The sequence below is a fragment of the Pseudomonas azotoformans genome (assembly GCF_001579805.1).
GTDB lineage: Bacteria > Pseudomonadota > Gammaproteobacteria > Pseudomonadales > Pseudomonadaceae > Aquipseudomonas > Aquipseudomonas azotoformans_A.
Genome location: NZ_CP014546.1, coordinates 459,250 through 516,920 on the forward strand (window position 1 = coordinate 459,250; position 57,671 = coordinate 516,920).

Consider the following 57,671-nt stretch of genomic DNA (forward strand, 5'->3'; position numbering starts at 1 on the left):
CGCCAGCGTCCGGGGTACCGTCCAGGCCGAGGATCTCGACCGGGATAGCAGGACCTGCTTCCTTGATTGGCTTGCCGTTCTCGTCGAGCATGGCACGTACACGGCCGTAGTTCGAACCAACCAGCACCATGTCGCCTTGGCGCAGGGTACCGTCTTGAACCAGGACGGTCGCAACCGGGCCACGGCCCTTGTCGAGACGGGACTCAACCACAACGCCACGGCCAGGAGCCGATGGAGTAGCGGTCAGTTCCAGAACCTCGGCTTGCAACAGAACGGCTTCGAGCAGTTCGTCAACGCCGGTACCCATCTTCGCGGAGACCGGTACGAATGGAGTGTCGCCACCCCACTCTTCGGAGGTCACGCCGTGAACCGACAGTTCGCTACGGATGCGATCGAGATCGGCGCCCGGCTTGTCGATTTTGTTCACGGCTACTACCAACGGAACGCCAGCTGCCTTGGCATGCTGAACGGCTTCGATGGTTTGTGGCATCACGCCGTCGTCCGCTGCAACCACCAGGATCACGATGTCAGTCGCCTTGGCACCACGGGCACGCATCGCAGTAAACGCGGCGTGACCAGGGGTGTCGAGGAACGTCACCATGCCACGGTCGGTTTCAACGTGGTACGCACCGATGTGCTGGGTGATACCGCCGGCTTCGCCCGCAGCGACCTTGGCACGACGGATGTAGTCGAGCAGGGAAGTTTTACCGTGGTCAACGTGGCCCATTACGGTCACAACCGGTGCACGGGAAACCGCCTCACCTTCAAACTTCAGGGACTCGGCCAGGGAATCTTCCAGGGCGGTGTCGCTGACCAGGGTCACTTTGTGGCCCAGCTCTTCAGCAACCAACTGGGCAGTTTCCTGGTCCAGTACCTGGTTGATGGTGGCCGGAGTGCCCAGCTTGAACATGAACTTGATGATTTCAGCTGCCTTGACCGACATCTGCTGGGCCAGATCGCCCACAGTGATGGTCTCGCCGATCTTCACTTCACGCACGACAGGGCCGGTTGGGCTCTGGAAACCGTGGGCGTTGCGTTTCTTCAGCTTGGCCTTGCCGCGACCACCACGACGGAAGCCATCGCTTTCTTCGTCGGTAGTACGTGGGGCAACGCGTGGAGCAGGCGCTTTCTCTTTGACCGAAGCACGATGCGGAGCGTTTTTGCGCTCGCCATCGCCACCACCACCGCGACGATTGTTATCGTCAGCACGCGGCTTGTCCGGACGACGAGGTTCGTCGCGCTTGCGAGCGTCAGCAGCAGGTGCTGGTGCAGCGGCAACCGGAGCGGCCTCACGCACAGCTTCTACAGGAGCGCTAGGCGCGGCGACCGCTTCAGTGGCAGCAGGTTGCGCAGCAGCAGGCTGGCGACGCGCTTCTTCTTCGGCGCGACGCTTGGCTTCTTCTTCAGCCTTCTGACGTGCAGCATTTTCTACTGCGCGACGTTCTTCCAGTTCGCGTTTGCGCTCGGCTTCGATTTCTTCCGGGCTGCGCTGTACGAAGACTTTCTTCTTGCGTACTTCAACGCTGATGCTCTTGCTACCCGCAACACGCAGGGTGCTGGTGGTTTTGCGCTGCAATGTAATCTTGCGCGGTTCTTCCACTTTCGCCTTGTGGCTGCTCTTCAAGTGAGTCAGCAAAGACTGCTTCTCACTGTCGCTCACACCTTCATCGGCGGCGGTGTGCGGCAGACCTGCCTCACGCATCTGCTGCAACAGGCGCTCTACCGGTGTTTTGACCTCATCGGCCAGTTGTTTCACCGTGACTTGCGTCATGCACTTCTCTCCTCAGGCCGCGCCTAGTTACTCGAACCAATGGGCTCGGGCGGCCATGATCAACTTGCCGGCACGATCATCGTCAATGCCGTCGATGTCGAGCAGATCGTCAATAGACTGCTCGGCCAGGTCTTCGCGGGTAATTACGCCGCGCACCGCCAGTTCCATCGCCAAATCCTTGTCCATACCCTCAAGCGAGAGCAGGTCTTCGGCCGGATGGGCGTCTGCCAGCTTTTCCTCAGTAGCGATGGCTTTAGTCAACAAACGATCCTTGGCCCGAGCGCGAAGCTCGTTGACGGTGTCTTCGTCAAAGCCGTCGATGTTGAGCATTTCTTCCAACGGTACGTAGGCAATCTCTTCCAGGCTGGTGAAGCCTTCATCTACCAGCACCTGTGCCAGGTCTTCATCGACTTCAAGCTCTTCGATGAAGTTGCGCAGGATGTCACCGGTTTCAGCTTGCTGCTTAGCCTGGATGTCCGATTCGGTCATCACGTTCAGGGTCCAACCGGTCAGTTGGCTGGCCAGACGCACGTTCTGACCACCACGACCAATGGCCTGAGCCAGATTGTCTGCGCCAACGGCGATGTCCATTGCATGGGCATCTTCGTCAACGATAATTGCCGCCACTTCAGCCGGCGACATGGCGTTGATCACGAACTGCGCCGGGTTATCGTCCCACAGGACGATGTCCACACGCTCACCGCCCAATTCGCCCGACACTGCCTGGACGCGCGAACCGCGCATACCGATGCAAGCGCCTTGCGGGTCGATGCGTTTGTCCTTGGAGCGAACCGCGATCTTGGCGCGCGAACCCGGGTCGCGGGACGCAGCCATGACTTCGATAAGGCCTTCGGCGATTTCCGGCACTTCGATACGGAACAGCTCGATCAGCATTTCCGGCGCGGTACGCGACAGGATCAACTGAGGGCCGCGGTTCTCGGTGCGGATTTCCTTGAGCAGCGCACGCAGGCGCACGCCGACACGGAAGGTTTCGCGAGAAATGATGTCTTCGCGGGCCAGTAACGCTTCGGCGTTGTTGCCCAGGTCGACGATCACGTTGTCGCGGGTGACTTTTTTCACGGTGCCGGAGATGATTTCACCCAGGCGCTCGCGATAAGCGTCAACGACTTGAGCGCGCTCGGCTTCGCGAACCTTCTGCACGATGACCTGTTTGGCGGTCTGTGCAGCAATACGGCCGAATTCGATCGATTCGATCTTTTCTTCGACGACATCACCGACCTTGGCACCAGGATGCGTTTGCGCAACCTTGCTTGGCCAGGTTTCGATGGCCGGATCATCAAGATCGGCTTCTTCGACGACCGTCCAGCGACGGAAAGTCTCATAGGCACCGGTGTGGCGGTTGATTTCCACACGCAGATCAACTTCGTCTTCAAAACGCTTTTTGGTAGCAGTGGCCAGGGCCAGCTCCAGCGCTTCAAAAATCACGTTTGCCGGTACGCCCTTTTCATTGGATACCGACTCAACAACCAGCAGTACTTCTTTGCTCATCGTACGCCTCGCCTTTCGCAAGCCATTGGATCCGCGGGATCCGCGTCTCAGTCAAAACTGGGAATAATGTTGGCCTTGTCGATCATATCGATCGGCAACAGGAACTCATGGTCTTCTACCTGCACCACGACATCCTGTTCTTCTACACCGCGCAGAAGGCCCTGAAAGTTGCGTCGCCCTTCAAAGGGAGATCGCAGCTTGATCTTCACTTGTTCACCGGCAAATTTTGCAAACTGATCAATAGTGAACAGTGGGCGTTCCATGCCAGGCGAGGAAACTTCGAGGGTGTATTCAACGGAGATCGGATCTTCAACATCCAGCACACCGCTGATCTGACGGCTGACAATGGCACAATCGTCCACCAGCACGCCGCCCTCTTTATCGATATAAACGCGCAACATTGAGTGGCGACCTTGAGCCGAAAACTCAATACCCCAGCATTCATAGCCTAGGGCCACGACCACCGGGGCCAGCAAGGCCTGCAACTCTTCTAGCTTGCTCGACACCTGAACCCCCTCGTGCATGTATGTGCATGCTGTGCAAAATAAAAAAATGGGCGAAACGCCCATCCTTGAAACGCCGTCGAACAGCGGCGTTGAAAGTGTCCAGCTAACAAAAAGCCCCTTAAAAGGGGCTCCGCTAAAACTGGTTGCGGGGGCCGGATTTGAACCGACGACCTTCGGGTTATGAGCCCGACGAGCTACCAGACTGCTCCACCCCGCGACAAAGCTGGGGCGGAAGTATACGACCGATCCCTTACAGGGTCAATGTAACCTTCCACCTACAAGAAAGCCCGCAACAGCGGGCTCTCCTGATAATTGGTACCGAGAAGGGGACTCGAACCCCTACACCCTATGGGCACAACCACCTCAAGGTTGCGTGTCTACCAATTCCACCACCTCGGCAATACAGCGCTTACAACCCTTCTTACTTCTGCTCTTGAGCTGGAGGTACGTCAGTCGCTGGAGTAGCCGACTTTTGCTCTTGAAGCACCGGGACATCATCAGAAGCCGGTTTTGCTTTTGGTACTTCCAACACTGCTGGGTTTGGGAGACCTACTTGAGTCAGCACATGAGCTTTCTCTTTAGCAAAGTAACCTAACCCCAAGCTGGTTATGAAGAAACCGGCGGCAAGTATAGCAGTAAACTTACTAAGAAAGGTAGAGGAACCTTGGCTTCCGAACACAGTATTTGAAGCACCTGCACCGAAAGACGCACCAGCATCCGCACCTTTACCCTGTTGCAACAAAACCAGGGCAACTACGCCCAGGGCAGCCAACAGATGAAAAACGACTACGACTGTTTCCAGCATTTTTTCAGTTTCCCGCGGCGCGACAGATCGCACCGAACTCATCTGCATTCAGGGAAGCTCCACCAATGAGCCCCCCATCGATATCCGGCATGCCGAACAGTTCGACCGCATTGGCCGCCTTCACGCTGCCGCCGTATAGAAGACGCACACCTTGTGCGACTTCAGAATTCTCTGCCGCCAACTGCGCGCGGATGGCTGCGTGCACATCCTGCGCCTGTTGCGGTGTAGCAGTCAGCCCGGTGCCAATGGCCCAGACCGGCTCGTAAGCAATTACTGCCTTTGCAAACGCACCAACACCCAGCTCTTCGATGATGCTGCCCAGCTGACGCGAGACAACTTCAAGAGTCTTGCCTGATTCGCGCTGCTCCAGGGTCTCCCCTATGCACAACACCGGAATCAAGCCACAAGCCTGTGCTGCTGCGAACTTGCGATTGAGTGTCCCATCACGCTCGCCCATCATCTGACGGCGCTCGGAGTGCCCGACAAGCACATAGGAACAACCCGCATCGACCAACTGACTCGGCGAAATCTCACCGGTCAATGCACCTTGCATCGGCTCCACCGCAGAGTTCTGCGCGCCGACCTGGATCGACTTGCCTTTCAGGCCATCAACCACTTGGTTGATATGCAAGCAAGGCGGGAACACCGCAACATCAACACCGCTCGGCAAGGCCAAGTGACGAAGGCCATTGATCAGCTCAGCGACACTGGCGCGGGTACCGTGCATCTTCCAGTTACCAGCTACCATAGTGCGACGCATGCTGTACCTCGTCGGTCAAAGTGGGCGCAGATGTTACCCAACCACATCATCACTGGCAAGCCGAATTCAGGCGCAAACTTCAGTTACCAGTTTTGCCAGGTCTTCGGCATGGCCGCGAACCTGTGTTTCGTCATCGCCTTCGACCATGACGCGCACCAGAGGCTCTGTGCCGGACTTTCGCAACAACACGCGACCACGCCCCGCCATAGCAAGGGTTACGCGCTCGCACGCCTCTTTGACAGCCGGGTGCTCGATCGGGTTTTCGCCGCCGCCAAAACGCACATTGAGCAGCACTTGCGGACATTTGCGCAGCGCCTGGCGCGCTTGGGCCAGACTCTCTTCGCGACGACGCAAGGACAGCAGAACCTGCAACGCAGCGATGATCGCGTCACCTGTGGTGGTGTGCTGGAAGCAGACTACGTGCCCGGAGTTCTCACCCCCCACCTGCCAGTTACGCTCAAGCAGCTCGGCGATCACATAGCGATCACCGACATTGGCGCGCACGAAGGGAATACCCAAGTCCGCCAAGGCCAGCTCCAGGCCAAGGTTGCTCATCAGCGTACCAACAACACCACCCTGCAGCTTGTTACGCTCGTGCATATCACGCGCAATGATGAACAACAGGTCATCACCATCAACAATCGCGCCCGTGTGATCCACCATCAGCACACGGTCACCGTCGCCGTCGAAAGCAATACCCAAGTCGGCATGCTCGGCCAGGACGGCGGCCTGCAGTTGCTCCATATGGGTGGAACCGCAGTTTTCGTTGATGTTAAGCCCGTTCGGCTGCGCCGACAGCACCGTCACGTCTGCGCCCAACTCCTTGAACACGCTCGGCGCGACTTTGTAGGTCGCACCGTGGGCGCAATCGACCACAATCTTCAGACCGGCAAAATTGGTGCTGCTCGGCACACTGCTCTTGCAGAACTCGATATAGCGACCGGAGGCGTCGTTGATACGCGACACCTTGCCTAACTTACTGGATTCAACCACCGTCATCGGTGCATCCAGCAACTCTTCGATCATCAACTCAATCTCGTCAGGCAGCTTGGTGCCCTGCCCTGAGAAGAATTTAATGCCGTTGTCATCGTGGGGATTGTGCGAGGCGCTGATCACAATACCGGCTTCAGCGTGAAAGGTACGCGTCAGGTAAGCGATCGCCGGCGTCGGCATCGGCCCCAGCAACATGACATCCGCGCCTGCGGCAGACAGGCCCGCCTCCAGCGCCGACTCAAACATGTACCCGGAAATACGGGTGTCCTTGCCCACCAGGATGCGGCAAGCGCCCATGCTGCGGAACGCCATACCCGCCGCCCACCCCAGCTTGAGCATGAAATCAGGAGTAATCGGAAATTCGCCGACCCGACCACGGATACCGTCGGTGCCAAAGTATTTTTTAGTCATAAGTGCTCCATCATTCTTATTCGGCTGATTCTACAGCGGCAATCATACGCACTACATCCACGATCTCGGCGACATCATGCACCCTCAAGATACGCGCACCTTTGGTCACCGCCAGCGCAGCCAGTGCAAGGCCGCCATACAGCCGCTCACCTACTGGACGATTCAAGGCCTGCCCTATCATGCTCTTGCGCGAAACGCCCACCAATAGGGGACGACCAAGGGCATGCAGGGATTCCATATGCTTGAACAGGCTTAGGTTGTGCTGCAAGGTCTTGGCGAAGCCGAAGCCGGGATCGAGGATGATTTTTTCCTCAGCAATCCCCGCGACAACACACTGAGAGACGCGCTCAGCGAGAAAACCGCTGACTTCGCCGACGAGATCATCATAGTGAGGGCTGTCCTGCATGTTGCCGGGCTCACCCAGCATATGCATCAAGCAAACCGGCAGACCTGTCGCCGCAGCCGCATCAAGCGCTCCGTCGCGCTGAAGCGAGCGAACATCGTTGATCAGCCCCGCCCCAAGGCGCGCAGTTTCGCGCATCACGGCCGGTGTCGACGTATCAACCGAGATGATCACATCCAGCTCACGCGCGATACGCTCGACGATCGGCGCCACCCGCTCCAACTCTTCCAAGGGAGAGACAACGCGAGCGCCAGGTCGAGTCGATTCGCCACCGACATCAATCAGGGTCGCTCCCGCCGCAACCATGGCTTCAGCATGACGCAAGGCTGCATCGAGCTGACTGAAACGGCCGCCATCGGAAAAGGAATCGGGAGTGACATTGAGGATACCCATTACATGCGTATGGGCCAAATCAAGAACCCGGTTGCCGCAAGGCAACCGGGTGGAGGACAACACAGAAGTCATTTCAAACCTTAGACGTCAGCTGCCGGGCCGCCGATCGGGGTCTCAGGGCGTTCGTTCTGAACCACTGGCGGAGTGCCAGAGGTGCCCGAACCACCTTCCCAATCACGAGGCTCACGTGGAGCGCGACCGGCCATGATGTCGTCGATCTGGTCGGCATCAATGGTCTCGTACTTCATCAGCGCATCCGCCATGGCATCCAGCTTGTCGCGGTTGTCCGTGAGGATCTGCTTGGCCGTGCCGTAGCACTGGTCGATGATGCTGCGCACTTCGGAGTCGATCAGCTTGGCGGTCTCACCGGAGAAGCTGGCGCTTTGACCGCCACCGCCACGACCCAGGAACACTTCGCCTTCTTCCTCGGCATACATCAAAGGACCGAGTTTTTCCGACAAGCCCCACTTGGTCACCATGTTCCGTGCAATCTGGCTGGCACGCATGATGTCGTTGGAAGCGCCGGTGGTGACACCGTCGAAGCCCAGGGTCATTTCTTCAGCAATACGACCGCCGTACAGCGAGCAGATCTGGCTGATCAGTGCGCGCTTGGAGAGGCTGTAACGGTCCTCTTCCGGCAGGAACATGGTCACACCCAATGCCCGACCACGAGGGATGATCGACACTTTGTAGACCGGGTCATGCTCAGGCACGACGCGACCAACGATAGCGTGACCGGCTTCGTGATAAGCGGTGTTCTGTTTCTCTTTCTCGGACATGACCATGGACTTGCGCTCGGCGCCCATCATGATCTTGTCTTTTGCCAGTTCGAACTCTTTCATTTCAACGATGCGCTTGCCGGTACGAGCCGCAAACAGCGAAGCCTCGTTGACCAGGTTGGCCAGGTCCGCACCGGAGAAGCCAGGCGTACCACGGGCAATCACGGCCGGAGCCACGTCGTCGCCCATTGGCACTTTGCGCATGTGTACTTTCAGGATCTGTTCGCGACCACGGATATCCGGCAAGCCAACCACAACCTGACGGTCGAAACGGCCCGGACGCAGCAACGCAGGGTCCAGTACATCCGGACGGTTGGTTGCAGCAATCACGATGATGCCGTCATTCATTTCGAAGCCGTCCATCTCAACCAGCAACTGGTTAAGAGTCTGCTCACGCTCATCATGACCACCGCCCATGCCGGCGCCACGATGGCGACCAACGGCGTCGATTTCGTCGATGAAGATGATGCATGGTGCATGCTTTTTAGCCTGTTCGAACATATCGCGAACACGGCTGGCGCCTACACCGACAAACATCTCGACGAAGTCAGAACCGGAAATGGTGAAGAAAGGCACCTTGGCTTCGCCGGCAATTGCCTTGGCCAGCAAAGTTTTACCGGTACCCGGAGGACCGACCATCAGTACACCGCGAGGAATGCGGCCACCCAGGCGCTGGAACTTGCCTGGATCACGCAGGAACTCGACCAGCTCGCCCACTTCTTCCTTGGCTTCGTCGCAACCGGCAACGTCAGCCAGGGTGGTTTTCACCTGATCTTCGGAGAGCAGGCGTGCCTTGCTCTTGCCGAAGCTCATAGGCCCGCCCTTGCCCCCTGCACCGCCTTGCATCTGGCGCATGAAGAACATGAACACGGCGATGATCACCAGGATCGGGAAGCTGGCAACCAACAATTGGGTCCAGATGCTTTGCTGCTCAGGCTGCTTGCCTTCGACCACCACGTGGTTATCCACCAGGTCGCCGATCAGACCGTTGTCCTGGATCGCCGGACGAATGGTCTTGAAGCTGTCGCCATCGTTGCGTTTGCCGGTGATCACGTAGCCATCAACCGCTACGCGCTCGACCTTGCCATCCTTAACTTGCTGGATGAAGTCGGAATAGTTGAGGGTCTGCGGCTCGTTAGGGCTGGAGAAGTTGTTCATCACCGTCACCAGGACAGCCGCGATGATCAACCACAGGATCAGATTCTTTGCCATATCGTTCAATTAACTACCCTCTGAAGCAAGCTCCGCTACTGGCGCGCGCTTCGCATGATATTCACCGGCCTAACTTACTACATTACCTACAACTCTGGCAGGCGCCGTCTGTAACCCTTTGTGAAACTTTGACTACACAATATTCGTAAAGCTTCGTGACGAAAGCGATATAAAAAAACCTATCGCCCTCCTCGAATTCCTCAAAAACGCTCTTCACTCGCAGCGCCTTCCACCCCGCGGAAGCCGCGGCACAGCAGGTACTGCTCCCGAGACCTGTCCCGGGAAGAGTCAGGCTTACGCGTTTGCACCTTGTCGAACAGCTTGCGGATGTTCTTGTGGTACTCGTCAAAGCCTTCACCCTGGAAGACCTTCACCAGAAAATCACCACCTGGGCGCAGAACCCGACCCGCCAAATCCAACGCCAGCTCACAGAGGAACATTGCGCGCGGCATATCGACGGCCGGTAATCCACTCATATTGGGGGCCATGTCGGAAATCACAAGGTCTACCTGCGAATTTCCCACAGCCTCGAGGATTTGAGCGAGCACGGCATCCTGGGTGAAGTCACCATGAACAAAGGTCACATCCGGGATACTGTCCATTTCCAGGATGTCGGAAGCGATCAAGCGGCCCTGCCCACCAATCAGACGACTGGTCACCTGGGACCAACCACCTGGGGCTGCACCGAGATCGATAACGCTCATGCCTGGGCGGATCAACTTATCCTTGTCCTGAATCTCCAGCAGCTTGTAGCTGGCCCGGGAACGGTAGCCGTCCTTCTGCGCCTTTTTGACGTAAGGATCGTTGAAATGTTCTTGTAGCCACTTAAGGCTGGTTTTGGAACGGGCCACGGGCCACCTCGAAAAATAAAACGGGTCGTGATTAACTGGGCGGTCCCGGACTCGCTCGGGTAAACTGGCCGCCGCTTTTTACAAGATCAGACGCAGGGGTCAGATTATGCCGCTCACTCAAGAGCAGAAGAAACAGTACAAATCCATTGGCCACCATCTGAAACCAGTTCTGATTGTGGCAGATAACGGTTTGACTGAAGGTGTGTTAGCCGAATTCGAACGTGCGCTGAACGATCATGAACTGATCAAGATCAAGGTCAACATCCTTGACCGCGAAGCGCGCCTGGCTGCCATTGCAGAACTGTGCAAGGTAGGCAAAGCGGACCTGGTCCAGGTCATCGGCAAGATGGCGCTGCTGTATCGCAAGAACTTCAGCGTCAACAAGCAACTGTCGAACGTACATCGCTTCAAATGATGACTTTCAAATAACAGCAAGGGTCACGGGCGTGCTTCGCGCGCCCCGCCACTCCATCCCGGTGCAGGCTGTAACACCAGCACCAGGCCGGAAAACCCTAGCACAAGATAGCTGAATAGCTGCCAGCGCAACGCTTCCGGCAGCCAGACATGCACAATGCAATACATTGCACACGCATACAGTGCCATCAACAGCAGTTGCCCGCGAATATCCCGCCACAAACTTCCCAAGCCTTCAGCCTTGACCAGCACCAACGCCTGGAGCGTCACGCACGCCGCCGCAAAGGCAACCAGCAACGCACTGAGTAATCCATCGATCTCATCGATCAGCAACGGTGCCAGGCCAATCAGGCCCAGCGCCGGCAAAACACCAATGTGCAGCAACCACAGGCCCCCCACCCAAAGCATCTGGGAGAGCTGCCAAAGCATGGCGCCCGCACGAAGCGGGCGCCTTCTTTCAGATGTGACGAACTTCAACAATCTCGTACTCGGTCACGCCGCCAGGCGTTTTGACAGACACCACATCACCCTCTTCCTTGGCAATCAAGGCGCGGGCCAGCGGAGAACCGACAGAGATCTTGCCGAGTTTGAAGTCAGCTTCGTCCTCACCAACGATGTGGTAGACCACGCTTTCGTCCGTCTCGACGTTGGCGATTTCCACGGTCGTGCCGAAAATCACCTTGCCGGTCTTCGGAATGGTCGTCACGTCGATGACCACCGAGTTCTGCAGGCGGCCTTCGATATCACGGATCCGCGCCTCGACCATACCTTGCTGCTCGCGAGCAGCGTGGTATTCGGCGTTTTCCTTCAAGTCACCCAGCTCGCGGGCCGTACCGATGTCCTGGCTCAGCTTTGGACGTACGACCTTGGTCAGGTGGGCGTGCTCCTCTTCCAGGGCCTTGAAGCCCTGGACGGTCATTGGGTATTTGGTCATGCCTTCAATCCTGCGTGTAGATCCTGCAAGCGACGCACGGTCTTTTCCGGACCGAACTTGAGCGCTTCGCAGATGGCTTCGCCAGCAGCAATGGTAGTGGTGCAGTAGATCTTGTGCTGCAAGGCGTTACGGCGAATGGAGTAGGAGTCCGCGATCGACTGGCGACCTTCGGTGGTGTTGATGATCAGGGTGACTTCGTCATTCTTGATCATGTCGACCACGTGCGGACGGCCTTCCGTCACCTTGTTCACGCGACGCACTTTCAGGCCGGCAGCTTCGATCAGCTTGGCGGTCCCGGCGGTAGCCACGACTTCGAAGCCCAAGTTGATCAGATCACGGGCCACGCCTGCAACCAGTGGCTTGTCATCATCACGCACGCTAATGAACGCAGTACCGCCGGTCGGCAGCACTTCGCTGGCACCCATCTGGGCCTTGGCGAAAGCTTCACCGAAGGTATCACCCACGCCCATGACTTCACCGGTGGACTTCATCTCTGGGCCCAGGATCGGGTCCACACCAGGGAATTTGGCGAATGGGAACACGGCCTCTTTCACGCTGTAGAAGTTAGGAATGATTTCCTTGGTGAAACCAATTTCCTTCAGGGTCTTACCGGCCATCACGCGAGCAGCGATCATGGCCAGGGACACACCGATGCACTTGGAAACAAACGGCACGGTACGCGAAGCACGCGGGTTGACTTCGATGACGTAGATGTCTTCGCCTTGCAGCGCCAACTGTACGTTCATCAGACCGACCACGCCCAACTCCAAGGCCATTTTCTTGACCTGTTCACGCATCTCGTCCTGGATGTGCGCCGGCAGCGAGTACGGCGGCAGCGAGCAAGCGGAGTCACCGGAGTGAACGCCCGCCTGTTCGATGTGTTGCATGATCGCGCCGATCACCACGTCGGTGCCGTCGCACACGGCGTCCACGTCCATTTCGATGGCGCAGTTGAGGAAGTGGTCGAGCAGCACTGGGCTGTCGTTGGACACTTTCACCGCATCACGCAGGTAGCGCTTGAGTTCTTCTTCTTCGTAGACGATTTCCATCGCACGGCCGCCCAGTACGTAGGACGGACGCACCACCAGCGGATAGCCAATCTTGCTGGCTGCACGGATAGCTTCGTCTTCGCTGCGCACGGTGGCGTTTGGCGGCTGGCGCAGGTTCAGGCGTTCAACCATTTGCTGGAAGCGTTCACGGTCTTCTGCACGGTCGATCGCGTCTGGGCTGGTGCCGATAATCGGCACGCCGGCTTCTTCCAAGGCACGCGCCAGTTTCAGCGGGGTCTGGCCGCCGTACTGGACGATCACGCCCTTCGGCTTCTCGACCCGGCAGATTTCCAGCACGTCTTCCAGGGTCACTGGCTCGAAATACAGGCGATCGGAGGTGTCGTAGTCGGTGGAAACGGTTTCCGGGTTGCAGTTGACCATGATGGTCTCGTAACCGTCTTCGCGCAGGGCCAATGCCGCGTGTACGCAGCAGTAGTCGAACTCGATACCCTGGCCGATACGGTTTGGGCCACCGCCGAGGATCATGATCTTGTCGCGGCCCGACGGCGCGGCTTCGCACTCTTCCTCGTAGGTTGAGTACATGTAGGCGGTGTCGGTGGCGAACTCGGCCGCGCAGGTGTCAACGCGCTTGTAGACCGGGAAGATCTCCAGCTTGTGGCGGTGGCGACGCAACGCTTTCTCGGTCACACCCAGCAACTTGGCCAGACGCATGTCGGAGAAACCTTTGCGCTTGAGCTTGAACATCAAGTCGCGGTCGATACTGGCAAGACCCAGGGTCTTGACCTTCTCTTCTTCCTTGATCAGGTCTTCGATCTGCACCAGGAACCACGGGTCGATCATGTTCATGCCGAAGATGTCTTCGACCGACAGGCCGGCGCGGAAAGCATCAGCCACGTACCAGATGCGCTCGGCGCCCGGCACGGTCAGTTCGCGCTTGAGGATGCTCATGCTTTCCGGGTTGCTCAGGTCGAGCTTCTCGTCCAGACCACAAACGCCCACTTCCAGACCGCGCAGGGCTTTCTGCAGGGATTCCTGGAAGGTCCGGCCGATGGCCATGACTTCACCCACCGACTTCATTTGAGTGGTCAGGCGTGCGTCGGCTTTCGGGAATTTCTCGAAAGCGAAACGTGGCAGCTTAGTAACGACGTAGTCGATCGACGGCTCGAAGGACGCCGGAGTAGCGCCGCCGGTGATTTCGTTCTGCAGTTCGTCCAGGGTATAGCCGATCGCCAACTTGGCAGCGATCCGCGCAATCGGGAAGCCAGTGGCTTTCGAGGCCAGGGCCGAAGAACGCGATACACGCGGGTTCATCTCGATCACGACCATACGGCCAGTGTCCGGGCAGATACCGAACTGAACGTTGGAACCGCCGGTTTCAACGCCGATCTCACGCAGTACCGCCAAGGAGGCGTTACGCATGATCTGGTATTCCTTGTCCGTCAGGGTCTGCGCCGGAGCAACGGTGATCGAGTCACCGGTGTGCACACCCATCGGGTCGAAGTTTTCGATGGAGCAGACGATGATGCAGTTGTCCTTTTTATCGCGGACAACCTCCATTTCATACTCTTTCCAGCCGATCAGGGACTCGTCAATCAGCAGCTCTTTGGTTGGCGACAGGTCCAGGCCACGAGAGCAGATTTCTTCGAACTCTTCACGGTTGTAAGCGATACCGCCACCGGTCCCGCCCATAGTGAAGGACGGACGGATGATGCACGGGAAGCCCAGCTTCTCGAGCACTGCGTTGGCTTCTTCCATGCTGTGGGCGATGCCCGAGCGCGGGCAGTCCAGGCCGATGGACTTCATCGCCTTGTCAAAGCGCGAACGGTCTTCGGCCTTGTCGATGGTGTCGGCATTGGCGCCGATCATTTCTACGCCGAACTTCTCCAAGACGCCTTCGCGCTCCAGGTCCAGGGCGCAGTTCAGAGCGGTTTGACCACCCATGGTTGGCAGCAGCGCGTCCGGACGCTCTTTCTCGATGATCTTGGCAACGGTCTGCCACTTGATCGGTTCGATGTAGGTGGCGTCAGCCATGTCCGGGTCGGTCATGATGGTGGCCGGGTTGGAGTTCACCAGGATGACGCGGTAACCCTCTTCGCGCAGGGCTTTACAGGCCTGGGCGCCGGAGTAGTCGAATTCGCAGGCCTGGCCGATCACGATCGGGCCAGCGCCAAGAATCAGGATGCTTTTTATGTCTGTACGTTTTGGCATGGGTTTGTCACTCAAATCCGCAGGTCAGTCGGCAAGCCGTCTTGAACAATCTTTGAAGAGCCTGCGGGGGCCGCCGACATTCGGGGCCGCCCGCAGGCCGCTCAGTCAGCGTCGCTTGGCCATCTCATTGATGAAACGGTCGAACAGCGGCGCTACGTCGTTCGGGCCCGGGCTCGCTTCAGGGTGGCCCTGGAAGCTGAACGCGCTCTTGTCGGTGCGCTCGATGCCCTGCAGGGAGCCATCGAACAGCGACTTGTGAATGGCGCGCACGTTGCTCGGCAGGGTGGCTTCATCCACCGCAAAACCGTGGTTCTGGCTGGTGATCATCACGACGCCAGTGTCCAGGTCTTGTACCGGGTGGTTGGCACCGTGGTGGCCGTGGCCCATTTTCAGGGTCTTGGCGCCGGAGGCCAGGGCCAGCAGTTGGTGACCGAGGCAGATACCGAATACCGGAATCTCGGTTTCCAGCACGTCCTTGATCGCCTGGATGGCATAGTCGCATGGCTCAGGGTCACCTGGGCCGTTGGACAGGAACACGCCGTCCGGCTGCAAGGCGAGTACGTCGCTGGCAGGCGTTTGCGCCGGCACCACAGTCACGCGGCAGCCGCGCTCGACCAGCATGCGCAGGATGTTGTACTTGACGCCGTAGTCGTAGGCCACAACGTGATAAGGCAGGTCAGCAGCTTCGATGGTCGCATGGCTGTCGGTCTTCAAGTCCCAGACAGTCGAGCGCCATTCGTACTTCTCTTTGACGCTGACGACTTTCGCCAGGTCCATGCCTTTCAGGCCTGGGAAACCTTGCGCTGCGGCAATCGCCGCCTCTTCGGAGATATTGTCACCGACCATGATGCAGCCGTTCTGCGAGCCTTTTTCACGCAGGATGCGTGTGAGGCGGCGCGTATCGATACCGGCGATCGCCACAACATTGTTGGCTTTCAAGTAATCGGACAGCGACATCGTGTTACGCCAGTTGCTCGCGACCAGTGGCAGGTCACGAATCACCAGACCGGCAGACCAGACGCAATCAGACTCGACGTCTTCCGGTGTAGTACCGGTATTGCCGATGTGCGGATAGGTCAAGGTAACGATCTGTTGGGCGTAGGAAGGATCGGTAAGGATTTCCTGATAGCCGGTCATGGCAGTGTTAAACACTACCTCTCCAACGGTCTGACCGTCGGCTCCAATGGCTTCGCCGCGAAAAATGCTGCCATCAGCAAGGGCGAGTATGGCTGGCTTAGTCAAGAAGACCTCCCGTAAATAAAGCCTGAAAGGGCGATCGCAGGTGTAAAAAAGCGGAGTGACGTATGGACACGTCACTCCGCTTATTCACTGAATTATTCTGCGCGCTTTTAGTGAACACACTAAAGCTGTAGCTTACAGAAAAAGGCTTTTTTGGTCCACCGCTAATGAGCCTTAAAGGCAGGGGAATGCGACAGGACGTCGCTTAGCGGGTAAAAACGAGGCCTAAGCATAAGCTTGAGGCCCCGTTTTAGCTACTGATCAGTGCAGATCCAGCACATCGCGCATGTCGTACAGACCAGGCGTACGACCTTCTAACCAGAGCGCCGCACGTACCGCGCCCTTGGCAAACGTCATGCGGCTGGAGGCTTTGTGCGTGATTTCCAGGCGCTCACCTTCAGTGGCGAACAACACGGTGTGATCACCCACTACATCGCCGCCACGCACCGTCGCAAAACCAATGGTGTCACGCGCTCGCGCACCGGTATGCCCTTCGCGACCGTACACCGCCACTTTCGACAGGTCTCGGCCCCAGCGCATCGGCAATCGCCTCACCCATGCGCAGCGCAGTGCCCGACGGAGCATCGATCTTGTGGCGATGGTGAGTCTCGATGATCTCGATATCCGCCTCATCCCCCAGCACGCGAGCAGCCAGATCCAGCAGCTTGAGCGACAGGTTCACACCGACGCTGAAGTTAGCAGCGAAGACAACAGGAATATCTTTGCCCGCTTCCACCAATAACTGCTTCTGCTCAGCCGTCAAACCCGTGGTGCCGATCACCATGGCCTTGCCCGCCTTGCGGCAGAACGCCAGGTTTTTCAGCATCACGTCCGGCAGGGTGAAATCGATCAACACATCGAACTCGTCCGCCACCTGCTCCAGGTTGCCGGACAACGACACACCGATGCGCCCCAATGAGGCCAACTCACCGGCATCCGCACCAATCAACGTGCTGCCCGGGCGAACGATCGCAGCGGTCAGCCCGGAGGCCGGCGAGCGCTGCTGCACCGCCTCGACCAGCGTCTTGCCCATGCGCCCGGCAGCGCCCATTACGGCTATACGTCGCATACTCAATTCCTTACAGGTCGCCGAAGAAGCGCTTCACACCATCGAAAAAGCCCGCAGTCTTCGGCGAGTGAGAGTCATCACCTTCCATCGAGCTGCGGAACTCTTCAAGCAATTCGCGCTGACGGCGATTCAGGTTGACCGGCGTTTCCACCGCCACACGGCACATCAGGTCACCAGCTCCGCCGCCGCGCACCGGCGCAACGCCTTTGCCACGAATACGGAACTGCTTGCCGGTCTGGGTGCCTTCAGGGATCTTGAGCTTGACTCGACCATCAAGGGTCGGAATTTCCAGCTCGCCACCCAAGGCTGCGTCGACAAAACTGATCGGCACTTCACAGAACAGGTGCTTGCCGTCACGCTGGAAGATCGAGTGCTCGCGCACATTGATCACCACGTACAGATCGCCCGTCGGACCGCCTTGAGTACCGGCCTCGCCTTCACCCGACAGACGAATGCGATCACCGGTATCCACGCCCGCCGGCACTTTCACCGAAAGGGTTTTGTACTCTTCGACACGACCTTCGCCGTGGCACGAGTCGCACGGATCGGAAATGATCTTGCCCTGACCATGGCAGCGCGGGCAGGTCTGCTGCACCGAGAAGAAGCCCTGCTGCATGCGGACCTGACCAATACCGCCGCACGTCGGGCACGTGATGGGCGAGGAGCCTTTCTTGGCACCCGAACCATCGCACGGCTTGCAGTTCACCAGCGTCGGCACACGGATATTGACGCTGGTGCCGCGCACGGCTTCTTCCAGGTTCAATTCCAGGGTGTAGCGCAAATCACTGCCACGCTGGGCACCGCCACGCTGACCACCGCGGCCACCGCCGAAGAAGTCGCTGAACACGTCCCCGAAAATATCGGAGAAGTTCTGACCACCAAACCCAGCACCGCCGCCACCCATGCTCGGGTCGACACCGGCATGACCATACTGGTCGTAGGCCGCACGCTTGTTGGGATCAGACAGACATTCGTAGGCCTCATTGGCCTCTTTGAACATTTCTTCGGATTCTTTGCTATCCGGATTACGGTCCGGGTGGTGCTTCATCGCCAGGCGACGGTAGGCCTTCTTCAGGTCCGCCTCGCTGGAGCCGCGCTCCACACCCAATACTTCGTAATAGTCACGCTTTGCCATAAGTCTTTGCACTCTTATAGGACGTTCAGCCAGACCCTCCTGAGCCTTGCCAAACTCGTTGAGCCCCAATACAGGCCCGGACCCAACTCACGTCAATTCAACGATCCTGGTCATTACTACTTTTAGCCAGGTACCCGGCCAAAAATGCGGTATTTACTGCTCGGAAAGCAGGAGCATTCCCGATCACACCGCCAACATCCGAACACTGTCGCATGCTGTAAAAATTCGCATACCCCAGACACGCCAACGCGGGAGCAAGCTCCCGCGCGGCGACATCCTACCAGTCACCGCTTGATAGCGGTCAACCGGGCGACCAACTTACTTCTGGTCTTTGACTTCTTCGAACTCGGCATCGACAACGTCGTCGTGCTTGGCTTCAGGCTCTGCCTGTTGCGCAGCACCGTCAGCTGGCTGACCTTGTTCGGCGTACATTTTCTGCGCCACTGGAGCGGAGACTTTCGACAGCTCTTCGATCTTGGCTTCGATAGCGGCCTTGTCGTCACCTTTGACAGCGGCTTCCAGGGCAACCACAGCAGCTTCGATTGCAGTCTTCTCTTCAGCAGTCACTTTATCGCCGGCATCAGCGACCATTTTGCGTGTCGAGTGAACCAGTGCATCACCCTGGTTACGGGCGCCAGCCAGTTCAGCAAACTTGGCATCCGCATCAGCATTGGCTTCAGCATCACGGATCATCTGTTGAATTTCTTCATCAGACAGACCGGAGTTGGCCTTGATGGTGATCTTCTGCTCTTTGCCAGTTGCCTTGTCTTTCGCGCCGACGTGCAGGATGCCGTTGGCGTCGATGTCGAAGGTCACTTCAATTTGCGGCACGCCACGTGGTGCTGGTGGAATCTCGGCCAGGTCGAACTTGCCCAGGGACTTGTTCTGAGCAGCCTGCTTACGCTCACCTTGCAGCACGTGAATGGTCACAGCGCCTTGGTTGTCATCGGCAGTCGAGAACACTTGCGATTTCTTGGTAGGAATCGTGGTGTTTTTCTCGATCAGCGCGGTCATCACGCCGCCCATGGTTTCGATACCCAAGGTCAGCGGGCTGACGTCCAGCAGCAGCACGTCTTTCACGTCGCCGGCCAATACCGCACCCTGGATAGCAGCACCCATGGCAACCGCTTCGTCCGGGTTCACGTCTTTACGTGCTTCTTTACCGAAGAACTCGGTCACTTTCTGCTGAACCAGTGGCATACGGGTCTGACCGCCCACCAGGATCACGTCGTTGATGGAACCAACGTCGATACCGGCGTCTTTCAGCGCGATGCGGCAAGGTTCGATGGTGCGCTGAACCAGGTCTTCAACCAGAGCTTCCAACTTGGCGCGAGAAATCTTCACGTTCAAGTGCTTAGGACCGGTGGCATCTGCAGTGATGTACGGCAGGTTCACGTCGGTCGACATGCTCGAGGACAGCTCGATCTTGGCTTTCTCAGCAGCTTCTTTCAGGCGCTGCATCGCCAGCGGGTCACCCTTGAGGTTCATGCCGCTTTCTTTCTTGAATTCGTCAACGAGGTAATCGATCAGACGAATGTCAAAGTCTTCACCACCCAGGAAAGTGTCACCGTTGGTGGCCAACACTTCGAACTGGTGCTCGCCGTCAACTTCAGCGATCTCGATGACCGACACGTCGAACGTACCACCACCCAGGTCATAAACGATCACAGTGTGGTCGCCTTTGGCCTTGTCCATACCGTAAGCCAGGGCCGCTGCGGTAGGTTCGTTGATGATACGTTTTACGTCCAGGCCCGCGATGCGGCCGGCGTCTTTGGTCGCCTGGCGCTGGCTATCGTTGAAGTAGGCCGGAACGGTAATGACCGCTTCGGTCACAGCTTCGCCGAGGTAGTCTTCGGCAGTCTTCTTCATCTTTTTCAAGACTTCAGCCGAAATCTGCGGTGCCGACATCTTGTTGCCATTTACTTCAACCCAGGCGTCACCGTTGTCAGCCTTGGCGATTTTGTAAGGCACCATCTTGATGTCTTTCTGTACGACTTCTTCGTCGAACTTACGACCGATCAGACGCTTTACCGCATACAGGGTGTTGTGCGGGTTGGTCACAGCCTGGCGCTTGGCCGACTGACCAACGAGGATCTCGCCATCATTTGCGTAAGCAATGATCGACGGCGTGGTACGCGCGCCTTCGGCGTTTTCGATTACTTTGGCTTTGCCGTTTTCCATGACGGAGACACAGGAGTTGGTGGTCCCCAGGTCGATACCGATAATTTTGCCCATGATTTACTCTCCCGAAACTTGAATTTGGTTGCCGCAGCAGTGGTGGCTAACTGCGGTAGCACTTAAACGCTTGACTTATAGATGGGGGCTTTGCAGCGTATTTCAAGCCTGCTCATCAATAGAAGGCGAAACCGGTGCAGGCGCCTTGCTCACGACGACCATCGCCGGGCGCAGCAGGCGACCATTGAGCAGATAACCCTTCTGGAACGTTTTGAGCACGCTGTTGGGCTCCAGGTCATGGCTTTCCTGCATGGCCATGGCTTGGTGATGCTCAGCGTTGAACGGCTCGCCGCCTTGTGGATCGATCGCTTCCAGCTGATAACGCTTCAGGGTGTCCTGGAACATTTTCAGGGTCAGTTCGATCCCTTCGCGCATCGGGCGGATGTTTTCGTCGTCCGGGTTGGACAATTCAAGGCCACGCTCCAGGCTGTCGATGATCGGCAGCAAGTCATTGGCGAATTTTTCCAACGCGAATTTGTGAGCCTTTTCTACATCCTGCTCGGCACGGCGGCGGACGTTCTGCAGATCAGCGGCAACACGCAAAGACTGGTCCTGCGCAGCGGCCAATTGCTCTTCGAGCACTTGCACACGAGTCGCCAGCTCATCGCCGACAGCCGAATTGGCGTCTGGAGTTTGCGTATCCTGCGTCTGTTCGTCAGCCATAGTTTTCTCCTTTCAAAATCATGCGCGAACTCAACTCGCGCTTCTGTTCCGGTATATGGGGCCACAATTTCCAGGTTCAAGGGCGCAGGCGTTACCAAAAGTCTTTCGAATGACCTTCATCAATTCCTGCGTGGTCATTCCTGGTTGCGCTTAGAAATATCCAGATTCAAGCAAATCGAGCTAAGCGACAGGATTGTCAGCCCCGAATAAAACACTGTATAAATAACCAGACCTAAAGCCTGGGAGCGGCCGTCATGCTCGTGCACCTGTCCGTACATAACTACGCCATCGTTGAACATCTGGATCTCGAACTGGATCGCGGGATGAGCGTAATCACAGGCGAAACCGGCGCCGGCAAGTCGATCATGCTCGACGCCCTGGGCTTGACCCTGGGTGACCGCGCCGACAGTGGTGTGGTGCGCCCGGGTGCGGACAAGGCCGATATCCTGGCCACCTTCGACCTGGCGGATATTCCCGAGGCGGAGGCCTGGCTGGCCGAGCGCGACCTCAATAATGAAGGGCCGTGCATCCTGCGCCGGGTCATCACGGCGGAAGGCCGCTCACGCGGGTATATCAACGGTACGCCCTGCCCGCTTGGCGACTTAAAGGCCCTGGGCGAACTGTTGATCGATATCCACAGCCAGCATGAACATCAATCCCTGCTGAAAACCGACACCCATCGCCGCCTGCTTGATGAGTACGCTGGCGCCACAGACCTGGCCCGCCAGGTGCAACTCGCCGCCCAGCGCTGGCGCCAGACTCGCCAGGAGCTGGAGCGACTCTCCAACTCCGGCGATGAACAACGCGCCCGCCATCAATTGCTCAGCTATCAACTCGAAGAGCTGGAAAGCCTGGGCCTGGGCGAGACCGAACTGGAGCAGCTTGAGCAGGAACACAAGAACCTCACCAACGCGGAAACCCTGCTGGGCATTTGCCGCCAGGTGGTAGAGCAATGCAGTGAGAGTGACTCCGGCAATGTGCTCAATGCACTGACCGCCAGCCTCAATCGCCTCTCTAGCGTGAACAGCGCCTCCGGCTCGTTGAGCGAGGCCACCACCTTGCTGACCAGCGCACAGATTCAAGTAGAGGAAGCCGTCGGCGAGTTGAATCGCTTCCTGGACCACTTCGATGCCGACCCGGCGCGCCTGCAGGACATAGAAGAACGCCTGGATACCATCTATACCCTGGCGCGCAAACATCGCATCCAGCCCACCGAAGTGGCGACGATGCAGCAAAAGCTGCTGGATGAAATCGAGACGCTGAACGCCAACGATGAATCCATCGAACGACTGGGTGACGAGCTCGCCTCTTTCGCCCGGCATTACCAGGAGAAAGCACGCGAACTGAGTGACCTGCGCCAACAAGCAGCGACGAGCCTAGCCAACGCAGTGGAGCTGGAGATCCAACGCCTGGGCATGCCTGGCGGGCGCTTTACCATTGAATTGCGCACCAACGCCAGTAACGAACTGCAGCCCCACGGGCTGGAGCAGGTCGAGCTGCTGGTCAGCGCCAACCCCGGCCAACCGCTCAAGGCGCTGGCGAAAGTAGCCTCCGGCGGCGAACTGTCGCGAATCAGCCTGGCCATCCAGGTGATCACTGCGCAAACCTCTCGAGTGCCAACGCTGGTGTTTGACGAAGTTGATGTGGGGATTGGTGGGCCGACGGCAGAAATTGTTGGCCAGTTGTTGCGACGCCTGGGGGATAGAGGCCAGGTGCTGACAGTCACCCACTTGCCGCAAGTGGCGGCCCAGGGGCATCAGCACCTGTTTGTACACAAGGTACGCGGCAGCGATGCAACACACACAGCCGTGTCCAAGCTGAATAAGTCGGAACGCGTTGAAGAAGTGGCGCGCATGCTCGGCGGGATCGATTTGACCAAGGAGTCGTTGGCGCACGCGAAGAAAATGGTCGTGGCGGCAAAAGCCTGATCGGACAATTTTCCTTCTTTATAGAAAGCACGAAGGCGACCCTAGGGTCGCCTTCGATCGTTTTGCAGAGAGAATCTGCAGCGCTTGTTACTTTTTCTTACGGATGTACAGGACCAGATTATGGTCAACCAGATCGAAGCCATGTTCCTCAGCAATCTTGTGCTGCAGCGCTTCGATTTCCGGGCTGGTGAACTCGATAACCTCATTGGTATCCAGGTCCACCATGTGATCGTGATGACCACCGTCAGCCAGTTCAAATACTGCATGACCGCCGTCGAAATTATGACGAACCACCAGCCCTGCGGCTTCAAACTGGGTCAGTACACGGTAAACCGTGGCCAGGCCGACGTCCTCGTTAGACTCCATCAGCGCCTTATAGACATCCTCGGCACTCATGTGACGCTGCTCAGCAGAATCGAGCATTTGTAGAATCTTGACTCGTGGCAGAGTCACTTTGAGACCGGCTTTGCGTAGTTCGCTATTTTCAACCATGGTTAGCTTTCTCGCGGATGCTGCTTCGCAGCTTCTCTTAATACGGGTATGATCGGCGTTTACGTTGTCCCAGCCAAGATAGTGGAAGTCGCCCACCGATGCAAAACACCAAGCTCTTGCTAACCAGTTTCACCTTTGTGGGACTGCTCGCACTCGCCGGTTGTTCATTCCCCGGGGTTTACAAAATCGACATCCAGCAGGGCAATGTCGTCACGCAGGACATGATAGACCAGTTACGCCCCGGAATGACCCGACGGCAAGTACGGTTTATCATGGGTAACCCCCTGCTGACCGACACTTTCCATGCCGATCGCTGGGATTATCTCTACAGCCTCCAACCTGGTGGCGGTGAACGCCAACAGGAGCGCGTCAGTGTCATTTTCAATGGCAATGACCAGCTTGTCAGCCTGTCCGGTGACTTCATGCCCGGCGTGAGCCGTGATGAAGCCTTGCTCGGCAAGGACAACGGCACCAACGTCACTGCGCCTGCGCAGGAAGGCGAGAAGCCGAAATCCGAAGTGCCGGCCAAGCCAGGCTCTCTGCTCGACAAGATCCAGAAAGACGTCGATGGCGTGGAAACGGTTCCCGTCCCAACGCCACAACCTCTGGACACCAGCCCGCAGTAAGTGTGCGGCGCTCAACAAGAAGCCCGGCACGCCGGGCTTTTTGTTGCCTGCCAGTTGGTGGCCTACCTATGAATTCTGTTGCTTGGCCAGCGCCGCCTTGGCTGCGCGCAACCTGCGTATTTCTTTAGGGTCTGCCAGCAAGGGACGGTAAATCTCAATGCGATCACCCGCCTGCACACAACGCACTTCAACGTCCGCGACCACATTGCCGAATATACCCAAAACGCAGTCAGCCAGATTCAACTCGGGGAATTGCGCTGCAATGCCTGACACTTGCACCGCAGAACGCAGACTGGTGCCAGCCGGCACCGTTACCGCCAGCAGCATCTGGCGATCCACGGCGGCGTACACCACTTCAATCTCAACCATGCAGTTGCTTGGCTCGCTGGCAGAATGCATCCACCAGCGTATTGGCCGCCTGATTGAACAAAGGCCCCAACGTCGCGCGCACGATAGGCCCGGCATAATCAAAGGAAAGATCCAGGCTGATCTTGCAGGCTTTGTCCGTCAGCGCCTTGAATACCCATACACCATGCAGCTGGGTAAACGGCCCCTCCTGCAAATTCATTTCAATGGATTTCCCAGGCACCAGCACATTGCGCGTCACAAAATGCTGGCTCAGGCCGCCCTTGGCTACCCCGACACTGGCGACCATGTGCTCATCACTGCTTTCCAGCACCTCGGCCGTTGAGCACCACGGCAGGAATTCCGGGTAACGCGCCACGTCGTTGACCAGGTCATAGAGCGCCTGTGCCGGATAGGGCAGCAGCGCCGAACGTTGAATATGCGTCGTCATGTGTGCGTTATTTCCACTGCTGAGGCAAAACATCGCGGAAGAAGAGCCCGATCCGCGAAAGAAAAAAACCAGAGAACTGCCCGCATTGTCCGGGATTCGTCCAACACGCTCAAGCACGCAGGTTGACCGTAGCCGACAGCCTCGCAACTCCCTATAATGCCGCCCCTATGGCTAAACAAAAGAAACACCCTACAGGGACCATCGCGCAAAATAAAAAGGCGCGACACGATTACTTCATCGAACATCGGTTCGAGGCTGGTCTGGTCCTGGCCGGCTGGGAAGTAAAGAGTCTGCGTGCGAGCAAGCTGCAACTGGTCGACAGTTATGTGCTGCTCAAGGATGGCGAGGCATGGCTGCTCGGCAGTCATATTACCCCGCTGACCACTGCGAGCACCCACGTGATTGCCGATCCGGTGCGCACGCGCAAGCTGCTGCTCAATGCCCGCGAACTGGAAAAGCTCGCTGCCGCCGTACAGCAGAAGGGCTATGCCTGCGTCTGCCTGTCCTGGTACTGGAGCAAGCACCTGGTCAAGTGCGAGATCGCCTTGGGCAAGGGCAAGAAGGAATACGACAAACGCGATACCGAGCGTGAGCGCGACTCCAATCGAGAACTGCATCGCGCCGTGCGCAATAAGGGCAAGGAAGACTGATCCTTGCTGTGATGTAGCCTTGGGAGCCCCCCTTGGCTACATCCCCTTGCGCCGCTCCGCACGCGCCACGCGCTGAACTTCCTGACGCACTTCTTCCAACACTTCCTGCACATACAGCAGATGACGTGTTGAGATTTCCCGTGCCTGCTCGGCCCGCCCCTCGATAATCGCCAGGTACAGATCCCGGTGCTGGCTGATCAGCATGTCGCGGGTTTCCGTACGCTGCTGGTACATGCCACCGATGTTGGTCACCACGTTGCGCTTGAGCAGGTCGAACAAACCGCGAATGGTGTGCAGCAACACGGCGTTATGGCTGGCCTCGGCAATCGCCAAGTGAAACCGCGCATCCGCTGCGCCCTCCTCGGCCCGACTCACCTCATCGGACCGGGTGTAGCAATCCTGTAGTGCTTCGAAGGCCGCCGTAAGTCGCTCGCGATCAACCTCCGTCGCGCGCAACGCAGCGTAGTAGGCGCAAGAGGCCTCAAGGGTTTGTCGAAACTCCAGCAGATCACGCTGAGCCTCGGGGTTGTTCTCCAACAGGTGCAACAGCGGATCACTGAACGTGGAACCCAAGGATTCAGCCACGTAGTTACCACCGCCCTGGCGGCTGACGAGCAAACCTTTGGCTGACAGCTTCTGGATCGCCTCCCGCAAAGAAGGGCGCGACACCCCGAATTGCTCAGCCAACGCGCGTTCGGCCGGCAAGCGCTCGCCCGACTTCAGCGTGCCCTCAAGGATCATGCCCTCAAGCTGCTCGACGATGTCATCGGACAAACGGCGCTGACGCACCTGATCAAACCCCATCACTTATTCTCCACCATCCGACCACGCGCCGGGCCTCTATTCTCGCCTATCGCAGCGCTTGCAGCACCTATCAGAACGCCCTCGTTTCGCCCGATCAGCACACCCTGCCCACCCACTTACGACCAAAGTTTCGCGGGCGGCAAATTGACACACCCCTGCCAAGGCTTTTACTCTAGCCCACAGCGATTGTAAATTGGTATTACCAATTATCCAAGCTGACCAAACAACAACAATCAGGGGCTACCCCACTATGCAAACCTGGCAACAGCTCTACAGCCCACTCGGCAGCCTCGGCCTGTCCGCATTGGCGGCCGTTATTCCGATCGTATTCTTCTTCCTTGCCCTGGCCGTGTTTCGCCTCAAAGGCCATGTGGCTGGCAGCATCACCTTGGCGCTGTCGATATTGGTGGCGATCTTCGCCTTCCAGATGCCCGTGGACATGGCACTGGCCGCCGCCGGTTACGGTTTTGCCTACGGCCTGTGGCCTATCGCGTGGATCATCGTCGCGGCGGTGTTCCTCTACAAACTCACGGTCAAAAGCGGCCAGTTCGAGATCATCCGCAGCTCGGTCCTGTCGATCACTGACGACCAACGTCTGCAAGTGCTGCTGATCGGCTTCTGCTTCGGCGCCTTCCTCGAGGGTGCGGCCGGTTTCGGTGCGCCCGTAGCGATCACCGCGGCACTGCTGGTCGGCCTGGGCTTCAACCCGCTGTACGCCGCCGGCCTGTGCTTGATTGCCAACACCGCTCCAGTAGCCTTTGGTGCGCTGGGCATCCCGATTATCGTTGCGGGCCAGGTGACCGGTATCGACGCGTTCAAGATCGGCGCCATGACCGGTCGCCAACTGCCGCTGCTGTCGCTGTTCGTGCCGTTCTGGCTGGTGTTCATGATGGACGGCGTGCGCGGCGTGCGTGAAACCTGGCCGGCTGCGCTGGTCGCAGGCTTGAGCTTTGCCATCACCCAGTACTTCACTTCCAACTTCATCGGCCCGGAACTGCCGGACATCACCTCGGCCCTGGCCAGCCTGATTGCCCTGACGCTGTTCCTGAAAATCTGGCAGCCCAAACGCACTGCAGGCGCACAAATCGCTGGCGCTACTTCCAGCGCCGCAGTCACTGCCAGCGCCGGCGGTTTCGGCCTGCCACGCAACACCATCGTCTCGCCCTACAGCCTCGGGCAGATTTTCAAGGCTTGGTCACCGTTCCTGATTCTCACCGTACTGGTCACTATCTGGACCCTCAAGCCGTTCAAGGCGATGTTCGCCGCCGGCGGCTCGATGTACAGCTGGGTGTTCAACTTCGCAATCCCGCACCTGGATCAACTGGTGATCAAGGTCGCGCCAATCGTGACCAACCCCACCGCGATCCCGGCCGTGTTCAAACTCGACCCGATTTCGGCGACCGGCACTGCGATTTTCTTCTCTGCGCTGGTCTCGATGCTGGTACTGAAAATCGACATCAAGACTGGTCTTACCACTTTAAAAGAGACCTTCTACGAACTGCGCTGGCCGATCCTGTCGATCGGGATGGTGCTTGCCTTCGCCTTCGTCACCAACTACTCCGGCATGTCTTCGACCATGGCATTGGTATTGGCTGGCACTGGCGCAGCCTTCCCGTTCTTCTCGCCGTTCCTGGGATGGCTGGGGGTTTTCCTGACGGGCTCCGACACTTCGTCCAACGCCCTGTTCAGCTCGTTGCAGGCCACCACCGCGCACCAGATCGGCGTCAATGACACTCTGCTGGTCGCTGCCAACACCAGCGGCGGCGTCACCGGCAAGATGATCTCGCCTCAATCCATCGCCGTGGCGTGCGCCGCTACCGGCCTGGTGGGCAAGGAGTCCGACCTGTTCCGCTTTACCCTCAAGCACAGCTTGTTCTTTGCCACTATCGTCGGGTTGATCACCTTGGCCCAGGCCTACTGGTTCACCGGTATGCTGGTGCACTAACGACCTGCACGTAATGCCGCCGGATACGATTCCGGCGTCAGCTATTTCTGGAGGACCGATGAGCCTGCCTGCTGCTTTCCTGAGCGACGTCGCACAACTGATCCCGAAAGATCGACGTTTCGACGACCCCCTTTCCACCCTCGCTTTCGGCACCGACGCCAGCTTTTACCGACTGATCCCACAACTGGTGATCCGCGTGGAGTCGGAAGACGAAGTCGTTGCCTTGCTGCAATTAGCTCAGCGCGACCACGTACCGGTAACCTTCCGCGCCGCTGGCACCAGCCTGTCCGGGCAAGCCATCAGCGACTCGGTGCTGATCGTGCTGGGCGACAATTGGAATGGCCGCGAGATTCGTGGGCAAGGCACGCAAATCCGTCTGCAACCGGGAGTGATCGGTGCCCAGGCCAATGCGTGGCTGGCGCCGTTCGGGCGTAAGATCGGGCCGGACCCGGCGTCGATCAACGCCTGCAAGATCGGCGGTATCGTCGCCAACAATGCCAGCGGCATGTGCTGCGGCACCGCGCAGAACACCTACCACACCCTGGCCGGCATACGCCTGGTACTGGCTGACGGCAGCCGCTTGGATACCGAAGACGCCACCAGCGTTAAGGCATTTCGTGAACAACACGGCGCGCTGCTTGAGCGCCTGGCGACATTGGGTCGCGAGACGCGGGCCAATGCCGAATTAGCAGCCAGGATTCGCCACAAGTACCGTCTGAAAAACACCACCGGGCTGTCGCTCAATGCCCTGGTGGATTTCGATGAGCCGTTGGATATCCTCAGCCATCTGCTGGTGGGCTCCGAGGGCACCCTTGGGTTTATCAGCGCGGTCACCTACGACACCGTCATAGACCACCCGAGTAAAGCCTCGGCGTTGATTGTGTTTCCAGATGTCGAGACCTGCTGCAACGCGGTCACCGTGCTCAAAACCCAGCCAGTCTCGGCCGTCGAGCTGCTGGACCGACGCAGCATGCGCTCGGTACAAAACAAGCCAGGCATGCCGGCTTTCGTACAGCAACTATCGGAAAATGCCTGCGCCCTGTTAATCGAGTCCCGCGCAGCATCGTCGACTTTGTTGCATGAGCAACTGGCGCTGATCATGGCCTCCCTGGCTCCATTCCCGGCAGAACAACAGGTCGACTTCACCGAAGACCCCACCGAGAACGCCCGACTGTGGGCAATCCGCAAAGACACCTTCCCTGCCGTTGGCGCCGTGCGCAAAACCGGCACCACCGTGATCATCGAAGACGTGACCTTCCCGGTTGAGCAACTGGCAATCGGCGTCAATCGCTTGATCGCACTGTTCGACAAACATCACTACGACGAAGCAATCCTTTTCGGACACGCGCTGGAAGGTAATCTGCACTTCGTATTCACCCAAGGCTTCAACAGCGCGGAAGAAGTCACACGCTACCAAGCGTTCATGGACGACGTGGCGCAACTGGTGGCCGTCGAGTTTGGAGGCTCGCTTAAAGCTGAACACGGCACCGGGCGCAATATGGCGCCGTTCGTGGAACTGGAATGGGGCAGCGACGCCTATCAATTGATGTGGCAACTCAAGCGCCTGCTCGACCCCAACGGCATCCTCAACCCGGACGTGGTGCTCAGCGAAGACCCGCAAATCCACCTCAAGCACCTCAAGCCGCTACCCGCCGCTGATGAGCTTGTGGATAAGTGCATTGAATGCGGCTTCTGCGAACCGGTGTGCCCGTCGAAAGGCCTGACCTTGAGCCCGCGCCAACGCATCGTGATCTGGCGCGACATCCAGGCGAAGAAACGCGCCGGTGTCGACACCACTGAGTTGGAAGCTGCGTATCACTACCAGGGCATCGACACCTGCGCGGCGACCGGCCTTTGCGCCCAGCGCTGCCCTGTGGGAATCAATACCGGCGATCTGGTGAAAAAACTGCGCAGCCGTGACGCCGACCGTACGAAAACCGCCGAGTGGCTCGCCACCCACTTCTCCACCGCCCTGCAAGGCGCGCGCTTTACCCTGCATGTGGCCAATGGCGCTCGGATGCTGCTCGGCGCACCGCGTCTGGCGAAGCTATCGGCCCGCGTGACCCAGCTGTCCAAGGGGCAAATCCCGCAGTGGAGCAACGCCATGCCGCAGCCGGAAAAAGCCATCCGTTTCAGCCCGGCACTGACGGACGAACGGCCACGGGTGGTCTACCTGGCCGCCTGTGTTTCACGTGCCATGGGCCCGTCAGCGGGGGATAAAGAACAAATGTCGCTGTACGACAAAACCCGTGGCCTACTGGAAAAAGCCGGTTACCAAGTCGTGTTCCCCGACAATCAGGACAGCCTGTGCTGCGGCCAGCCTTTCGCCTCCAAAGGCTACGCCGAACAGGCCGAACACAAGCGTCAGGAGCTGATAGGCGCCCTGCTGCACGCCAGCCGTGGCGGGCTCGACCCGATCTACTGCGACACCAGCCCCTGCACCCTGCGCCTGGTGCAGGACCTGGGCGAAACGCGCCTGGACCTTTACGACCCCGTGCGGTTTATCCGCACCCACCTGATGGACCGCCTCGACTTCACGCCCCAGGAAGCACCCATCGCCGTACACGTCACCTGCAGCACCCAACACCTGGGCGAGAGCCAGGCCCTGATCGACCTGGCCCGACGTTGCTCCAACATCGTGGTCATCCCGGAAGGCATTCATTGCTGCGGGTTTGCCGGTGACAAGGGCTTCACCACGCCGGAACTCAACGCCCACTCACTGCGCACCCTCAAGGACGCGGTGCAATATTGCAGCGAAGGCATCTCCACCAGCCGCACTTGCGAGATCGGCCTGAGCCAGCACGGCGGTATTGATTATCACGGGTTGGTCTACCTGGTTGACCGCGTCACCCAAGCCCGCGCTCATTAATCCTGCAAAAAAACAGAACCCCTGCGCGCCGGCGTAGTCATCTGCATAGGCCTCGACAAACGAGGCTCATCAGTGATGTCGCTGGCAGCCGTTGAACGCCAGCAGCGTCGAGCCCTTTTGCGCAAGGAGATACCCTATGAAGCGTTCCGCTCTTGCTGGCTTGTTCATTACCGCTGCGATGCTGGCCTCCCCTGCTTTTGCGGCGGGCGATAAAGACCTGTGCCAGATCAATCTGGACAAAATCAACAACGGTAAAGCGCTGCTCGCCACTGACACCAGCGGCAAAAGCGGCGAGATAGACACTGCCGTGTCCTCGGCCAAGGCTGCCCACGCCGCTGGGGATGACAAGAAGTGCATCGAGATCACCTCAAAGGCACTGCAAGACCTGCAAAACAGCGAAAAAGGCGGCCAGTAGCCCGATCAGTCACGGAAGGCCAACCTTCGGGTTGGCCTTCCGTGACGGTTTGGCGTACACTGCAAAGGCTTGTCACTCACTATGAAACAACGAGTTACAAGCACGGGGCCGTTTAGGATTCGACGCCGGTTGCGAAACTTTAGGTGCATGCCGAGTTGGTAACAGAACTCGTAAATCCACTGTTGCAACTTCTTATAGTTGCCAATGACGAAAACTACGGCCAGGAATTCGCTCTCGCTGCGTAAGCAGCCTTAGCCCTGAGCTTCTGGTACCTTCGGGTCCAGCAATCACCAGGGGATGTCTGTAAACCCAAAGTGATTGTCATATAGAACAGAATCGCCGTGCAGTACGTTGTGGACGAAGCGGCTAAAACTTACACAACTCGCCCAAAGCACCCTGCCCTTCGGGTCGCTGAGGGTTAACTTAATAGAAACGGCTACGCATGTAGTACCGACAGCGGAGTACTGGCGGACGGGGGTTCAAATCCCCCCGGCTCCACCACTTCATCATCTAAAGACGTCCACGGACGTCTTTTTTTGTGCCTGGAATCCAGTAAATACAGGGGCTTCAGCGTTTCTTGGGGCTTTGGAGGATTTCTGAGTTCCAGGCGCTTTGGTATCCCAGGTGGTATCCCGGACTAACAAATGCTATTTTCAGGATACCAAAACGGTGCTGGAGGTAGCCCCCATGCCTACTAACGCAACCCGCCTCTCCGATCGCCAGCTCAAGGCAGTCAAGGCAACTGGTAAAGACTTCGTCCTCAGCGACGGCGATGGCTTGCAGCTTCGAGTACGCGCCAGCGGCTCGATGATGTGGAATTTCAATTACCGCGAGCCGTTGATCAGAAGCCGTATCAACATGGCGCTTGGTCCATACCCCGACCTCTCGCTAGCCAACGCCCGAAAGAAAGCCGCAGAGGCGCGTGAGTTGCTCGCTTTGGGCATTGATCCCAAAACCCAGCGTGATGAGGTGAGGCAAGCCAAACTTGCTGAGAGTGAACACACTTTCGAGAAGGTGGCCACGGCCTGGTTCGAGCTGAAGAAAGACTCCGTAACCAAGGCCTACGCCGAAGACATCTGGCGTTCGCTAACTCTTCATATCTTCCCGAGCATGAAAACGACGCCGCTTTCGCAAATCACTGCTCCGATGGTTATCAAGATCCTCCGTCCAATTGAGGCCAAAGGCAGTCTCGAAACGGTGAAGCGATTGAGCCAACGGCTCAACGAGATCATGACCTACGGGGTCAACTCCGGGCTGATATTCGCAAACCCCCTCAATGGAATTCGGGCAGTGTTCAAGAAGCCCAAGAAAGAGAACATGGCCGCGCTACCACCTGAGGAGCTGCCCGAGCTTATGATGGAAATCGCGAACGCTAGCATCAAGCGCACGACTCGCTGCCTGATCGAATGGCAACTGCACACGATGACTCGCCCTGGCGAGGCGGCGACCACCCGATGGGCAGACATCGACTTCGACAAGCGCATTTGGACCATTCCCCCAGAGCGCATGAAAAAGCGTCGACCGCACGCAATCCCGCTAACCGACCAGGCACTCTCGTTGCTGGAGACACTCAAGCACCACAGCGGGAACAGGGAATACGTATTTCCTTCAGACAGGAACCCGCGCACCCACGCCAATAGCCAGACCGCCAACATGGCGTTGAAACGCATGGGTTTTCAGGACCGTCTCGTCAGCCACGGCTTGCGCTCGATGGCGAGCACCATCCTGAATGAGCATGGTTGGGACCCGGAGTTGGTTGAGGTCGCATTAGCGCATGTCGATAAGGACGAAGTTCGGAGCGCTTACAACCGAGCGGATTACATCGACCGCCGGCGCCCGATGATGGCGTGGTGGAGCAAGTACATCCAGAAAGCGGCGATCGGCAGTCTGTCGGCGTCTGCGATCAACCAAACCAAGGAACGAAACGTCTTCCCAATACGCTAAGCGTGGATAGGTTGGCGACAGCGGGACAACCCGCGTAATCCATGGTGTGCTGTATCGCGACAGAAGTGGCACCTGTCACCAAATCTTTCCCATGCGCGCGGCACTCCCGCCAAGCCCTTATCATGGGAAGGCTCATCGCTGGTTGAGTAACTGCGAAGCTCCAGTACGAGGCCAAACATCGAGGACCTTCCGGTATCGTAGGATATCGTTAGCTTGTCGCCACGCGACAGTCCAGCAATGCGTAGTCTGTCGCACCCTTTCAGGGATCCACTCAACCTTGATAGAACGAGCAAGTGAAGAGGTTGCCGCTGTATCACCGGTAGTTATTCCCTCTGTAAAGTGAACACAACGAGGACAACTCTCCGGATACAAAAAAAGCGACCCAACAGACTGTGAAAACCTAGCAATCTGCGCAGCGCTCAAAGAACATGCTCCGTATTGAAAGATACGGAGCATTTTTCGTTATGGCTTACATTCAAGGAGAAGGTTATGGCATGGGTAACCTGATCTCTCTGTATGAGACTACAGGCGCATTAAGCAGATTCACTGCGGCGAGGGGCTGTTTGGTTTAGCACCAGCCGCAGCGACAAGACGGGTGGAGATTAGGCTACCAGCTGCAGCCGAACGGCTAACGCGAAGTATTCTTGAGGTATGGTCGGCAGATTCATGGCGAATTTATCCTGTGGAAGCCTGTCAGCGAGCAGGACTTCAAGTTTTCCACTCTTTCTTGGACCGCGCGAGTCCGACACCATTGGATGTTGAACCTTTTAGCCGCGACCTTTTGCTCTATGAGCGCGAGATGACGGCTGCAGTCATAGGTATAATCGCTGCGTAGGATGGCTTGCTCTTGGAATAAACTTACAGATTAAGTTTTGAACGGGCGACTCTGCATGCTGCCAAATCCCATGCTCCCGATCCCACACTTTTGAAGACGATCGGACCGGTTAGGTCTGGCTTTGACTGCAAAGCCTGTGCAATCGATCTGATTTTGCTCCAATCGATTTTGGCTTGGATTAGATCTCCTGCTTCATGGCGAACTCCCGCAGGGTCATCGACGTAGATATGGCTGGAACTGAGGGTTTCGCCACCGATTTCGGCCATCTCCGGGGTGAAGGCTCCCACACCAATAATAAGTCTGCCTGCGCGGCCTTTTTCGTTGTAAACCGGCTTCTTACTGGTGGTGAGAGTAATTACTACGGAAGCGTCTTCGGGCAAAATGGTGGTTGGGTATAGCTCTGCATGGATAGCCTGATTGGTTTCACAGAAAGACGCGGCATCAGCAAAGTTCAGGCCACGAACCCATACCCTCGCGTGTGGATGGACCGCGTTGATTGCCTTTACGTGATAAGCGGCCTGAATGCCAGTGCCTACAATCAGAATTTCCTCTGGCGCAGTAGGTAGTAGGGTTTTTATTGCCAACATGCTGAGCGCGGCTGTGCGGCGGCCGGTAACCTCTGGCCCGTCTAGCAGGCAAATCGGTATGCCTGTTTCTGCATCGTAGACCGACACTTGGCCGTGGATGGTCGGAATGCCCTTGGCAAAGTTGGCAGTCTGCACGTTGACAAGCTTGTGGATAGCAATGTCGGCAGACGTCGCGGGCATGCTTAGCATGAGCCCTTCGCCAACTGTAGGAACAACCATCCGCTCTGGGCTGATAATTTTCTGTTCTGCATATTCCAGCGCCGCAATGCTCAGCGCATTGATGAGGGCCGGGAAGTCCAGCAGCTCTGCTGTTTGTTCACGGTTGCAAATAACCATTGGCGAAGATGTCATTGATGTCTCCTAGTGAGTGGACCTAGTGCGTTGAGCGATTACAACTGGTGCTTAACCTTCGTTGAAGCGCGAGATGAATTGGTCAAACCGTTCGTTAACACCACCGCCAAAAAGCTTGGCAGGGGGTTCATCGGCGCTAACGCGACCGTTTTCGAGAAATAGAATTCTGCTAGAGACGTCGCGGGCAAAGGCCATTTCGTGCGTCACGATGAGCATCGTGCGTCCTTCTGCTGCCAGGTCTCGCATCACCTTGAGAACTTCACCGACCAACTCAGGATCCAGCGCGGAAGTGGGCTCGTCGAACAACAAGACCCTAGGTCTCATCACCAGGGCACGAGCGATAGCCGCGCGCTGTTGTTGGCCCCCGGACAATTGAGCAGGGTAGTAATTCGCTCGTTCTTCCAGGGCCGACTCGCTTCAGTACTGCGATTGCTTCGTCTCGAACCTCTGCGCGTGGTCGGCGCTGTACATGGACAGGAGCCTCCATGAGGTTTTCGAGAATCGTCATATGGCTCCAGAGACAGAAGTTTTGGAAAACCATGGCGACCTCAGTGCGGAGGCGATCCACCTGCTTACGGTCACCAATACGCAGATTCGTCTCACCAGGCTTGAGTTTCACTTGCTCGCCGAGCAGCTGCAGCTGTCCGGATGTAGGCATTTCGAGCAGATTCAGGCAACGCAGGAACGTGGACTTGCCAGATCCTGATGCGCCAAGAATCGAAATGACTTCGCCTTCCTGGGCGGCGAAGTTGATTCCTTTGAGCACCTCGAATTCGCCGTAGCATTTGTGTAGGTTTTCGACCGAGATGGCTGGTTTGGCGATGCCATTCCCGGAGGTCGAGCGCAATGCAGCATTCATAGAGTTCTCCCGATCAATGATTTCAGCTACGACGATGGGCGTGATGTGCATTGAGCCGGCGCTCTAGCAACGATATTGCCAATCCAGTCAACGAGGTCAGTAGCAGGTACACGGCACCCGTTACGATGAAGATCTCGAACACGCGATAAGTGGAGGAGATCAGTTTGTAGGAGATGCCTGTCACCTCAGTTAGCGTGATGATGCTGGCCAGCGAGGTACCTTTGATCATCAAAATGATTTCACTGCCATACACAGGAAGCCCCTGGCGAAGGGCGATGGGCCAGATGACGCGCCGGCGCAACAAGAGACCTGACATACCACACGCCCGAGCAGCTTCCACTTCTCCCGTAGGCACGCCTTGCACGGCACCCCGGATGATTTCAGCGGTATAGGCCGAGGTGTTTAGAGCTAACGCCAGAATCGCGCACCAGTAAGGCTCGCGGAGAAACGGCCACAGAACGGAATGTCTGAGTTCAGGGATCTGTCCCAAGCCGTAGTAGATGAGAAATATTTGGACCAGAAGCGGTGTACCCCGAAAAAGCTCTACGTGGGTTTTCGCTAACCAGCGAATGACCGAAAAGCGGCTTGCGGCTGCTCCTGCCACGATCACAGCCAATACGAAACCAATTGCCAGCGAGACAGCCGCCAGTTGGATTGTCAGAGGTAGTCCGGCAATCAGCTTTTGCGTTATTTCGAGTAAAAACGACCAGTCGATCATTATCGGCTCCAAGGTTTAGCGAGGCGTTTTTCCATCCTGGTGACGAACAGTCCCGTTACGCGACCGATTACAAAAAACATCAGGGCAGCTACGCCGTAAAAGAGCAGTGGCTCGCGAGTCGATCCGGCAGCTGTGCCCGCTTGACGCAACAATTCAGTCAAGCCAATCACCGAAAGCAAAGCTGTCTCTTTAAGAACGGACTGCCAGATATTGCCGAGTGCAGGAAGAGCGAACCGTAGGGTTTGGGGAGCGATAACCCGACGTAGGAGCAGTAATCGGGGCATGCCACAAGAAGAACCAGCCTCCAATTGGCCGCGATCAAGTCGCATGAATGCCGACCGGTAAGCCTCTGTTTGATAGGCGCCCGAAACAACACCAATCGCCAGAATCCCTATTAGCAAGGAAGGCAAGGAGAAGAAGCCGGGCAGACCGCCCAGGTTCATGATCTTGGTCAGAACGACGCTTCCGCCGAAATAGAACAAGTACACGATCAAGATCTCAGGGATTCCCCTAAAGAAAGTGGTGTAGAAGCTGCCAGCCCAACGCAGGGCGGAGTTTTTCGAGAGCTTCAGGGCCGCGCCGCAAAGACCCAGTATGCTGCCAACAAAGAAACCGCCAAGTGCCGCAATTAGCGTGATGCTGGCCGCAGCCAGCAGTGGGAGCCCCCATCCTTGTGGCCCGAATCCGAGTAGCTCTATGGAACCCATCGTCATGGTGTAGTGCCTTCATTTCGGACGGTGGATGGGGTGACGAAACGGTTGGCCCTGAATGCGAGAAGCCCAGGATCAACGCGATCGTTGATGAGTGATTGAGCGACGATCTCTCCTATCGCAGGAGCGAGCTGGAATCCATGGCCGCAAAATCCGAATACATGCCATAGGCCCCGATGCTTAGCACTTGGGCCGATGATAGGGATTCCATCCGGTGTGATTGCTTCAAGCCCGGTCCACGTCCGTACGACTGGCACATTGGCTAGTATGGGAAAAGCTGACACCACTGAAGCTGCGCTTGAGGCCATTCGATCCATGACGGTGAACGATGTGCCCTGGTCGAGGCAGGGCTTTCCAAGAATCCCGCCTCCGATCACTAGAGAACCGACAGCGCTCTGTTTAAATGACAGGGGTTGATCAATGCCAAGCACAACCGGATTTACGAAAGGCTTCACACGGGCCGTTACCATCATTGAGTAGGCCACTGCCTCAACCGGGAGTAGTTCATCCAGGCCAGCTGCGAATGACGCCCCCCATGCTCCCGTGCAATTGATGAGCTGATCTGCCTCAAGTCGCCCGGCCGAGGTCTCCGCGATCCAGGCTCCATCGCTACCTTGAGAAACACCTCTCAAATTGCATCGCTCAAAAATTGTCGCTCCGGCCGCCTCAGCAGCATTTCTAAATCCCAGAGCGGCGTACGCAGGGTTTGCATGACCGTCAGCACGAGAGATCAGCCCACCGAGAACGGTGTCGGTAAGCCCAGGAAGCACACGGCGCATTTCTTCCTTATCAATGAATTCCTCCGTGGTTATTCCATGGCGCTTCATGTCATCTAGGCGAGTGTGTGCCCACTCCAACTCGGCGGGATCAACCGCAATCGCGATCTGGGAAGTGCCCAGGCGAACCTCGCTCGCATTTGCGGCGGATGAACCGATCACGTCGGCTAAATTACTCCACAGCTCCATTGCTCGAATCGACAATGGATATTCACGAATGTCTCTCAGCAGATGACGCAAGCCCCCTGCGTTGACGCTTGAGGCGTGGCGTCCTGCGATGTTTTTCTCGACAATCGTCACCTGCCGGCCTGCCCGTGCGAGGTACATCGCGATCGCACAACCCTGGAGGCCACCGCCGATGATGAGTACGTCATCTCGCTGCTTACGCATGGTTGCAGTCCTCCGACGCGACAGTAGGTTTATCCACATGCCCGGTCACTTGCGTCAGCACTGGGTCAACTCCACTGAGCGTAGCCAGTGCTCCCAATGGGATTGGGCGTAATGGCGGCCGCGCCGTGAATGGAAATGGTGTGGGCGTACGTCCGAGGTTTCCCTCTGCCACCAGTCGCGCTACGGTAATGGTGCAGCTGCGTCCCTGGCACGGCCCCATCCCGCAACGCAAGGCCCCACGGAGTTGGTTCATGTCGTGTACGCCTTCGCTGATCATTGCCCGCACAGTTCCTGCAGTGACTTCCTCACATCGGCAGACGATCGTGTCGTCGCTCGGCAGTTGAGCCGACAATCCAGGAGGGAACGCAGTATCAATGAATGGACGAGGGGCAAGCGTCGCTGCCACTGCCGTCGCCGTTGCAGCTTCCTCATTAGGCGACGCAAGGTTGAATTCACGTAGAATGGCGCCTGCCACGTGACGTCCATGTGCAATTGCTGCGTCAGCACCACCAATTCGGCGGGCATCACCCGACACGTAAATACGGCACGGGCCCTCGGTCAACGATGGACCTGGTGCGATTTCGGCCTTTCCGTTGCCTTCGGTTCTCGGTTGCCAGCTCTGATCTTCTGGTTTCCAAGCGAGCGCCAATCCCGCCCCGTGTGCAAGGTCGGTGGCGGGTACTACACCGTCGTGAACGACGAGCAGGTCGCAAGCAAAAGTCTGGACCTTCCCGTTGATTACCAAACTGACACTCTGGACTTTGTCGTTACCATCAGCTTTTAATGCTGAGATGCCGGTCCGCATTGGTATTCCGGCCAGTCGCAATTTAGCCAACCAGCTGAGCCCTTTCACCAAAGCCGGCACGGTCGCTGGGTTAACCTTCGATAGGGCCTGTAGCTTGTTGGAGAAAGTGTCGGTGCGGGCAATGAGAACCGGCTTGATCCCGAGTCGCCTCAATTGATCAGCAAGCAGGAAGATAAGAGGACCAGTACCCATAAGTACGATTCGTCCGGATGGCTGCAACCTTCCCGCCTTCAACAAAGTCTGTACCGCACCTGCAGTCATCACCCCAGGCAAGGTCCACCCCGGAAAGGGGACGGGTCGTTCCATGGCTCCGTTTGCGAGAATGACATGGGGCGCTCGCAAGTAACCTGCATTGGTTCCGTTGAGCCAGCCTACGGTGCCGTCGGGACGTAGGTCCCAGACAGTTGTCATTGGTCGATAGTCGATACCTGACGTGGCACGAAAACAAGTAACCAGCTCTGCGCCGGCGACATAGGTCGGCCCTAGCGCGTCTAGCAATTTATCAGTGCTTGGTCGGTCGTGGATGTTCCGCTCAAGTGACCGGAAGATCTGTCCACCTGGTGTAGGCTGCATATCCAGCACGATGACACGACGGCCACCGTTGGCGAGATCAATGGCCGAAGACATGCCCGCTGGTCCAGAACCGATAATGATGACATCAGCGTCCGGAACCATTCCGCTTCCTTGATTGGCGGTAATGGAACTGGGCAGAGAAGTACTCATGATTCTACTTCCTCAAAAACACTTGCAGCGCCGAATTGGGTGCGAAGTTGCATTCCTTCCTCTACAAGCGTGAGACATGCTTGCCGGCTACCTGCGCCATCTATTTCTATTAAACAGTCAAAACAGTGCCCAATCATGCAATACGGAAGTCGAGGAGAATTGCTAACTGGTGTAGTACGAAACTTATCTACTTTTGCTCTAAGCAAACAGGCAGCAACGGTTTCGCCAGTACGAGCACGAATTGGAGTGCCGTTAAAGTAAATGGTTAAAGCGGCCCCATCGGTGCCAATAGGAACGAACATATAGGACCTGCTGAATTTGTTTTAGCGGTTCAAACGAATAATTTTCGCAAATGGGGTCACCCTATCCGAGCGGATAGGGTGACTTCAGTCATTCGTGGATTGATATATCTACACCAAACCACTTTTCTGTAAGAGCTTTGTTAGTGCCATCTTTATCAACAGCAGCGATGGCGGCATTAAACGCTTCGCGCAAATTACTGTCGGTAGGACGCAGGGCCACATTTGTTGTGCCTAGGCCCAAAACGCCACCGGAGAAAGTCGGCCCGGTCGAAACAAGGTGGCCGTCGGGGTTCGCGTCGATGGCTGCCTTGAACGCCGTAACGTTAGCAACTGCCAGATCGATTCGGCCAGAGGCGAGTTCCAGACCGAGCTGCTCGAAATTCGGATACTCACGCACTTCCAGATCTTTCAGATATTGGCCTACGAAGGTCGCAGCGGTTGACCCGGTCTGCACTCCAATGACCTTGCCGCTCAGCTTGGCTTTGAGCGCGTCGATTGCGGCTTTCGCGTCAGCGGAGGAGCTGGTCAAGTCGAAGGATTTGCCGGCATCAGGCAAATCCTTGAGGTTATTGTCGCGTGCAGTTAGGAATCCGTTGGGTGCTTTGGCGTAAGGCTTCGAAAATCCGACAACTTTTTTGCGTTCTTCAGTGACACCCATGGATGCGATGATCGCATCATATTTGCCAACCGTTAGCCCTGGGATAATGCCACTCCACTCTTGTGCAATTACGGTGCATTTAACTTTCATTCTCTCGCAGAGAACTTTTGTAAGTTCAATTTCGTAACCACCGAGAGTTCCATCAGCGTTTGTATAGTTCCACGGAGGATACGCCCCTTCGGTGGCAATCGTGAGATGGTCAGGCAGTACCTGAGCGTTGACCGCACCGATCAGCGGCGTAATAGTTAAAGCTAACAACAGACGACGAAAAATCATTACCCAACTCCTTTCTTTTTGTTTGAGTCTTGAATAATGGCAGGCAGGCAAACTGGGCCATGGATCGACTATACCAGCGCTCCTACACGCTTCACAGACACTATCTAATTGACCTAAGGGAAAGCTGGGCTTATGCTGAATGAATGGCAAACCTCATCCCCTCACTCAATTGGCTCCGCGTGTTTGAAGCGGCGGCACGGCACCAGAGCTTCTCGCGGGCTGGTAAGGAACTGCACATGTCCGGTGCTGCAGTCAGCCAACAAGTGCTCGCTCTTGAGACCTCTCTTGGCCGACCGCTGTTTGAGCGAGCGGCGAATCGGATCACCCTCACCGTTGAAGGCAGTGATTTCCTTCCCACAGTCCAGGTGTCATTGGGAGCTATTGAAAGCAAGGCCGGCTCTCTTTTTTCGAGGCAGAGAGTGGAGAAGGTTACCCTGCTTGCTAGTCAGCTAATGTCAATGAGCTGGCTCCCTCGGGTACTGGCAGATTTCGAGCGGACGAACCCTAATATCCGCATTGAATTGATCATGGAGGGTTCGCTGCGCAAGGCTGAGCCCGATCTGAGTATTAAATTTGGTGAGGATGCGCGTCTTGTGAGCCATCCATTGCGGCTGATGGGGCTCTCTCATGTCGTGATGGGACGCAGTGAGGATGTTGCGAAAATTCGTTCGTTGGATGATCTCCTGACTTACCGACTCTTTGATGTCGCATCCCATGCGATGGGATGGGTGGCGTTGCTCAACCATCATTTTGGGCCGCTTCATGGTCGTCAGTTCAGACTTGAAACCGTTGATACAACCCCCCTAGCTCTGATGATGGTCAGCCAAGGGCTTGGGCTGGCAGTGGGTCCAGTCCCTGCTTGTAATGCGCTGGCAGAGTCTTTGGGCCTCGTGATTTGTCCGCTGATTCCGAAGACACCAGGTCCCGGCAACTATTACTTCGAAAAGCCGGTCGACAAGCCGCAGCGCTCTGCCGTCCTCCGGTTAGAGCAAGCGCTTCAGCAAGCCGCTCAACTGGCAATGCATGGCTGATTGATCACAGAGGCCACGTTTACTCTCAAACTTCATCACCTCACTCCTCCGGCACGCGGCGGAGAGGGCCGTACGTGGCTCTCTGCACAAGCAAGACTTTAGCTAAGGGTAACTAATTGCTATATATAAACCGCGATTAATTGCTGCTATGCTTTTTGAGTGAGCGGCTTACTAAAGTGATGAAAAATTAGCTTAGCCAGTTGCTACCAACAATAATAAACAATGGTTTCTCATTACCCTCTCCGCTGCTCTAGCGATCAGGAGCATTAGCATGTTCAGCTTAGCAACTCGTCTAATGAACCGCGTCAGTTACGCGAAGAAATTTCTTCTAATCCTATTAGTCTTCATGGTTCCATTCTTCACACTATCTGCTGACAAGCTTTGTGATTTGTATGCAGAATATTCTGATGCGCGTAGGGAACAGAAAGGGCTCGAAATACTGATCGGCTATGTACCAGTCTATGTTGGTGCCGCTCAACTAGCGATGATACGCCCTGGAGCGACGGTCAAAGGTGATACTGACGCTAAAAATATAATTGCTCGCCTAGCTGAAGTGAATTCAGCGGCTGTATCTGGAATGCCACGATTGTCGAGCTCCAGTGAGTTTTCATTGCCGAATGTAGAAATTACCAAAGTCGATCCAGGACTCGTTCGATTCACTAATCAGAGCGCGGATCGTCTGTACGATACCGCGAGAATACCGTTGCAATCCATGTTAGCTGACATGAAGCACGTTGCGGCAAGCTCTGGCGTTCTGCAGGACCACGATTCCGTAGTTTATCGATCAATGGATACGATCTTTTCTAGCCTACTACCGTTGCATTCAGTCCTTACGCAGAGTGCATCCTATACCGGCTACGTCACGGCTTATGGATACCTGGATTCGACGGGAAAAAATCTATTCTTGGCGCAGAGCGATCGCTTTTCAGCGTTTTTACCGGCACCAGGAGTCGCGCCGGACAAAACTACAGAGGCGAATCAAGCAGCCGCCCAAGGACTTGAGATATTTAATAGATTAGCGATCACACCCTACGCCTCAGTGATGGGAGTAGATAAAAATCGAACGGCTACATGGCTTGAGAAAGTATCGTCATTCGACCAGCCTCTCCAGGCTGTTCGGCAAGGAATAGAAGGCCGCCTGATCGAGGTGAAGGAGCGCCTCAACGTTCGTGCAGAGAACGCTTACCGCCAACTTCTGGTCGTGGCTGTCGGGATACTGTTCATCACGATGCTGATTTTCTACCTATTCGCGGGCTTCTTCATCTCAGTGAAACAAGCCGTAGCTGACCTCAGCCGTGCCATGGAGGTGTTCTCGGCAGGCGACCTACGTCTGGAAGTCAGTACAGAAGCCAGAGATGAGCTCGGGCAATTGGCAGCTCACTTCAACACCATGCGAATGGCCTTGGCCACCCTGGTCACACAGATAGTCCATTCCACTTCCACCACGACCACGCAGGCTCAAGCACTAAGTTCAGGCGCGTCTGTAAGTCTCTCAGGAGTAAGCCGCCAAGCTACTGAACTCGACGCAGTCACGACCTCGATGAGCCAGTTGGTGATCAGCGCCCAAGAGGTAAGCCGCTACTCACTGACGACCTCAAAAAGCGCAAACGGCGCTGGCGAGCGGTGTCGAGAAGGTCAAGTCCAGGTGAGTCATGCTGTGTCTGGGATATCTAAACTGTTTCATGAGCTTGAAGATGCTACCCAGGCGATACAGGGCGTCTCAGTCCAGAGCCAGGAAATCACCAAATCACTTGCCATGATTAAAAGCGTTTCCCAGCAGACCAATTTGCTCGCATTGAATGCTGCGATTGAAGCTGCTCGCGCCGGTGAGCAGGGCCGTGGATTTGCGGTAGTGGCTGATGAGGTACGCCACTTAGCGATCAGATCTCATCAGCTCACAGAGCAGATCTACCTGGTTATCGACCATCTACATGCCCAAGTAGAGCACGCTGTACGGACCATAAATAGGAGCCGGGGCACTGCATCCGAAACGGTTGAACGGGTGAAAGACGCCGAGGAGATCTTCAGAAAGATAACTGCCAGCATCCATGAAATCGTCGATAACAATGTTCAGATCGCAACGGGTGCCGAGCAGCAACGCCAAGTGGTTGAAGGAGTCGACTCCAGTCTCGCCAGCGTTAAAGGTCATGGCGAGTTCAATGCGCTCGAAGCAAAAAGAATGGTCCAAGCGAGCGCCCAGGTTACGGAGATGCTGTCGAGGTTGAATCAACTGGTTTCCAAATTCCGGGTAGACTAATCGGTTGGCTGGTAGGGAGGTCTCAATTTTGTGCACCAACTATCTCAGCCCCTGAGGTACACCCCGCCCGAGTCCAGACCGAATTAATTTGTCGAGGTATACCGTGGTCGGCTTCTTCACACGACGGGAATCGTCGTCTTGCCCATCCCGTTATGGACATAGAACACACCGAGCGGTCAATGGCAGACCTGAAGCTGCCGTGGTCGCACTGCCATGAGACATGCTGTCTTCTAAAACTACGTATCACCACTCCAAACAGGACGTACATTTATTACGAATCGACGAAACAAGGGACAGTAACCGCAGGGACGCCCAGGGCACAAAATTGGCTATACAAACGGAACCTGGCGGAATTGCCCCCCTGATATGAGGCCGCCGCTGTGAGCATATCTAACAATTTCAACCCACTTACAAAGTTATTTTACCGCCCCATCGAAGCCGCCATACGTTGGTGCAATCTTATGGCTCATGAATCTCAAATTCTTGACTCCGCCAACGCTTGCCCCGCAGTGCTGTCCACGACGTTCCCTCGATGGCCATGCCTTCACGCCAACACCGAAAAAATCTTCGATGCAGTGCGCAACCATGAGCTTCCGTTTGGTTATTTTGGCGTAACGGTAGCACCAGATACGCCCATCGACTGCCGGCTTCTCACAGTCAGGCATACAGACCTCAAATGGTGGATGTTTCATCATTATCCCGATCAGCGTCCGGCGTTTCTATTTGGAAATCTGCCCGCTGAGAATGAACAAATCAGCTTTGGTACTTACCTCACGTTGCGAGCTGACCGAGAGGCGCTGGAGGTGGAGCTCAAAGCGAGTGACGCCGCCCTTCGTGAGCTCCTTGAAGAACTCAAGGCTATCGGCTTGGAACGGGAAAGCTTACGCGCACTCGTTAAGGCACAAGGTAAGCTCAGCGAGCGTAGCGAAACTGGATATCAGCATGTAATCGGCGCCTTGCTCGAAACCCTCCTTGGATCCTCACCCGCCGGAAAACCCAACTCGGTATTCGATAGCCAAGCCGCTATCGTTGACTCAATCACTGCACACTTTGAAGGCACTCCAGGTTTGAGCAAACGCTCTCTCGACGAAAAATTCGCCGCCGCCCGACGGAGCCTTTTCCGAACATAAGTCCGGCAGTCATTGCACTGCAATAGGTACGATTGTAGTGCAATGACTGCCGGACTTTTCTGTTTTTGAATTCAGGTCTCTTCCCAATTTGCGCTATCCGGCGCCAAGGAATGACGACCATGCAATCCCAAACAACCACCGACACATTTCAGCGTCAGCCATCACCCGAACGCTACATCATGCGGCGCGAAGAAGTCGAACGAAAAACCGGCTTCAAGCGGGCTCACATCTACAACCTGATGAAAGAAGGTAAATTCCCTCAAGCTAAACGCATTGGATTGCGTGCAGTCGGCTGGGACTCGCTGGAAATTGAGCAGTGGGTTGCTGAGCGCTTAGGCCAGCAGGCCTGATGTCATGCGTGTGGTATCGGTGGTCTCCACTAAAGGTGGCGTGGGCAAGACCACGGTGACCGCCAACCTCGGCGGCCTTTTGGCTGACGCAGGCCTACGCGTCCTGCTACTGGATCTGGATAGCCAACCCACCCTCTCCAGCTATTACGCCTTGAGCCAGAAGGCTGATGCCGGTGCGTACGAGCTCCTCGCACTCAACCTAACTACGCCTGCGCAGATTATTTCCAAGACACTTATCACGGGACTCGACCTGATCTTCTCCAACGATGATCAAGGCCGGTTGAGCACCTTGTTGCTGCATGCCCCCGAGGGGCGATTACGGCTGTTCAATCTGCTCGACAACTTCCGTCCCCGTTACGATCTGCTTTTGATCGACACCCAAGGTGCGCGTAGCGTGCTGCTGGAGATGGCCATCCTGGCCTCCGACCTCGCCCTCTCTCCCATCACGCCGGAAATGCTCGCCGCCCGCGAATTGCAGCGTGGCACCTTGAAGCTACTAAGCGAACTCGAACCATTCCGCCACCTGGGCATTTCACCGCCCCCTTTGCGACTGCTACTGAACCAGGTGAATGCCATTCGAATGGACACCCGGATGATCATCCGTGGCCTGCACGAGACCTTCGCTGGGGCTACCCACATATCGATTTTAGACACTGTAGTTCCAGACCGAGTGGCGTACCTCAACGCCGCCTCCCTCGGCCTACCGGCCCACCGAATCGAGATGCGTCAGTCACGCAAACGACGCTCGCCAACAGCGCTGGAAACCATGCAAGCGCTGGCCATCGAGTTGTTTCCGGAATGGCGCGAAGCGATCTCTACGGTGAGCAGATACGTGGAGGCTCAATGAGACGAATCGCCAAGCCGGTATTTCTCACCCAATCATTCTTTATCGACCTTGCTGTCAACAGCGTTTGGCAAGGAGTCTTTTGATGTTGAATCAACGCCCCATCATCGTTCACCCATCCATTCGACCACACTACCCACCTTGCGAAGAGTACTGCACCGTGGTCTTTCGCCTGCAAGGTGGGCGCTCGGCCATGGGTTGGCTCCTCTCAGAACTTTCCCGCCACTTGGAAGGTTCGGAGACTGCCGAGATCGTCAAGTTCGAGGTCGGTGACCATTTGCGCAACCCGCGTTAACGGAGGTTGTTCCGATGAAGAAGCTCAGTCAGGAGCAGATCACCGATAAGCTGCACCAGGACCATTTCCCTCGAGGTCCAGAACTGGAGCGGCTGTCCGATCCACTTACTGACACGCCGATGCTGGTCACTCTTGAGCAGTTGCGGCCCTACGAACACAACCCGCGCTTCATCCGTAATCCGCTATACGAAGATATCAAGGCTTCGATCCGTGAACGCGGGCTGGATCAACCGCCACCGATTACCCGACGGCCGGGTGAAACCTATTTCATCATCCGCAACGGCGGCAATACGCGCTTGGCGATTCTCGGCGAACTGTGGCAGGAAACTCGCGACGAGCACTTCTTTCGCATTCATTGCCTGTTCCGACCTTGGACCAATGAAATCACCGCCCTACTCGGCCATCTGGCTGAAAGCGATCTGCACGGCCAACTCACTTTCATCGAGCGGGCTCTGGCGATAGCCAAACTCAAAACCATGCTCGAAGCAGAGGGAGCTGTGTTCTCACAACGGGAACTGGCACGACATCTTGCCGCTGGAGGCTATCCGATTTCGCAGCCGCACATCAGCCGGATGCTGGACACTCTCGAACACTTACTGCCCGCGATTCCACAAACCCTGTATGCCGGATTGGGTAAGCCCCAGATCGAACGCCTGATCGGCCTACGCAGCCAGGCAGAACGAACCTGGAATCGTTATCCAACCGTCACCATTGCGTTCGCCGATTTTTGGTTCGAGACCTTGGGTGACTTCGATACCGACCCCGAGTCCTTCGATCTTGAGCAGCTCCAGGATCAGCTGCTCGAACGCATGAGCCACTTGCTCGGACAGTCCTACCGTATGTTGGCCCTGGAGCTAACCGATACCCGACGGGTCATCTCGACGCCTGGCGTTGTTGTCACCACGCCTTCAGAGAACAGCCATCTGCTGAGCGTTGAAGAAGCTGCGGCAAGATCGCCCTCCTCTGAATCCCGTCCCCAATCACCCGAGACCAGAACCCAGGCCGAAACAACGCGAGAGGAAGCGCTCACACCACCAGAAACGGATGTCGCATCTGTGGTCAGCCCTCCATCACGCGTTCAACAGATCCGCGAACAGATCGATCGCGAGACCGCCACCGACGCAGCATCTTCGGTCGACACTTATGCGAACGACCACATCTGGACCATCGCACCAGCACTGGATAGCCCCGAACAACTGCGATCCGCCATTGCCACGCTGGCGCGGGAAATGGCGGCCTATGCTGGATATCCCGAGAGCGTCATTGATCAGCCACTTGGCTTGGGCTTCGCCCTCAACATTGAGCGACTTGATCTGACGACACCTCGCGCGACCAGCATTCACCTGCTGCTCCTGGCCCTGTTGCGCGCTCAAGACGACGTGAACTGGGACGATCGCAAGCAACTGCCCTCTGCTCTGTTCGGCCAGGTGTTGCTGGGGGTTTACCAACTTCCGCTCACAGGTCGTCCCGCCATGGATGTGGGTCTGGAGCGACTGCCCGACAGTCTGCTCATCAAGCTGTATCGGCTGATTCGTTTAGCCCGGCGTCTGATCGACTTAACGCTTACCCCTGAAGATGACTCACCGAAGGAGCTGCCATGAACCTGTCCTTCAATGTGCTCAACCAGGCCATGCTGACTCAGGTACTGCATGAGCTGCGCCTGGGTAATCTGCAACGCTGCAAAGCACTCGGACTGGGTGAGGACGACATCTATCTGTTGCAATCCTTACCGCCCACCACGCTGTCACGCCTGGCCCATGCCACCGTCCCCTGGGTTGAAATCAAGATTGACTCGCCGGTACTGCATCGGTTGATCGAGCAAGCCGAACGCGACGAGCAGAACGAGCGCTTGATCAACCGCGCGCTCAAGCTCGGCGCCAGCAGCACCATCATGTATCAATGCTTTGGCTTGGCGCATTCGGAAACTGCCCTGCGCCGACGTCTACTCAAGATAGATACCCGTAAGGGCCGCCCTCAGCATTTGAGCGAAGCGCAGGAGCATGCGCTGTGGCAGCGATGGTGCCAGCTACGCGCTCAGGACGGTACGGAGGATCAGCTCGACGCCATGATGATGCTGGCGGAGGAGCAACAGATCAGCTTGACCATCGTTTGGCAGCAAATCGACCACTACAGCAAAGAAACATGAGTACCGCCTCGACGAGTCGCTGGCAGCGTGTCCTGCAGCAATGCACTCAGCAGCTGAGTGACCGCTGGCCCACTCGCCCTACCACTGAACATCCCTCCAACCAGGCCCTGGAGGCGAGCTTTTTGTTCAGTGGCCAATCTCACGAAGTCGTGCCACGTCGGCTGCTGTTGGATAGTCGGCTGACGCCATTGGAACGGAATGCCTGGCAGGTGTTTCGGCTCATGCTGCACGGTCAGGGCGTGGTCACACCGCGCTATGAGGATTTGCAGCCTTACCTATCAAGCGTGCCCTACGGTGCGTCAGCCTCCCGTGAAACCATTGCTCGGGTGTTGACGATGCTCAGGTTGACGCGCTGGCTCAGTTTGGTGAGTCGCGGACGCGATCAGCTCAGCGGACGTCTTGCAGGTTCGCTGTACGTTCTGCACGATGAGCCATTAACCCCCGCCGAAGCCATGGAACTGGATCAGAATTACCTGGCGCTGGTCGGACATGCCCTCGGTCATGCCACCAAGGCGGTACGTATTGTCGCCCAGCACGTTGCGGAGGAAGTCCGCCAAGACACGAATATCGATCGGGATCGGTTACCGACGCGGCTCGACAGTTGGGGCGAACTTTGGGCGCAGCAAGGATTGGATCCGGCAACCGATGCCACTCTGCACGATTCCGAACGAGGGGAAGATGCCCTCGTTCGGAATCGTGCAGGCCCGTGTTCGGATTCCGAACCGAGTCTGAACGCCAGTGTTTCCGGCACCGTTCGGAATCCGAACGCCGCCTGTACTGTATTAAAAGAAAGTATTTGTACAGTACCGCGCGCGACCCAAGCTGTGGATAACCTGCACTGGCCCACTCCGCTGCACCTGAGCCCAAGCGAGCGTCAGGCCGTCGCCATGGCGCTGAACAAGCTCAAGTTAGGGGACCGGCAAGCGGTGCTCAACGAAGCGGGGGCACGCTGTTCGGCCGGCGGTATCCGCAAGCCAGCGGCGTATCTGATGGGTCTGATCCAGCGTGCGCTGAAAGGTGACTTTCGTCCTTGGGCAGGTCAGGCCGAACCGTCACCCATTGCAGAACCGCCTGCACCAACCCCCTCGCGCCCCATTCGAAAACAGGGCGAACCCGCATCCGCCCTCGCCCAAGCGTGCCTGAATGAGCTGCGCCAACTGCGTGGCAAACGCGGTGGACGTCAGTAGATTTGATGCCAGTGGCATCAAATCCATGGAGTTCCACTCTACGAACACATCGGACCAAACTATGAAACTTTTAGGGAAAAGCCGGGACATCTCCTCCCACTGACGTCTCCATAGTTAACCCTCTTAAACCAAACCGAACAGACCGCATTCAACTTTTCGGCTGTCCTTAACCCTCATCTGTCGCAACGTTTCCGTCCAAGCCTATGCGAAGACAACACCGTGGCCGATCACTATCAACTCAACCTGGGTTCACTGCGCAGCAGCATCACCCTGACCCTGCACACCCACCACGCCGCCCGTATCTGGCAAGGTCGGGCCGCACGTGAAGGCGTCCACTCGATCATGGGCATGGCCGGCTACATCAGTGTCACCAACCTGATCAAACAAACCTCGGCCCAGGACGATCCCTATGCCGACTGGGCCATCGTGCAACTCGAAGAAAAGCTGATGCAGGCAAAAGCTGGGATGCTGGAACTGACCCAACAGCTGGACCGAATCAGACAAGATCTGCCGACACAGATCGACATGAGCGACAACCTCAACATCCACCCCGTCACCTTGCCGTTGTACATCGGCAGCCAGCTGGGTTTTCTGGCGGTCTACCTGCTGACCGACTACGACACTCTTGTACGCCGAACCCTGTTGTCGCATCACACCGCCTTGATCGGTCGCAGGGACATGGAAGCCTGGATCGATGATGGCGCCCATCTGCTGCGCAGCCTATTCGGCCAGGCCCAGCGTTATCGGCATGCCGGCGTCACACGCGATGATATGGCGGCGAACAACGCCCGTGCCATTGCGGCCATCGAGAAAATGGGTTTGCCCCCGATGGACATCCTGGAGGGTCATCGGCGCTCCCAGTTCGCGCCGCCAATCACTCGCCGTGGTGCGGTGGCAGTGGATGACGCCGACGCGTTGGCAGAGGACGTGGGAGCGTCGTCTGCGACAGTGAATGAGCCGGAGGACGAAGCATGAATCCGATGATCCCGGCTCAACCAATGCCCTTCGAAGCGCTGACACAGGACGCCTATCGACAGCTTGAACACGCAGCCTCCCTAAAAGGCCTTTTAAAGCCCTTTAAGGGTAAGGGGGAGTTGGAGCACCTGGCGCAGGTGGCGAGGGAAATCGAGGCGCAATTATGCCACCTGATGGAGGCCGTGGTGCAGCAGGCCGGACAGCCCCCTTACTCACTGCTGGATATCCGATTGGTGCTGCAGAACACCAGCGCCGGCAGCACCTTTTTGCGTTGGCGCACCCGTGATTTTGCCCGTATGGGGGTTGTAGTCTGGGAGCGCCAGGTCTGCAACAAAGCCTTGTCGCAGATCGTACGCGAGAGATTGCACCGTTTCGAATGCGAGCGCATTGCACTGAACCTACAGATGAGCGTCGTGCATTCGCTCTACCGCCAGGCCACGACCTGCGCAATCAAAATGGCTAGCGCTGAACAGCTGCTGCGCCAGTTCACACCCGCAATGGAGGTATCACGATGAGTACTTTTTTCGTTGGCGAAGGCAATATCGGCAGTGCGCCAGAGTTCCAGGAATTTCCATCAGGCAATGACGAGCCACGGCGTTTACTACGGCTGAATGTGTACTTCGACAACCCCGTGCCACGCGAGGGTAACTATGAAGATCGGGGCGGTTATTGGGCGCCGGTTGAGCTCTGGCACCGAGAGGCTGAGCACTGGAGCACGCTGTACCAGAAAGGCATGCGCGTCCTGGTTGAAGGTCGTACCGTGCGCGATGAGTGGGAGGACAGCGAAGATAACGCGCGGGTGACCTTCAAGATCGAGGCCCGTCGAGTCGGTGTCCTGCCTCACAGGGTACACGGCGTGATCATGCGGGAACGATCCAGTGAGCAGTCAGCAGCCACGAAACACGTCGGGCAAAATACCGAGCAAACCACTTCAACTGTGTCGAAGCCCAGCAAGCGCAAAGCGCCGCCACCTAAGGCCTAACAGAGCTTAGGCATAAAAATTGCGCCTTTGCGCGAAGTTGCCGACCAGTTATTACTCGCTGTTCGTGAAGACCCGCCCTGTTACCCACGCTACAACAAGGTAGCAGCCTCGCCCATTCAAAGCTGCCCTCACCGACTAATATGAGGAACCTGCCATTCAGGTTTCTCATATCTCGCCCGTGCTACTTCAAACAACGCTGCTCCGAAACCAATCCGGAGCAGCTCTATGCGTCTCTTCCTCTGCGAGAAACCGTCCCAAGGTCGTGACATCGCCAAGGTGCTCGGGGCCACTCGGCGTGGTGACGGTTGCCTGATCGGCACCGACTCAACCGTCACTTGGTGTATCGGTCACCTGCTGGGGACGGCCCCACCTGAAGCTTATGGTGCTCAGTACAAATCCTGGTCGCTGGATCATCTACCGATCATTCCCGTGCAGTGGCAGGTCGAGGTCAAACCCAAGACCGCCGCGCAGTTCAAAATCATCAAACGCCTGCTGAGTGAAGCCTCAAGTGTTGTCATCGCGACCGACGCCGATCGCGAAGGTGAAATGATCGCCCGCGAGCTGCTGGAACTCTGCAGGTATCGAGGCCTCGTTCAGCGCCTCTGGTTGTCCGCCCTCAACGAGGCGTCGATTCGCAAAGCCCTGTCCTCGCTTAAATCTAATCATGAGACCTTCCCGCTCTACCATTCAGCCCTCGCCCGCAGCCGCGCTGACTGGCTGATCGGCATGAATCTGAGTCGTTTGTTTACCCTTCTCGGTCGGCGAGCAGGTTACGACGGCGTTTTGTCAGTGGGGCGCGTCCAGACACCCACCTTACGTCTGGTGGTCGATCGGGATCGTGCGATTGCCAGCTTCGTCCCGGTGCCTTACTGGAACGTTGACGTGCACCTATCGTCGATGGGCCAGCGATTCATCGCGTCGTGGTTACCACCATGCTCAGGACGGGACGAGTCGGGGCGTTGCCTGCAACAGGCGCTTGTCCATCACGCGGTCCAAACAATCACCGGCGAGAAGTCCGCCACGGTACTCTCGTTGCAGACTGAGCAGTTCCGAGAACCGCCGCCCCTGCCCTTCGACCTGAGCACGTTGCAAGAAGTCTGCTCGCGTAAGCTGGGACTCGGTGTCCAGGAAACCCTGAACATCGCCCAAGCCCTGTATGAAACCCACAAAGCCACCACCTACCCGCGCAGCGATTGCCGCTATTTGCCAGAGAGTATGTTCAACGAGGCACCCGCGGTACTCGATGCCCTGCTCAAAACGGATCCTGCACTCAGACCTGCATTCGGGAGCCTCGATCGATCATTGCGCGCCCGCGTATGGAACGATGCCAAGGTCACCGCGCACCACGGCATCATTCCCACCACCGAGCCCGCAAACCTGGCGCGGATGTCCGAACAAGAACGCCATGTCTACGAACTGATTCGTAGCCACTACCTCGCGCAATTTCTTCCGCGTCATGAGTTTGATCGGACCCAGGTCGAACTGAAGTGTGGCGAAGAACGATTGACCGCTGTTGGTAAACAGATCCTGGTCCAGGGCTGGAAAGGCTTGCTCTCCGACAACACCGAGGACGATGAGACCAGCCACAAGTCCCAAGTATTGCCCGTCTTGCAACAGGGTACTCAGTGCGCAGTGGATGACGTCAAACTCAAGTCCATGCGCACTGCTGCTCCCAAACCTCTCACCGAGGGTGATCTGATCAAGGCGATGAAAAACGTCGCCAAGCTGGTCAACGACCCACGACTGAAACAGAAACTTCGGGACACCACCGGTATCGGTACTGAAGCCACGCGAGCCGGCATCATCAAGGGATTGATTGATCGCGGTTATTTGCTGAAGAAAAAACGCGCCTTAATGGCCTCCGCCGCGGCCCATACCCTGATCGAGGCGGTACCGGCAGCAGTCGCAGATCCGGGTATGACCGCCATCTGGGAACAGGCGCTGGACGAAATCGAAGCGGGACGCCTGACCCTGGATGCATTCGTTGCCAAGCAGGCGAACTGGATCGCGCAGTTGGTCGCACACGGCCGCTCGCTCACTTTGGCAATAGCGGTCGAAACGAGCCCGGGCTGCCCCATGTGCAACGCCTCAATGCTCAAGCGAAAGGGGAAATCAGGACCGTTCTGGTCATGCTCCCGCTATCCGGATTGCAAGGGCACTGTGTCAATCAGTAAAGATACGCGTCGCTCATGATGTGCCATGAGACGATCATCATGAGAACGGTGAGTTCTCTGCCTTGACGTCGTCCCACCCTCTCTGCTGTAGTGCCTCAGGATCATCGCCAACGGCGACCCAAGACCGATTTGCTCCGGGTAGCTCGGTCGGACTCCTAGAGTTCGGAGCCTTCTTTTCTGCGGAATTTACTTCCCGTTTTATGCTCGACCTGATCGTGGTGGCGGATGACCGCTGTTGCCTCAACCCGGCAATAGCGGTCATCCGCTTCGGCGATCGTATTCAGCCCCGGAGCCCGCCGGGGAAACACCGGGCACCTTTTGTGCGCGGATGCGTGCCAGCACGTTCCGACCCAAGCCACGACAAGGGTCGGTTGGCGAATCATTGCGCAGTTCAACCAAGTGATGCGAGGCGCTAGTCGACTGCGGAGGACCGCCAGAGGTGGCTTTTCTCTTCCACGCCTGGCACCCCGCCAGGCCCACTCTTCACTTTCTTCAATCCAGTGACTGCCACTGTATTCCGGCCTTAAAAAATCGGGTTGCAGCGTCTTGACGCTTCCCTGTGACAGGCTTATACAAAAGGCGTGGTTCGCTGTCGTTGACAGCCCAGCCCAGGTAGCCAGAACCTTCAAGGTTACGCCACGTTCGTGGTGGTTCACCCAAGTGCAATCAGCGTTCGGAAGCTTGTACGATTACCGCTTCAGCGGTGATGAATGCCCACTCCCCCATGCCTGCGGATCACAACCGCAGACGCTCCTCTGCTGCACCGCTAGTCCCCCAAGGCGCATCGTTCTGATCGCCATCGGCTTGCCGGTGGCGAGTCGTTCATCGCTTGCCTTCACCTTACCCACCCTGACGGGGGCTCACTTCCCCGTAAGGGATTGTGCGTCGCCGTTTTCCTTGAAACAGGAGAACTACCATGGCCCACGCCAACCACTCCCAAGAAGCGACCACTTACTTCAATCTCCACACCGTCGGTATCGGCTACCTCAACCGTGTTCGTGAAGTACAAGTCCGCCGCGGCCAGCCATTCATGGCCTGCGATATCGCAGCCCTGCACGGCGCCACTGATGCGGTGGAGTACACCCGCTTCGACTGCAAAGTCGCTGGGGGTGAAGCTGAACGCTTGATTCGTCTCTATATGGACGCCGTCAAAGCCGAGAAAAAGGTCTTGCTGTCGTTCCGTATCGGCGATCTGTGGATCGATCCGTTTCTCTACGAGAAAGGCGATAAACAAGGCCAACCGGGCGCCAGCCTGAAAGGTCGGTTGCTGTTCATCGACTGGATCAAGGTCAACGGCACGGTCGAGTACAAAGCGCCCGCCAGGCAGCAAGCAACAGCACCTGCTGAGCAAGCGCCAACCAGTGAGCCATCCCCAACATCGGCTGAGGCCGAGGCTGAGGAGTTCGAAAGCCCAACAGAAGCTCAGGTCGAACCTGAATCTGCACTTGCTCCAAGCACGGCTCGTCGTGATGCCACCCGAACCGTTCGGTCCGCCTGAACAGTCCGCGATGTTCCTCATCAAGGCGCTCCGTCGAGCGCCTTTTCTTCAATCCGCACAGGAGAACCCACATGGAATCCTTCTGGCTTTGCGACGACTGCCTGTTCGCTGCGGCTTACGAGGACTACAGCACGTTATCGCTCTATTACACGACGGATGAAATTGAGAAACGCATCGCCGGCATCCATCGAGCACTGGTTCGCTTAATGCCCATCAGTGCCGACTTCGATTCCAACGCCGGCTGGGGAATAAAAGCCTTTTCCCCATTGCCCTGCGACGGTTGTGGCTCACACCTACACGGCCAACGCCACCGATTCACCCGGCTGTAAACAGCGCGCCAACGGCTAGCGCCCGCGACTCCACACCCACCCCGGGGACACCACTTCCCTCGGGCGTGTACCCCTGATTGTTCCCTTCGGAGGTACCACCATGAGCACCCGACTCGCACGGATTGAAACCTCGGATTTCGAGGCTGATCGTATCGCTCACGAAAACCAGGTGATCGACGAAGCGCTGCATATTCTGGATCGTCGGCTGTTCGCCCGCGGCCCTAACCTGACGTCGCCTGACGCTGTGGCCTCATACCTAAAACTGCACCTTGCGCAACAAGAGCATGAAGTCTTTGGTGTGATCTTTCTCGATGCCAGACACCGCGTGCTGGCATTCGAAGTCCTCTTTCACGGCAGCATTGATGGAGCCAGCGTTTACCCCCGCCAGGTCGTTAAGCGCTCCCTCGCGCATAACGCTGCGGCCGTCATTTTTGTTCACAACCACCCCTCAGGTTGTACGGAACCCAGCCAGGCGGATCGCGTCTTGACCGCACGGTTGAAGGAGGCCTTGGCCTTGATCGAAGTGCGCGTACTGGATCACTTCATCGTGGGTGAAGGTCGTCCGCTCTCCCTTGCCGAACATGGCTGGCTTTAACCCTTACAGGCGCCTTCGGGCGCCTGGTTCATTTTCATCCTGGAGAACCCTCATGAATCCCACATCCCAAGCCCCAGCCCCAGCCCCAGCCCCAGCCCTGCTGATGGCCTTAAATCCAT

General features: G+C 57.1%; 52 protein-coding genes, 2 tRNA genes, 1 other RNA gene and 3 pseudogenes (2 of these 58 only partly in view). 27 read left to right on the plus strand and 31 right to left on the minus strand.

Translation table 11 applies throughout. From position 1 onward, the window contains the following. The 11 genes from infB to rlmE all read right to left on the minus strand — a co-directional run. On the minus strand, nt 1–1,771 hold the 5' portion of the coding sequence (infB, locus tag AYR47_RS02160) for a translation initiation factor IF-2 (RefSeq protein WP_016976824.1). The gene continues 755 nt to the left of window position 1, outside the view; 1,771 of the gene's 2,526 nt are visible here — the first part of the coding sequence; its start codon is at nt 1,769–1,771; its stop codon lies off the left edge, out of view. A gap of 27 nt (nt 1,772–1,798) precedes the next feature. Then, entirely contained in the window at nt 1,799–3,280 is a 1,482-nt protein-coding gene (nusA, locus tag AYR47_RS02165; RefSeq protein WP_010206599.1) for a transcription termination factor NusA, read from the minus strand. Between the two features lie 47 nt (nt 3,281–3,327). Then, on the minus strand, nt 3,328–3,786 hold the full coding sequence (gene rimP / locus AYR47_RS02170) for a ribosome maturation factor RimP (protein WP_003235029.1): 459 nt from the start codon (nt 3,784–3,786) through the stop codon (nt 3,328–3,330). A 140-nt stretch (nt 3,787–3,926) separates the two neighbouring features. Next, a tRNA-Met gene (locus tag AYR47_RS02175) sits at nt 3,927–4,003 on the minus strand. Between the two features lie 96 nt (nt 4,004–4,099). Then, nucleotides 4,100–4,185 (minus strand) — tRNA-Leu (locus tag AYR47_RS02180). 22 nt (nt 4,186–4,207) lie between these two features. Continuing rightward, nucleotides 4,208–4,591, minus strand: a complete 384-nt coding sequence (gene secG / locus AYR47_RS02185; RefSeq protein WP_010206600.1) for a preprotein translocase subunit SecG — start codon at nt 4,589–4,591, stop codon at nt 4,208–4,210. Nucleotides 4,592–4,595: 4 nt separating this feature from the next. After that, a complete protein-coding gene (tpiA, locus tag AYR47_RS02190) occupies nt 4,596–5,351 on the minus strand; it encodes a triose-phosphate isomerase (protein ID WP_003194193.1) in 756 nt (251 codons plus the stop codon). Nucleotides 5,352–5,417: 66 nt separating this feature from the next. Further along, nucleotides 5,418–6,755 carry a phosphoglucosamine mutase gene (glmM, locus tag AYR47_RS02195; protein WP_028617970.1) on the minus strand — a complete coding sequence of 446 codons (1,338 nt, stop codon included), beginning with the start codon at nt 6,753–6,755 and terminating at the stop codon, nt 5,418–5,420. Nucleotides 6,756–6,771: 16 nt separating this feature from the next. Beyond that, nucleotides 6,772–7,623 (minus strand): dihydropteroate synthase, encoded by an 852-nt coding sequence (folP, locus tag AYR47_RS02200; protein WP_061434090.1) that lies wholly within the window; start codon nt 7,621–7,623, stop codon nt 6,772–6,774. 8 nt (nt 7,624–7,631) lie between these two features. After that, nucleotides 7,632–9,542 (minus strand): ATP-dependent zinc metalloprotease FtsH, encoded by a 1,911-nt coding sequence (gene ftsH, locus AYR47_RS02205; RefSeq protein WP_033898262.1) that lies wholly within the window; start codon nt 9,540–9,542, stop codon nt 7,632–7,634. Nucleotides 9,543–9,742: 200 nt separating this feature from the next. Further along, on the minus strand, nt 9,743–10,393 hold the full coding sequence (gene rlmE / locus AYR47_RS02210) for a 23S rRNA (uridine(2552)-2'-O)-methyltransferase RlmE (protein ID WP_032862906.1): 651 nt from the start codon (nt 10,391–10,393) through the stop codon (nt 9,743–9,745). Between the two features lie 106 nt (nt 10,394–10,499). Between rlmE and AYR47_RS02215 the strand changes: the two genes are divergently transcribed. After that, a complete protein-coding gene (locus tag AYR47_RS02215) occupies nt 10,500–10,808 on the plus strand; it encodes a YhbY family RNA-binding protein (RefSeq protein ID WP_010206607.1) in 309 nt (102 codons plus the stop codon). Between the two features lie 23 nt (nt 10,809–10,831). Here AYR47_RS02215 and AYR47_RS02220 read toward each other — a convergent pair whose 3' ends face one another. The 8 genes and pseudogenes from AYR47_RS02220 to grpE form a co-directional block, all read right to left on the minus strand. Beyond that, nucleotides 10,832–11,236 carry a hypothetical protein gene (locus AYR47_RS02220; protein ID WP_033898260.1) on the minus strand — a complete coding sequence of 135 codons (405 nt, stop codon included), beginning with the start codon at nt 11,234–11,236 and terminating at the stop codon, nt 10,832–10,834. Between the two features lie 28 nt (nt 11,237–11,264). Continuing rightward, nucleotides 11,265–11,741, minus strand: coding sequence for a transcription elongation factor GreA (gene greA, locus AYR47_RS02225; protein ID WP_033898259.1), 477 nt, complete (start codon nt 11,739–11,741; stop codon nt 11,265–11,267). Next, entirely contained in the window at nt 11,738–14,959 is a 3,222-nt protein-coding gene (gene carB / locus AYR47_RS02230; RefSeq protein ID WP_038843804.1) for a carbamoyl-phosphate synthase large subunit, read from the minus strand. Before carB ends, greA begins: the two co-directional genes overlap by 4 nt. A 105-nt stretch (nt 14,960–15,064) precedes the next feature. Beyond that, nucleotides 15,065–16,201 carry a glutamine-hydrolyzing carbamoyl-phosphate synthase small subunit gene (carA, locus tag AYR47_RS02235; RefSeq protein ID WP_033898257.1) on the minus strand — a complete coding sequence of 379 codons (1,137 nt, stop codon included), beginning with the start codon at nt 16,199–16,201 and terminating at the stop codon, nt 15,065–15,067. A 258-nt stretch (nt 16,202–16,459) separates the two neighbouring features. Further along, nucleotides 16,460–17,267 (minus strand): annotated as a pseudogene (gene dapB, locus AYR47_RS02240) (4-hydroxy-tetrahydrodipicolinate reductase). 10 nt (nt 17,268–17,277) lie between these two features. Continuing rightward, nucleotides 17,278–18,402: a molecular chaperone DnaJ gene (gene dnaJ / locus AYR47_RS02245; protein WP_016976814.1), complete on the minus strand. Its 1,125-nt coding sequence runs from the start codon at nt 18,400–18,402 to the stop codon at nt 17,278–17,280. Nucleotides 18,403–18,720: 318 nt separating this feature from the next. Next, nucleotides 18,721–20,637 carry a molecular chaperone DnaK gene (gene dnaK, locus AYR47_RS02250; RefSeq protein ID WP_028617977.1) on the minus strand — a complete coding sequence of 639 codons (1,917 nt, stop codon included), beginning with the start codon at nt 20,635–20,637 and terminating at the stop codon, nt 18,721–18,723. A gap of 102 nt (nt 20,638–20,739) precedes the next feature. Then, on the minus strand, nt 20,740–21,300 hold the full coding sequence (gene grpE / locus AYR47_RS02255; protein ID WP_016976812.1) for a nucleotide exchange factor GrpE: 561 nt from the start codon (nt 21,298–21,300) through the stop codon (nt 20,740–20,742). A gap of 254 nt (nt 21,301–21,554) precedes the next feature. On the opposite strand from grpE, the gene recN reads away from it, so the two are divergent. Beyond that, nucleotides 21,555–23,228 (plus strand): DNA repair protein RecN, encoded by a 1,674-nt coding sequence (gene recN / locus AYR47_RS02260; protein ID WP_061434092.1) that lies wholly within the window; start codon nt 21,555–21,557, stop codon nt 23,226–23,228. An 87-nt stretch (nt 23,229–23,315) separates the two neighbouring features. On the opposite strand, the gene fur is transcribed toward recN, so the two are convergent. After that, nucleotides 23,316–23,720 (minus strand): ferric iron uptake transcriptional regulator, encoded by a 405-nt coding sequence (gene fur / locus AYR47_RS02265; protein ID WP_003194220.1) that lies wholly within the window; start codon nt 23,718–23,720, stop codon nt 23,316–23,318. A gap of 98 nt (nt 23,721–23,818) precedes the next feature. Here fur and AYR47_RS02270 point away from each other — a divergent pair, with 98 nt between their 5' ends. Further along, nucleotides 23,819–24,346: an outer membrane protein assembly factor BamE gene (locus AYR47_RS02270; protein WP_016976810.1), complete on the plus strand. Its 528-nt coding sequence runs from the start codon at nt 23,819–23,821 to the stop codon at nt 24,344–24,346. Nucleotides 24,347–24,412: 66 nt separating this feature from the next. Here AYR47_RS02270 and AYR47_RS02275 read toward each other — a convergent pair whose 3' ends face one another. Then, entirely contained in the window at nt 24,413–24,715 is a 303-nt protein-coding gene (locus AYR47_RS02275) for an RnfH family protein (RefSeq protein WP_061434094.1), read from the minus strand. Continuing rightward, nucleotides 24,708–25,142 carry a type II toxin-antitoxin system RatA family toxin gene (locus AYR47_RS02280; protein ID WP_005791512.1) on the minus strand — a complete coding sequence of 145 codons (435 nt, stop codon included), beginning with the start codon at nt 25,140–25,142 and terminating at the stop codon, nt 24,708–24,710. Before AYR47_RS02280 ends, AYR47_RS02275 begins: the two co-directional genes overlap by 8 nt. Nucleotides 25,143–25,309: 167 nt before the next feature. Between AYR47_RS02280 and smpB the strand changes: the two genes are divergently transcribed. Further along, nucleotides 25,310–25,792, plus strand: coding sequence for an SsrA-binding protein SmpB (smpB, locus tag AYR47_RS02285; protein WP_005791513.1), 483 nt, complete (start codon nt 25,310–25,312; stop codon nt 25,790–25,792). A gap of 36 nt (nt 25,793–25,828) precedes the next feature. On the opposite strand, the gene AYR47_RS02290 is transcribed toward smpB, so the two are convergent. After that, nucleotides 25,829–26,596, minus strand: a complete 768-nt coding sequence (locus AYR47_RS02290; protein ID WP_033898251.1) for an FCD domain-containing protein — start codon at nt 26,594–26,596, stop codon at nt 25,829–25,831. A 250-nt stretch (nt 26,597–26,846) separates the two neighbouring features. Between AYR47_RS02290 and AYR47_RS02295 the strand changes: the two genes are divergently transcribed. The 5 genes from AYR47_RS02295 (at nt 26,847) to AYR47_RS02315 (ending at nt 33,769) form a co-directional block, all read left to right on the plus strand. Further along, nucleotides 26,847–28,541, plus strand: coding sequence for a lactate permease LctP family transporter (locus AYR47_RS02295; protein ID WP_061434096.1), 1,695 nt, complete (start codon nt 26,847–26,849; stop codon nt 28,539–28,541). 58 nt (nt 28,542–28,599) lie between these two features. Beyond that, nucleotides 28,600–31,410 carry an FAD-binding and (Fe-S)-binding domain-containing protein gene (locus AYR47_RS02300; protein WP_061434098.1) on the plus strand — a complete coding sequence of 937 codons (2,811 nt, stop codon included), beginning with the start codon at nt 28,600–28,602 and terminating at the stop codon, nt 31,408–31,410. A 136-nt stretch (nt 31,411–31,546) separates the two neighbouring features. Next, nucleotides 31,547–31,825 carry a hypothetical protein gene (locus AYR47_RS02305; protein WP_033898249.1) on the plus strand — a complete coding sequence of 93 codons (279 nt, stop codon included), beginning with the start codon at nt 31,547–31,549 and terminating at the stop codon, nt 31,823–31,825. A gap of 104 nt (nt 31,826–31,929) precedes the next feature. Further along, nucleotides 31,930–32,326: a transfer-messenger RNA gene (gene ssrA / locus AYR47_RS02310) on the plus strand. A gap of 186 nt (nt 32,327–32,512) precedes the next feature. Next, complete coding sequence (locus tag AYR47_RS02315) at nt 32,513–33,769, plus strand: integrase domain-containing protein (protein ID WP_061434100.1); 1,257 nt, start codon at nt 32,513–32,515, stop codon at nt 33,767–33,769. 858 nt (nt 33,770–34,627) lie between these two features. On the opposite strand, the gene lhpI is transcribed toward AYR47_RS02315, so the two are convergent. The 8 genes and pseudogenes from lhpI to AYR47_RS02350 form a co-directional block, all read right to left on the minus strand. Then, nucleotides 34,628–35,542, minus strand: coding sequence for a bifunctional Delta(1)-pyrroline-2-carboxylate/Delta(1)-piperideine-2-carboxylate reductase (gene lhpI, locus AYR47_RS02320; protein ID WP_061434102.1), 915 nt, complete (start codon nt 35,540–35,542; stop codon nt 34,628–34,630). Nucleotides 35,543–35,593: 51 nt separating this feature from the next. Continuing rightward, nucleotides 35,594–36,401 (minus strand): annotated as a pseudogene (locus AYR47_RS02325) (ABC transporter ATP-binding protein). Between the two features lie 22 nt (nt 36,402–36,423). After that, the gene (locus tag AYR47_RS02330; RefSeq protein ID WP_061434104.1) at nt 36,424–37,119 is read right to left on the minus strand and encodes an ABC transporter permease; all 696 of its coding nucleotides are present in this window, start codon (nt 37,117–37,119) and stop codon (nt 36,424–36,426) included. Beyond that, nucleotides 37,119–37,832: an ABC transporter permease gene (locus tag AYR47_RS02335; protein WP_061434106.1), complete on the minus strand. Its 714-nt coding sequence runs from the start codon at nt 37,830–37,832 to the stop codon at nt 37,119–37,121. Before AYR47_RS02335 ends, AYR47_RS02330 begins: the two co-directional genes overlap by 1 nt. After that, nucleotides 37,829–38,995 (minus strand): NAD(P)/FAD-dependent oxidoreductase, encoded by a 1,167-nt coding sequence (locus tag AYR47_RS02340; protein ID WP_061434108.1) that lies wholly within the window; start codon nt 38,993–38,995, stop codon nt 37,829–37,831. The genes AYR47_RS02335 and AYR47_RS02340 overlap by 4 nt, the downstream gene beginning before the upstream one ends. Next, complete coding sequence (locus tag AYR47_RS02345; protein WP_156487770.1) at nt 38,988–40,523, minus strand: NAD(P)/FAD-dependent oxidoreductase; 1,536 nt, start codon at nt 40,521–40,523, stop codon at nt 38,988–38,990. Before AYR47_RS02345 ends, AYR47_RS02340 begins: the two co-directional genes overlap by 8 nt. Next, nucleotides 40,520–40,825, minus strand: a complete 306-nt coding sequence (locus tag AYR47_RS33285) for a (2Fe-2S)-binding protein (RefSeq protein WP_082781457.1) — start codon at nt 40,823–40,825, stop codon at nt 40,520–40,522. Before AYR47_RS33285 ends, AYR47_RS02345 begins: the two co-directional genes overlap by 4 nt. Nucleotides 40,826–40,913: 88 nt before the next feature. Continuing rightward, on the minus strand, nt 40,914–41,759 hold the full coding sequence (locus tag AYR47_RS02350; protein WP_061434112.1) for a transporter substrate-binding domain-containing protein: 846 nt from the start codon (nt 41,757–41,759) through the stop codon (nt 40,914–40,916). Between the two features lie 143 nt (nt 41,760–41,902). Here AYR47_RS02350 and AYR47_RS02355 point away from each other — a divergent pair, with 143 nt between their 5' ends. The 18 genes and pseudogenes from AYR47_RS02355 to AYR47_RS02435 form a co-directional block, all read left to right on the plus strand. Continuing rightward, on the plus strand, nt 41,903–42,790 hold the full coding sequence (locus AYR47_RS02355; protein WP_061434114.1) for a LysR family transcriptional regulator: 888 nt from the start codon (nt 41,903–41,905) through the stop codon (nt 42,788–42,790). A 1,300-nt stretch (nt 42,791–44,090) separates the two neighbouring features. Further along, a pseudogene (locus tag AYR47_RS33290) lies at nt 44,091–44,135 on the plus strand (hypothetical protein); the annotation flags it as partial. 195 nt (nt 44,136–44,330) lie between these two features. Further along, on the plus strand, nt 44,331–45,047 hold the full coding sequence (locus AYR47_RS33295) for a methyl-accepting chemotaxis protein (RefSeq protein WP_420492056.1): 717 nt from the start codon (nt 44,331–44,333) through the stop codon (nt 45,045–45,047). Between the two features lie 461 nt (nt 45,048–45,508). Continuing rightward, nucleotides 45,509–46,177: a hypothetical protein gene (locus tag AYR47_RS02365; RefSeq protein WP_237142528.1), complete on the plus strand. Its 669-nt coding sequence runs from the start codon at nt 45,509–45,511 to the stop codon at nt 46,175–46,177. 119 nt (nt 46,178–46,296) lie between these two features. Further along, the gene (locus AYR47_RS02370; RefSeq protein WP_061434116.1) at nt 46,297–46,527 is read left to right on the plus strand and encodes an AlpA family transcriptional regulator; all 231 of its coding nucleotides are present in this window, start codon (nt 46,297–46,299) and stop codon (nt 46,525–46,527) included. A gap of 4 nt (nt 46,528–46,531) precedes the next feature. Then, a complete protein-coding gene (locus AYR47_RS02375) occupies nt 46,532–47,374 on the plus strand; it encodes a ParA family protein (RefSeq protein WP_061434118.1) in 843 nt (280 codons plus the stop codon). Nucleotides 47,375–47,456: 82 nt separating this feature from the next. Further along, on the plus strand, nt 47,457–47,666 hold the full coding sequence (locus AYR47_RS02380) for a hypothetical protein (protein WP_061434120.1): 210 nt from the start codon (nt 47,457–47,459) through the stop codon (nt 47,664–47,666). Between the two features lie 14 nt (nt 47,667–47,680). Further along, complete coding sequence (locus tag AYR47_RS02385; protein ID WP_061434122.1) at nt 47,681–49,267, plus strand: ParB family protein; 1,587 nt, start codon at nt 47,681–47,683, stop codon at nt 49,265–49,267. Beyond that, a complete protein-coding gene (locus tag AYR47_RS02390; protein ID WP_061434124.1) occupies nt 49,264–49,812 on the plus strand; it encodes a DUF2857 domain-containing protein in 549 nt (182 codons plus the stop codon). The genes AYR47_RS02385 and AYR47_RS02390 overlap by 4 nt, the downstream gene beginning before the upstream one ends. Then, the gene (locus AYR47_RS02395) at nt 49,809–50,999 is read left to right on the plus strand and encodes an STY4528 family pathogenicity island replication protein (protein WP_061434126.1); all 1,191 of its coding nucleotides are present in this window, start codon (nt 49,809–49,811) and stop codon (nt 50,997–50,999) included. Before AYR47_RS02390 ends, AYR47_RS02395 begins: the two co-directional genes overlap by 4 nt. 219 nt (nt 51,000–51,218) lie before the next feature. Continuing rightward, a complete protein-coding gene (locus tag AYR47_RS02400; RefSeq protein WP_061434128.1) occupies nt 51,219–51,974 on the plus strand; it encodes a PFL_4669 family integrating conjugative element protein in 756 nt (251 codons plus the stop codon). Further along, on the plus strand, nt 51,971–52,489 hold the full coding sequence (locus tag AYR47_RS02405; RefSeq protein ID WP_061434131.1) for a DUF3158 family protein: 519 nt from the start codon (nt 51,971–51,973) through the stop codon (nt 52,487–52,489). Before AYR47_RS02400 ends, AYR47_RS02405 begins: the two co-directional genes overlap by 4 nt. Beyond that, nucleotides 52,486–52,956, plus strand: coding sequence for a single-stranded DNA-binding protein (locus AYR47_RS02410; protein WP_061434133.1), 471 nt, complete (start codon nt 52,486–52,488; stop codon nt 52,954–52,956). Before AYR47_RS02405 ends, AYR47_RS02410 begins: the two co-directional genes overlap by 4 nt. A gap of 225 nt (nt 52,957–53,181) precedes the next feature. Next, nucleotides 53,182–55,149: a DNA topoisomerase III gene (locus tag AYR47_RS02415; RefSeq protein ID WP_061434135.1), complete on the plus strand. Its 1,968-nt coding sequence runs from the start codon at nt 53,182–53,184 to the stop codon at nt 55,147–55,149. Between the two features lie 897 nt (nt 55,150–56,046). Next, nucleotides 56,047–56,628: an STY4534 family ICE replication protein gene (locus AYR47_RS02420; protein ID WP_061434137.1), complete on the plus strand. Its 582-nt coding sequence runs from the start codon at nt 56,047–56,049 to the stop codon at nt 56,626–56,628. 71 nt (nt 56,629–56,699) lie between these two features. After that, nucleotides 56,700–56,957 (plus strand): hypothetical protein, encoded by a 258-nt coding sequence (locus AYR47_RS02425; protein WP_061434139.1) that lies wholly within the window; start codon nt 56,700–56,702, stop codon nt 56,955–56,957. Between the two features lie 100 nt (nt 56,958–57,057). Then, complete coding sequence (gene radC, locus AYR47_RS02430; protein ID WP_061434141.1) at nt 57,058–57,552, plus strand: RadC family protein; 495 nt, start codon at nt 57,058–57,060, stop codon at nt 57,550–57,552. Nucleotides 57,553–57,604: 52 nt separating this feature from the next. Continuing rightward, a protein-coding gene (locus tag AYR47_RS02435) for a DUF5983 family protein (RefSeq protein WP_061434143.1) crosses the window boundary here: on the plus strand, nt 57,605–57,671 show its beginning. Its footprint extends 698 nt past the window's final position; only the first 67 of its 765 coding nucleotides appear in the window; it begins with the start codon at nt 57,605–57,607; its stop codon lies off the right edge, out of view.

Bases quoted from the DNA above. Each gene is read 5' to 3' on its own strand.
- nusA (WP_010206599.1), bottom strand. From the start codon at position 3,280: ATGAGCAAAGAAGTACTGCTGGTTGTTGAGTCGGTATCCAATGAAAAG.
- secG (WP_010206600.1), bottom strand. From the start codon at position 4,591: ATGCTGGAAACAGTCGTAGTCGTTTTTCATCTGTTGGCTGCCCTGGGC.
- tpiA (WP_003194193.1), bottom strand. From the start codon at position 5,351: ATGCGTCGCACTATGGTAGCTGGTAACTGGAAGATGCACGGTACCCGC.
- glmM (WP_028617970.1), bottom strand. From the start codon at position 6,755: ATGACTAAAAAATACTTTGGCACCGACGGTATCCGTGGTCGGGTCGGC.
- folP (WP_061434090.1), bottom strand. From the start codon at position 7,623: ATGACTTCTGTGTTGTCCTCCACCCGGTTGCCTTGCGGCAACCGGGTT.
- ftsH (WP_033898262.1), bottom strand. From the start codon at position 9,542: ATGGCAAAGAATCTGATCCTGTGGTTGATCATCGCGGCTGTCCTGGTG.
- AYR47_RS02215 (WP_010206607.1), top strand. From the start codon at position 10,500: ATGCCGCTCACTCAAGAGCAGAAGAAACAGTACAAATCCATTGGCCAC.
- AYR47_RS02220 (WP_033898260.1), bottom strand. From the start codon at position 11,236: ATGCTTTGGCAGCTCTCCCAGATGCTTTGGGTGGGGGGCCTGTGGTTG.
- greA (WP_033898259.1), bottom strand. From the start codon at position 11,741: ATGACCAAATACCCAATGACCGTCCAGGGCTTCAAGGCCCTGGAAGAG.
- carB (WP_038843804.1), bottom strand. From the start codon at position 14,959: ATGCCAAAACGTACAGACATAAAAAGCATCCTGATTCTTGGCGCTGGC.
- dnaJ (WP_016976814.1), bottom strand. From the start codon at position 18,402: ATGGCAAAGCGTGACTATTACGAAGTATTGGGTGTGGAGCGCGGCTCC.
- dnaK (WP_028617977.1), bottom strand. From the start codon at position 20,637: ATGGGCAAAATTATCGGTATCGACCTGGGGACCACCAACTCCTGTGTC.
- grpE (WP_016976812.1), bottom strand. From the start codon at position 21,300: ATGGCTGACGAACAGACGCAGGATACGCAAACTCCAGACGCCAATTCG.
- recN (WP_061434092.1), top strand. From the start codon at position 21,555: ATGCTCGTGCACCTGTCCGTACATAACTACGCCATCGTTGAACATCTG.
- fur (WP_003194220.1), bottom strand. From the start codon at position 23,720: ATGGTTGAAAATAGCGAACTACGCAAAGCCGGTCTCAAAGTGACTCTG.
- AYR47_RS02270 (WP_016976810.1), top strand. From the start codon at position 23,819: ATGCAAAACACCAAGCTCTTGCTAACCAGTTTCACCTTTGTGGGACTG.
- AYR47_RS02275 (WP_061434094.1), bottom strand. From the start codon at position 24,715: ATGGTTGAGATTGAAGTGGTGTACGCCGCCGTGGATCGCCAGATGCTG.
- AYR47_RS02280 (WP_005791512.1), bottom strand. From the start codon at position 25,142: ATGACGACGCATATTCAACGTTCGGCGCTGCTGCCCTATCCGGCACAG.
- smpB (WP_005791513.1), top strand. From the start codon at position 25,310: ATGGCTAAACAAAAGAAACACCCTACAGGGACCATCGCGCAAAATAAA.
- AYR47_RS02290 (WP_033898251.1), bottom strand. From the start codon at position 26,596: ATGGGGTTTGATCAGGTGCGTCAGCGCCGTTTGTCCGATGACATCGTC.
- AYR47_RS02295 (WP_061434096.1), top strand. From the start codon at position 26,847: ATGCAAACCTGGCAACAGCTCTACAGCCCACTCGGCAGCCTCGGCCTG.
- AYR47_RS02300 (WP_061434098.1), top strand. From the start codon at position 28,600: ATGAGCCTGCCTGCTGCTTTCCTGAGCGACGTCGCACAACTGATCCCG.
- AYR47_RS02305 (WP_033898249.1), top strand. From the start codon at position 31,547: ATGAAGCGTTCCGCTCTTGCTGGCTTGTTCATTACCGCTGCGATGCTG.
- AYR47_RS02315 (WP_061434100.1), top strand. From the start codon at position 32,513: ATGCCTACTAACGCAACCCGCCTCTCCGATCGCCAGCTCAAGGCAGTC.
- lhpI (WP_061434102.1), bottom strand. From the start codon at position 35,542: ATGACATCTTCGCCAATGGTTATTTGCAACCGTGAACAAACAGCAGAG.
- AYR47_RS02330 (WP_061434104.1), bottom strand. From the start codon at position 37,119: ATGATCGACTGGTCGTTTTTACTCGAAATAACGCAAAAGCTGATTGCC.
- AYR47_RS02335 (WP_061434106.1), bottom strand. From the start codon at position 37,832: ATGACGATGGGTTCCATAGAGCTACTCGGATTCGGGCCACAAGGATGG.
- AYR47_RS02340 (WP_061434108.1), bottom strand. From the start codon at position 38,995: ATGCGTAAGCAGCGAGATGACGTACTCATCATCGGCGGTGGCCTCCAG.
- AYR47_RS02345 (WP_156487770.1), bottom strand. From the start codon at position 40,523: ATGAGTACTTCTCTGCCCAGTTCCATTACCGCCAATCAAGGAAGCGGA.
- AYR47_RS33285 (WP_082781457.1), bottom strand. From the start codon at position 40,825: ATGTTCGTTCCTATTGGCACCGATGGGGCCGCTTTAACCATTTACTTT.
- AYR47_RS02350 (WP_061434112.1), bottom strand. From the start codon at position 41,759: ATGATTTTTCGTCGTCTGTTGTTAGCTTTAACTATTACGCCGCTGATC.
- AYR47_RS02355 (WP_061434114.1), top strand. From the start codon at position 41,903: ATGGCAAACCTCATCCCCTCACTCAATTGGCTCCGCGTGTTTGAAGCG.
- AYR47_RS33295 (WP_420492056.1), top strand. From the start codon at position 44,331: ATGAGCCAGTTGGTGATCAGCGCCCAAGAGGTAAGCCGCTACTCACTG.
- AYR47_RS02365 (WP_237142528.1), top strand. From the start codon at position 45,509: ATGGCTCATGAATCTCAAATTCTTGACTCCGCCAACGCTTGCCCCGCA.
- AYR47_RS02370 (WP_061434116.1), top strand. From the start codon at position 46,297: ATGCAATCCCAAACAACCACCGACACATTTCAGCGTCAGCCATCACCC.
- AYR47_RS02375 (WP_061434118.1), top strand. From the start codon at position 46,532: ATGCGTGTGGTATCGGTGGTCTCCACTAAAGGTGGCGTGGGCAAGACC.
- AYR47_RS02380 (WP_061434120.1), top strand. From the start codon at position 47,457: ATGTTGAATCAACGCCCCATCATCGTTCACCCATCCATTCGACCACAC.
- AYR47_RS02385 (WP_061434122.1), top strand. From the start codon at position 47,681: ATGAAGAAGCTCAGTCAGGAGCAGATCACCGATAAGCTGCACCAGGAC.
- AYR47_RS02390 (WP_061434124.1), top strand. From the start codon at position 49,264: ATGAACCTGTCCTTCAATGTGCTCAACCAGGCCATGCTGACTCAGGTA.
- AYR47_RS02395 (WP_061434126.1), top strand. From the start codon at position 49,809: ATGAGTACCGCCTCGACGAGTCGCTGGCAGCGTGTCCTGCAGCAATGC.
- AYR47_RS02405 (WP_061434131.1), top strand. From the start codon at position 51,971: ATGAATCCGATGATCCCGGCTCAACCAATGCCCTTCGAAGCGCTGACA.
- AYR47_RS02410 (WP_061434133.1), top strand. From the start codon at position 52,486: ATGAGTACTTTTTTCGTTGGCGAAGGCAATATCGGCAGTGCGCCAGAG.
- AYR47_RS02415 (WP_061434135.1), top strand. From the start codon at position 53,182: ATGCGTCTCTTCCTCTGCGAGAAACCGTCCCAAGGTCGTGACATCGCC.
- AYR47_RS02420 (WP_061434137.1), top strand. From the start codon at position 56,047: ATGGCCCACGCCAACCACTCCCAAGAAGCGACCACTTACTTCAATCTC.
- AYR47_RS02425 (WP_061434139.1), top strand. From the start codon at position 56,700: ATGGAATCCTTCTGGCTTTGCGACGACTGCCTGTTCGCTGCGGCTTAC.
- radC (WP_061434141.1), top strand. From the start codon at position 57,058: ATGAGCACCCGACTCGCACGGATTGAAACCTCGGATTTCGAGGCTGAT.